We start from the raw sequence: 57,671 nt of genomic DNA, 5'->3' as shown, positions 1-57,671 counted from the left end.
ATCGGGCAGGTCATGCCCGCATTCAGCGAGCAGGTGGCGCCGGCCCTCACCAAGTAGGGGTAGCGGCAAAAACCCGGATTCGACCTTGTACGGTCCCGGCCCGGCCCGGCCGCGACATGGCGAAGGCACCCGCCGTTGGCGGGTGCCTTCGCTATTGCCTCAGAAACGCGCGGAGGGAATCAATATCCCAGGCCGAAGCCGAACGGGTAGAGTTCCCCGTCGGTGGTCTCCTCGTAGCCCGGCAGGTCGCTGTACTGCTCGCGGATTGCCTCGGCGGTTCCGGCCAGCGCGAACGGCATCCTGCCCTGCGGGGCGACCTTGCCGGAGAGCACGTCGAGCAGCGCGGTGTCGGTCATGCCGAACCCTGCCACGATCGCCCCTGCGTCGCGCAGCCCGCTGGCCTCGTCCATGACGAACGGCTGGCGGAAGTACACGTGCAGGACCACCTTGGACGGATCCTCGACCTCGCTCATGACCTGCTTGATGGTGTCCAGCGACGGGGTGATCTTCCACGACTCGGACTCGGCCATGGACGTGAAGTCCAGGATGCTCGATTCCCACGGCAGCGACCCGCCGAAGGGCAGACCGTCGTCGGTGCATTCGGCCGCGCCCTGGGTGACGCAGGCGTCTGCTGCACCGTAGGGGCTTTGTCCGTCGAGCCCTGCCACGCCGTCCAACACGGAGGGGTTGATGTGCTCGGGGTTCATGCCGGATTCGGGGCTGTTGCTGGTGTAGGAGCCGGTGTTGGCGTTGTTCACCGTGATGTTAAGCAGGGCGACGTCGCTGTCCTTGGCGCTGGGCCGGGCCGCGGGGTCCTTGGTGTTGCCGTTGGTGACGTTGTAGCCGTACTCTGCGACCTTCTCGGCGGAGATATCTCCCAGGACGTAGACGTCGGACTCGGGCTTCAGCGGCAGGACCTTGTCCCCGTCGGCGGTTTCCTTGTTCTGCAGCAGGACCGCGGACTTGCGCTGCAGGTCCAGGCCCACCTCGCGGTTTGCCGCGTTGCCCACCGTCTGGCCGGCAGCGGCCGCGTCGACGTAGGGATTCTCGAACAGGCCCATGCTGAACATCGGTTCGGTCAGCCGCGTGGCGGCGAGCGTGATGCGCTCCTCGCTCAGCAATCCGGAATCGACCAGGTCGGTGATCGTCTTGACGTCGTGGAAGCCGGAGAGGGTGTCGGTGCCGCCGTTGATGGCCGCTGCAACGCGCTCGGGGACGGACTTGTCCTCCAGGCCCCAGGCGCGGTCGTTGATGATGCCGGTGTCGGAGTTGACGTAGCCGGCGAAGCCGAGCTTGTCGCGCAGCAGGTCGTTGACGATCTGCTTGGAGAAGGCCATGCCGGTCTGGTCGTAGGTGACGCCCTCGTGGGTGACGTTCACCGGTGCTCCGTAGTACGGCATGATCGAGGAGACGCCGGCCTTGATGGCGGCCTCGAAGGGCTTGAGGTGGTAGCCGAAGCCGTCGCCCGGGTAGACCTGGGTCTTGCCGAATGAATAGTGGGCATCCAGGCCCAGCTCCTGCGGCCCGCCGCCCGGGAAGTGCTTCATGGTCAGCGCCACGGAGGTCTCGGGGCTGAGCGAGGATCCCGCCGCATCCAGCGGGCCCTGCAGGGACTCAACGAGCGTGGTCATGATGTTGGAGTTCAGGTCCGCGTCCTCGGTGAACGTCTCGTGGGCGCGGTACCAGCGCGGCTCGGTGGACAGGTCGGCCATGTAGCCGTACATTCCGCGCAGCCCGATGGACTCCCATTCATCGCCCATGACATTCGCGAAGTCCTCGACCACCGACATGTCGCCGGCCACCGGCGCCTGGCCGGTGCGCGCAGCCTCCTCGCCCAGGGCCGCGGCGGCGATGCCCGCCTCCTTGGGGAAGGCGGTGAAGGCACCGGCGGCTTCGTTGATGCCGGCCCGCGCGTTCGGGTCGATGTGGTTGCGCGCGTTGGACTTGTAGAGCATCGGGATGCCCAGGCGGGTGGCCTCGCCGAGCTCCTGGACGGAGTTCATGTACGTAGCCGCTTCCTGCGGCGTGAGGGACGTGCTGGCTCGGAAGCCGCCGCCGGTGGCGCCGCAGACGGCCTTGTCCTCGCTGGTGACGGTGTTGCGGAAGATGAAGCGGTGCATCTTCTGGTCGTTGATGTAGCCGGCCGCCGCCGGGTCAAGGGCGCCGCGCTTCTTCGTGACGGGGTCGCAGGCGGCATTGAGCGTGTCGATCAGCATGAGGCCGGACTTCTCCTCCAGCGTCATCAGCGACACCAAGTTCGCCGCGCGCTCGCCGGCGGAAAGCCGCCAGTCCTCGTAGGCGTCGAGCTTGCCGTTGGCGTTGAGGTCCTTGAAGGTGCGGCCCTTGACGGTGATGGTGTCCTTGACGCGGACACCGAGCGTCGGCGGCTTGCCGTGGTTGCCTTCGTTCTTTTGCGCTGCGGCCGGCGCGCCCTGGGCGGTGCTTTCCGTCGGGGGCAGTGCACTTGCGGAGGTCGCCCCCAGTGTGAGGATCAGGGGCAGCGCCAGGGCCGCCGCGGTGCGGCGCCGTTTCGAGGCTGGCGGGAACAATCTGGTCATGGTCGGCTCTCCGTTGAGTCTTGGTGCGAGATTCGATGGCGGGACCAGTGTGACGCCCGCCATGGGATGCAGATCCACTGTGACGCGAACCACGGCCAAAGTGCACGTGGTTGCCATATATTGCCCCCGATTTGGGGCTTTTTGCCTGCCGAGGGCCCCGGAAAAGCGGCCTCGACGTGGTTCTCCACCGCCGGTTCCGCACGGGGCCGGCGGTGGAGAACCCGCCGCCGGGCTTAAGTAAATGCGGTGCCGGAACCAGTGAATGGTTCCGGCACCGCATCGGGCCGTGGCTTTGGGGCAGGCCGTCGCTACTCGGCCAGCAGACCCAGTACGTCCGGCAGCCACATGGAGAGCTGCGGGATGAACGTGACGACAAAGAGCATGGCAACCAAGGCCAGGAAGAACGGCACCAGGGCCCTGATGACCGGCTCGGCACGCAGCCCCGCCACCCGGGCGCCCACGAAGAGCACGTTGCCCACCGGCGGGGTGATGGTGCCCAGGCACAGGTTGAACGTGACCATGATGCCGAAGTGGATCGGGTCCACGCCGAAGGTGGTGACGATCGGCAGGAAGATCGGCACGAAGATCAGGATTGCCGGGGTCGGGTCCATGAACGTGCCGACGATCAGCAGGATCACCATGATCAGGATCAGGATCATGGTCGGGGAATCGGTCAGGCCGAGCAGCCCCGAGGAGATCGCGGCCGGGATGCCGGAGAAGGCCATGACCCAGGCCATGATCGTGGATACGCCGACCAGCAGCATGACGATGGCGGTGGTCAGCGTGGCATCGATGAGGATGCGCGGCAGGTCACCGACCTTGATGGCCTTGTAGATGAAGCCCAGGATCAGGCAGTACACCACGGCGATTGCCGCTGACTCCGTCGGGGTGAAGACGCCGGCGAGGATACCGCCGATGACGATGACGATCATCAGGATCGAGGGCACCGCGCGCCAGATGGTCAGCAGTGCCACCGGCAGCGCGACCTTGGTGTGGTTCTTCAGCTCCGGGCGCTTGCGCACGTAGAGCCAAACCACCAGCATGCAGGCCAGGGCCCACAGGATGCCCGGGATGTAGCCGGCCACGAAGAGCGTGGCGATCGAGGTGCTGGAAACCAGCGAGTACACGATCAGGGTGTTCGACGGCGGGATCAGCATGCCCGAGGGTGCCGAGGCGATGTTGACGGCCGCGGAGAAGTTCCTGTCGTAGCCTTCCTTGCGCTGGCGCGGGCCGATGACCCCGCCGACCGCTGCGGCCGAGGCGACGGCGGCACCGGAGACCGAGCCGAAGAGGGCGTTGGCCACGACGTTGGTCTGGGCCAGGGAGCCGGGGGTGCGGCCGACCAGGACCTTGGCCGCATCGATGAGGCGCCCGGCAATGCCGCCGTTGTTCATCAGCACGCCGGCCAGGATGAAGAACGGGATGGCCAAGAGGGTGAAGGAGTTGATGCCGGTGAACATCCGCTGCGCGGAAACGAAGGCTGCTTTTTCCACACCGATGACCGCGGCCACGGCCAGGAAGGCCGAGATGCCGACGGCGACGGCGATCGGGACGCGTGCCAGCAAGAGCACGGCGATGCCGACAACCAGGACAATGCCTGCTACAAGTGCTGCATCCAAAGCTAGATCGCCTCCCGGATTTCTTCGTCGTTGTCGTTGGGCAGGCCGCGTCCGTGCAGCGCCTCAACCAGGTGGTAGATGGCATAGAAGGCCGTGACGACCCCGGAGATCGGCAGGGCCAGGTACATGGCACCGATGTTCAGGGGGAGGCCGGAAATCTTCTGGGACCAGGTCAGGTCCACACCGCGAATTCCGCCATAGACCAGGACGAACACGGCGAAGAGCAGGATGACGACCTGGACGAAGACCTCGGTGGTGCGCTTTTCGTTGATCTTGAGGGCGCGCACCAGGAAGTCCACGGCAATGTGGCCGCGGTCGGAAAAGACATAGGCGGAACCGAAGAGGGCCAGCCAGACAAAGAGGTACTGGGCCAGCGACGTGGTCCAGGTGGCCGGGTCGTGCAGGACCTGGCGGCTGAAGACCTGCCAGCAGACCACCAGCACGAGGAAGCTGAAGAGAATGACGCACAGCCACTTCAGCGTGACATCAAGAACTGCCTTGATTGCGTTCACTTGCCGGCCTCCTTGATGTCCTCGTATAGCGCGTGTGCCTTTTCGCCCTTCAGGGCGCCTTCGACCACTGGGGCCAGGGCCTTGCGGAATGCCTCGTCGTCGACGTCGTTGAACTTGGATCCGGAGGCGGTTGCCTTGTCGATGGCCCCCTGCGTGTCCGTCAGCCATAGCTTGACGTGCTCGTCAACGGTCTTCTGCCATTCGGCTTCCAGGATCTTGCGGTCCTCCGGGTTCATCTTCTCCAGGAGCTCCGAGTTGATGAGCATGTAGTCAAGGCCCACCAGGTGGCGGGTGCGGGCCACGTACTTGGCAACCTCGTTGTGCTTCTGGGTGGTGTACGAGACCTCGTTGTTTTCGGCCCCGTCCAGCACGCCCGACTGCATGGCGGTGTAGACCTCGCCGTAGGACATCGGGGTGGCCGAGCCGCCCATGGCATTGAGCATCGCGATGTGGATGTCGGATTCCTGGACGCGGATCTTCATGCCGGCCAGGTCTTCCGGCTTCTTGATGGGGCCCTGGGCCGTGTAGAGGTTCCTGTCGCCCTGGGTGAGCCCGCCCAGGACCGTGAGGTTCTTGGATTCCTCGAGCGAGGAGAACAGCTCGCCAACGATCTGCGGGTTGCGCAGCACGGAGATCTGGTGGTCGATGCTGTTGAAGACCGTCGGGAGGTTCAGCGTGGCGAACTCGGGGTTCAGGTTTTCCAGCTGGGTGCCCGAGGCGATGAGCATGTCGACGGCGCCGTCGGAGACGAGCTGGATGACTTCCTGCTGGGCACCGAGGGTTTCGTTGGGATAGACCTTGATGTCCCAGCGCCCGTCGGTGGCCTGCTTCAGTCGTTCGCCGAAGCCGGTCAGGGCAATGTAGGACGGGTGGGTTTCTGACTGGTTGAGGGAAAGGACCATGGTCTTCCCCTCCTCTGCGGTGCCCGAGATACCAGCGGTGCACGCACTTAGGCCAAGTACGGCTGCTGATGCCAGGGCGACGGCTCGCAATAAGCGAAGTTTCATCTCTGGAGGCTACTTTCCGGCCGGCGAGGGGGCCACGTTGCCCCATTGCCCTTGCGAGGCGATGCCTGCAAAGGCATCTCCCGGCCACATTGACGGTTGCATTGATGATGTACGCCACAGTGCGCGGGGAGCCAATTGTTGCCACTAGTTGCCACAGACTTTCAACTATTGGCCGGGCGCGCAAGGATAGGGGTGTGACCCCCAGACCCGAAGAACCCCGTCCGGCAACCATCTACGATGTTGCGCGCATCGCGGGAGTTTCCGCATCGACCGTTTCGCGGGCCTTTGCCCGACCGGGGAGGGTCAGTTTCGCCACGGCCGAACGCATCCGGAAGGTCGCCGACGAGATCGGCTACCAGTCGGTGAGCGTGCGCCGCCCCATGGCCCAGGGGCGAAGCCGGCGCGGGACCATTGCCCTGGTGGTGGCCGACATTTCCAACCCGGTGTACTTCGAGATGATCCGCGGCGCCGAGGAGGAGGCTGCCCTGAACGGCTACACCATGCTCCTGGCCCACACCCGGGAATCCGGGGTCATTGAGCGCGAGGCCATCGAACGGTCCATGGACATCGTGGACGGGATCGTGCTCAGCAGCTCGCGCATGTCCGACGCGGCCATCCGCGCCATGGCCAAGCAAAAGCCCACGGTGGTGATGAACCGCGGGGTCAAGGGCGTGGCCAGCGTGATCACCGACAATGTGCGCGGGGTGCGCCGGGCGATCGAGCATTTCAGGGAGCTGGGACACCTGGAGGTTTCCTACCTCGCGGGCCCCGAGGCCTCCTGGGCCGACTCCATGCGCTGGGGGGCCGTGAAACAGGCGGGCCTGGAGCTCGACGTGCGGATCACCAAGGTCGAATCCGCCGCACCCACCATGGACGGCGGGGCGCGGGCGGCGGACAAGGTCGCCACGGGCAAGGCCACAGCGGTGCTTGCCTACAATGACCAGTTGGCGCTCGGGCTCATGCGCAGGCTGCAGGCCAACGGCTTCGGCGTTCCCGAGGACTTCTCGATCATCGGCTTCGACAACTCCTCGGGCGCCTCGTTGATCGTGCCGGGACTTTCCAGCGTGGCCGCCCCCCTGCACGCCCTGGGGGCCACGGCCGTGCGCAGCCTTTTGGCGATCTCGCGGGGCGCGGTTTCCACGCACGAACAGGCCGTGGTGCTGCCGACGAGGTTGGTGCTGCGCGGCTCCACGGCACGCCCCCGCGGCTAGGGGAAAACCGCGACTCCGCGGTAGTGGTGCAACTCATGGCAACTTGTTGCCAATACCTGCCAGAGATACGGACGATCATTACATGCCTTCCTCGATTGCGAACCACCCCGATCGGCTTTTGCCCGCAGACCCCGGTGTCCGCGAGATAGCCCGGTCGCTCCACAAGGACGTGGAAAACCTGCCCATCATTTCGCCCCACGGCCACGTGGACGCGGCGATGATCGCCAACGACACCCCGTTCCCTGACCCCACCGCCCTGCTGCTGAGCCCGGACCACTACGTGACGCGCCTGCTGCACGCCAACGGCGTCCCGCTTCAGCAGCTGCGCGTCGGCGGCACCTCCGAGGTCGGCGCACTGGATGCCTGGCGCACCTTTTGCGCCAACTGGAAGGCCTTCGACGGCACCGCATCGGGGTACTGGCTGCGCCAGGAATTCGTCGACGTCTTCGGCATCGACGACCTTGACATCCGCGAGGAAACCGCCGAGGCGACCTTCAAGGCGCTGCAGGCGAAGATCGACGAGCCGGGCTTCCGCCCGCGCGCACTGATGGACTCCTTCAACATCGAGGTCATGGCCACCACGGACGACCCGCTCGATGACCTGGCGGCGCACCGCGCACTGGCGGCCGACCCGTCCTTCGCCTCCCGCGTGCTGCCGACCTTCCGCCCCGACGCCTACATCAAGTTCTGGGGCGCCGACTTCGCCGCCAAGGCCGACGCGCTGATCCAGGCCGCCGGCCAGGGGGCCACCGGATACGACGGCTACCTGGCCGCGATGGCCAACCGCCGCGCGTACTTCGTCGAGCACGGGGCGGTGTCCTCGGACCACGGTTCGCATTCGGCCGCCACGCTGAAGCTTTCCCGCGACGAGGCCGCCGCGCTCTTTGCCAAGGGCATGGCCGGCACCGCCAGCACCGCCGAGGCCTTCGCCTTCGAGGCGCACATGATGTACCAGCAGGCCGCCATGGCAGTGGAAGACGGACTGGTCATGACGATGCACCCGGGCGTGCACCGCAACACCCACTCCGCCACGCTGAAGACCTTCGGCCCGGACACCGGCCACGACATCCCCTTCGCCGTGGACTTCGCCACCGGACTGCAGCCGCTGCTCAACGACTTCGGCACCGCCGAGGGCTTCCACTTCATCCCCTTCACCATCGACGAGACGGTGTTCTCCCGCGAGATCGCCCCGCTGGCCGGGTTCTACCCGTCGGTGTTCATCGGCGCCCCCTGGTGGTTCCTGGATGCGCCGGATGCCATGATGCGCTTCCGTTCCGCGGTCACCGAGACCGCCGGCTTCTCCCGCTCCTCGGGCTTCATCGACGACACCCGCGCCTTCTGCTCCATCCCGGCGCGGCACGACGCCTCGCGCCGCGTGGAGGCATCCTTCCTGGCCCGCCTGGTCGCCGAGCACCGGATCACCGAGGAAAGCGCCCACGAGATCATCGTTGACATCGTCGACGCCGCACCGCGCCGGGCCTTCAAGCTGTGAGCGCCGGAACCGTGGCAACCCGCGAACTGAACCGCACCACCCACCCGGCCGCCAAGGCCGAGGTCCGCATCGTGCACATCGGCCTGGGCGCCTTCCACCGCGCCCACCAGGCCTGGTACACCGCCAAGGCGAACGACGGCTGGGGGATCGCGGCCTTCACCGGACGCAGCGCCACCGCCGCCAAGGAGCTCGCCGCGCAGGACGGGCTGTTCACGCTGATCCGGCGCGAGGCCGAGGGCGACACCTTCGAGGTCATCGATTCCATCGTGGAGGCGCACGACGGCAATGACATGGCTGCCCTGACCACGCTGCTGGCCAGCCCCTCCACCGCGATCCTCACCCTGACCATCACCGAGGCCGGCTACAAGATGGCGGCCGGCGCCGGCGAACCGGCCCTTGACCTCAACGACGCGGCGGTGCTCTCCGACCTGGCGGTGCTGCGCGAGCGCTACGACGCCGGGCTCTTCGCCAGCTCGGCGGCGGACTTCGGGCAGCTGCGGCTCTCCACCCCGGCGGCGCGGATCCTGGTGGGCCTGGCGGCCCGCCGCTCGGGGGACGGATGGCCGCTGGCCATCGTCTCCTGCGACAACCTGCCGGGCAACGGCGCCGTCACCCGCGCCGGCATCCTGGGTTTTGCGCAGTCCGTCGACGCCGAGCTGGCGCGCTGGATCGACGCGAACGTGTCGTTCGTCGACACCTCCATCGACCGCATCACCCCGCGCACCACGGACGCCGACCGCGCCACCGTCGCGGAGCAGACCGGCTTCGCCGACGTGTCCCCGGTGGTCACCGAGCCGTTTTCCTCCTGGGTGCTCTCCGGTGACTTCCCGGCCGGGCGTCCGGCCTGGGAAAAGGCCGGCGCGCAGTTCGTCGAGGACCTCGAGGCCTTCGAGCGCCGCAAGCTGTGGCTGCTCAACGGCGCCCACACGCTGATGTCCTTCGCCGGGCAGCTGCGCGGACACGCCACCGTCGCCCAGGCCCTGGCCGACCCGGCGGTTTCCGGATGGGTCGAGGAATTCTGGGACGCCGCCTCCGCGCACCTGACCGAGCCGGAACTCGCCGTCCCCGCCTACCGCCAGGCCCTGCGCGAACGCTTCGAAAACCCGCGCATCGCCCACAACCTGGCCCAGATCGCCACCGACGGATCGATCAAGCTCGCCGCCCGGGCGCTGCCGGTGTTCCGCGCCGAGCGGGAAGCCGGGCGCGACGGCATCGCGGCCTTGCGCCTCCTGGCCGCCTGGTGCGACCAGCTGGCCGCGCAGCACGCCTCCGGCACCGCAGTTGCCGATGCGAACGCAGCCGCGCTGGAAGCGGTTCTCGCCGATTCGTCGATCGGCGCCGGGACCCCGCAGCAGACCGCGGCACTGGTGGCCGTCGTCGATGCGGAGCTGTCCCGGGACGCCGACACGATCGCCTCGATCCATGCCCTGCGCGGGCGCTTTACCAACTGACTTTTCTCCCCGCCACCACCGGTGCACCGTAGCACCGGGCATTTGAAAGGATTGCCATGAAAATCATCAAGGCAGAAGTATTTGTGACCAGCCCGTCACGCAACTTCGTGACCCTCAAGGTCACCACCGAATCCGGCCTGGTCGGCATCGGCGATGCAACCGTGAACGGCCGCGAGCTTGCCGTCGCGTCCTACCTCAAGGACCACGTCGCCCAGCTGCTCATCGGCAAGGATGCGCACCGCATCGAGGACACCTGGCAGTTCCTCTACCGCTCCTCCTACTGGCGCCGCGGGCCGATCACCATGGCAGCCATCGCCGCGGTGGACATGGCCCTGTGGGACATCAAGGGCAAGGCCGCGAACATGCCGGTCTACCAGCTGCTGGGCGGCGCCTCGCGCAACGGCCTGCGCGCCTACGGCCACGCCTCGGGCACCGACACCGAGCAGCTCTTCGACTCGATCCGCGAGCACCTGGAACTGGGCTACAAGTCCATCCGCGTGCAGACCGCCGTCCCGGGCATCAAGGCCGTCTACGGCGTTGCCGCCCAGACCCAGGCCTCGGGCGAGCGCTATGACTACGAGCCGGCCGGCCGCGGCGCCTACCCGGTGGAAGAGGACTGGGACACCCGCGCCTACCTGCGCCACCTGCCCACCGTCTTCGAGGCCGTGCGCAACGAATTCGGTCCCGAGATCCCGCTGCTGCACGACGGCCACCACCGCATGACCCCAATCCAGGCCGCCAAGCTGGGCAAGTCGCTGGAGCCCTACGACCTGTTCTGGCTCGAGGACTGCACCCCGGGCGAAAACCAGGAGGCGCTGCGCCTGGTCCGCCAGCACACCACCACCCCGATCGCCATCGGCGAGGTCTTCAACACGATCTACGACTTCCAGTCGCTGATCAAGGAACAGCTCATCGACTACGTGCGCGCCGCCTCCACCCACTTCGGCGGCATCTCGCCGCTGAAGAAGGTCATGGACTACGCAGCCCAGTACCAGGTCAAGTCCGGCTTCCACGGCCCGACCGACATCTCCCCGGTGGGCTTCGCCGCCCAGCTGCACGTGGGCCTGGCCATCCACAACTACGGCATCCAGGAGTACATGCAGCACTCGGACGCCACCAACACGGTCTTCGAGCAGTCGATGACCTTCGAGGACGGCTACCTGCACCCGGGCAACAAGCCGGGCCTGGGCGTCGAGTTCAACGAGGAAGCCGCGCTGTCCTACCCGTACCAGCAGGCCTACCTGCCCTACAACCGTCTCATCGACGGCACCGTCCACGACTGGTGAGCGCCGGAACCATGGAAGCCGCCACCGACACCGCCGTCAACGGCGCGGCAGTCACGCTGCACCGGGTCATCGTCATGGGCGTCTCCGGCTGCGGCAAGTCCACCGTGGGCGAGCTTTTGGGCGCCGAGCTGGGGGCGGGGTTCCTCGACGGGGACTCCCTGCACCCGCAGTCGAACATCGACAAGATGGCCGCCGGGCACCCGCTGGACGACGCGGACCGCGAACCGTGGCTGCGCGAGGTGGGCGAACGCCTCGGCTCGGCCGAACCCGGGTCGATGGTCATCGCGTGTTCGGCGCTCAAGCGCTCCTACCGCGACCTGATCCGCTCCGAGGCGCCGGGTACCGTGTTCATCCACCTGCACGGCACGGTCGAACTGCTCACCGAGCGCATGAGCGCCCGCCCCGGGCACTTCATGCCCGTGGGCCTGCTCGAATCCCAGTTGGCCACCCTTGAGCCGCTGGAAAGCGACGAGGCGGGAGTGGTGCTGGACATCGCCGCCACGCCCGCACAGCTGGCGCAGGAAGCCGCCGCCTGGCTGGACGCGCGGGCCTAGGCCTAGGCCGCCGCGGCCCGAAGGGCACGGTGCCGGGGGAGAAGTCCCCGGCACCGTGCCCTTCGCCGTTTCCAACCGGTGCTTGGCCCCGGCACGCGGGCATGGAAGAGTTGGTGGCGCGCCGCCGGACGCCGGCGGGCCACCGGACGAAGGGGAATGGGCAATGCTCGTGCGCAACGTGAGGCCATGGGGCCGGGCCCCGGTGGACCTTGAGCTCGCCGATGGGCGGATCTGCGGCATCGCCCCGCACAACCCGGATCTCCCCGCGGCCGCCGGAATCGACGGCCGGGGCCGGCTGGCGCTTCCGGCGTTCTCCGATGTCCATGTGCACCTGGACTCGACCCGGATCGGGCTGCCGTTCCGCGAACACACCGGGGCTCCGGGAGTCTGGGGCATGATGCTCAACGACCGCAACAACTGGCGCCACGCCGAGGTTCCGCTGCCCGAGAGGGTCGAGGGGACCCTCCGGCGCATGATCGCCCACGGCACCACCCGGGTGCGCAGCTACGCGCAGATCGATGTCGACTGCAAGCTGGAAAAATTCGAGGCGGTGCTTGCAGCCAAGGAAAAACTTGCCGCCAGCGCCGACGTGCAGATCATGGCATTCCCGCAGGCCGGGCTGCTGCTCGAGCCCGGAACCGTTTTCTACCTGGAGGAATCACTGAGGCTCGGGGCCACCGTGATGGGCGGCATCGACCCCTGCCAACTGGACCGTGACCCTGTGCGGCACCTGGACATCGTGTTCGGATTGGCGGAGAAATACCAGGTGGACGTCGACATCCACCTCCATGAGCCCGGCCACCTGGCGCTTTTCAGCACCGAACTCGTCATGGAACGCACCCGGGCACTGGGCATGGAGGGACGGGTGACGCTGTCCCACGCCTACGAGCTGGGCAATATTTCGGAGGCGGCCACGGCCCGCGTCATGGAGGGCATGGGGGACCTGGACATTTCCTGGGCAACAGTGGCCCCGGCGACCTCGGGCAGGCAGTTCAACCTGGCCGCGATGACCTCGGCGGGCATCCGGGTGGGGCTGGGCGAGGACGGCCAGCGCGACTACTGGAGCCCCTACGGGGACTGCGACCTGCTCTCGCGCACCTGGCAGCTGGCCTTTACGCACGGGTTGCGGCAGGACGAACTGATCGAACATGCCGCGGCCATTGCGACCTGGGGCGGGGCGGGCATCATGGACCGGGGCCTGGCCCGGCTGGGCTCGACCACCGACCGCCCGGGCCTGGCCGTGGGGGATCGCGCCGACCTGGTGTTGCTCGCGGGCGAAACCGTGACCAGCGCCGTCATGGACCGCGGGTCCGACCGCACCGTCATCCACGATGGGCGCGTGGTGGCGGACCAGCTGGAGCTTGCCTAGCCGGGGTCGCCGGTGCAGCGGTGGCAGTGCCCGGATGAACCGGGCACTGCCACCGTGACTTGGCTACGGATCAGTCTTCGTGCGGCCCGGAGGCAACGAACGAATCCTCGCCGATGCGTCCCTCGCGAAGCTCGGCCAGGATCTCGGCCACCGAATCATGTTCCACATCCGGGCGGAACGGGAACGATGCCACGTCGCCGGGACGGGTGATTCCCGTGTGGACCAGGATGGTCAGCAATCCCGCCTCCATGCCCGCGACGATGTCGGTGTCCATGCGGTCCCCGATCATCGCGGTGGTTTCCGAATGTGCGTCGATCCGGTTCAGGGCCGAGCGGAACATCATCGGGTTCGGCTTGCCGACCACGTAGGGGGCGCTGCCGGTGGCCTGGGTGATCAGCGCCGCCACGGAACCGGTGGCAGGCAGCAGGCCCTCGGGCGAGGGGCCGGTGACATCCGGGTTGGTCGTGATGAAGCGGGCGCCGCCGGCGATCAACCGGATGGCCTTGGTGATGGCCTCGAAGGAGTAGGTGCGGGTCTCGCCCAGCACCACGTACTCCGGGTCCTGGTCGGTCAGGATGAAACCGGCATCGTGCAGCGCCGTGGTCAACCCCGCCTCGCCGATTACGAAGGCCCGGCCGCCCGGCCGCTGGCGGCGCAGGAACTCCGCGGTTGCCATGGCCGAGGTCCAGATGTTGGCCTCGGGCACGTCCAGCCCGGAGGAAAGCAAACGCGCGCGCAGGTCCCGCGGGGTGTAAATCGAGTTGTTGGTCAGGACCAGGAAGCGTTTTCCGGAAGAGACCCAATGCGCGATCATGTCCGCGGCGCCCGGGATGGCCTGGTTTTCGTGGACGAGCACCCCGTCCATGTCCGTGAGCCAGCATTCAATGTCGTGGACGTTGCGTGGTTCATGCGTTGACACGTGTGGGTGTTCCTTTCGAGAGGTTACCTGCTGCCACTAGTCTTTCAGGTTTCCCGGCATTGCACGAAGCCCCGGGCGGACCTAGAGCCAATTGTTCTTCTTGAAGATGGCAAAGAGTCCCACCCCGAGGGCGACCATCAGCCCGACCGCGGCCGGATAGCCAAAAGTGAAGTCCAATTCAGGCATGTGCGTGAAGTTCATGCCGTACACGCCGGTGACGAGGCTCGGGGCAAAGAGGATGGCGGCCCACGCCGAGATCTTCTTCATCTGCTCGTTTTGCGCCAGTCCCGCCTCCGTGGCCCGCTGCGAGGCCAGCGTCGAGGACAGCGACAGCGCGTTGGTCAGCAGGGCGCGGAAGGAGGTAATGCGCTCGGTGAGCCGGATCGCGTGGTCCTGGACGTCGATGAGCTTGCGGTCAAGTTCCAGGGCGTCGTCCTCGGAAATGTCGCTGAGCCTGAAGTCCCTGCGCAAGCGGGTGAGCACGTCCTCCAGCGGCGCGAGCGCGCGCTGGAATTCAATGACCTCCCGGGACAGCTCGTAGATGCGCCGCGAGACATTCGGGGTCCCGGAGAAGAGCTGGTCCTCGATCTCGTCGATGTCGTTGCTCAGGCCCGCAAACACCGGCTCGTATTCGTCCACGACCTGGTCAACGACCGCGTAGAGGACGGCCTCGGGGCCGATCGCTAACAGTCCGGCTTCGTCTTCGAGCCGGTGGCGCACCTGCGCCAGTTTGGGAGACTCGGCATGGCGCACCGTCACCACGAAGTCGGCACCGACGTAGACGTGCAATTCCCCGAACTCGACCTTTTCCGATTCGTCAATGTAGCGGGCCGGTCGAAGCACCACAAAGAGGTGGTCGCCGTAGTGCTCCAGCTTGGGACGCTGGTGGCCGGAGAGCGTGTCTTCCACCGCCAGTTCGTGCAGGCCCAGCTCCTCGGAGACTTCCCGCATTTCCGCTTGGTCGGGTCGGTACAGTCCCAGCCAGGCCATGCCGCCGGACTCTTTCATGGACTCGAACGTGGAGCTGAGGTCCGGAGGATGGATCACGCGCTTGCCCTTGACGTAAATCGCGTTGTCGATGATGGGCATGGACCCCTCCTTGCATGTAGGGCCGGGCAGGAAATCCCGGCGGGCGAATCGTGCCTTAGGTTAGTTTGCCATCAACCGGCCGCAGGCCGGTGCGCGCGTGCCTTCCCGACCTGGTGTTTTAGTGCGGGAATCCGGTGCAGGACCATTGGCGACTACCCTTGAGGAGTGACTTCCGCCGTTGAATCCCCCGCACCAGAGCCCACCGAGTTCGATCCCGTCCATGAGGAACGCCCCGAGGTGGGTGTCGGCCCGTGGGAGGGCGAATTCCCCGCCGGCGACCACTTTGACCGTGAGCTGCTGGAACTCGGGGACAGGCGCAACGTGGCCGACAAGTACCGCTACTGGTCCATGGAGGCGATCATCGCCGACCTCGACGAGCGCCGCCACGACTTCCACATCGCCATTGAGAACTGGCAGCACGACATGAACATCGGCACCGTGGTGCGCACCGCGAACGCCTTTCTGGCCAAGGAGGTGCACATCATCGGCCGCCGGCGCTGGAACAAGCGCGGGGCCATGGTCACCGACCGCTACCAGCACGTGCGCCACCACCCGACGGTCGAGGACTTTGTCGCCTGGGCCCGCGAGGAAGGGCTGGCGATCATCGGGATCGACATTTTTCCCGACTCCCAGAAGCTGGAAACCTATGAGCTGCCGCGAAATTGCGTGCTGGTCTTCGGCCAGGAGGGGCCGGGCCTCAGCGAGGAAGTCCACCAAAGCGCCGAGGCAACATTGTCGATCGAGCAGTTCGGTTCGACCCGTTCCATCAACGCCGCCTCGGCCGCCGGAATCGCCATGCATGCGTGGATCCGTCGGCATGTTTTCGACCAGTCGGTCTAGTCGCAGGTAGCCGTCCAGCCAGAAAGCCGAACGTCTGGCGAATAGCCCTTCTATCCCCGGGGCCGGTCGGTTAGCGTGAATGATACGGGTCCGGCTTGGTACACGCCGGTCGCCCTGCGAAGCGACGCCAAACCCGCGCGCCGGGAATGGCCATGGTGTCGACACTGGGAACGGAGAGGGCCACTGGTGAAAAAGCATCACGTCAACCACCCGCTCCCGTCGCCCAGGCCGCGCAAGAGGCATAGGCAACCGCAGGTCGGCAGGTCCGCTGCCGTGGGGATCGCGGTCGTGGCCGCACTCGTGGTTTCCGGTGCGCCGACCCTGGCCGGGCGCCAGATTGATTCCGTTCCCGTGGCCTTCTCCCCGCTGGATGTCGATACGGCTGCCTATCGCCGGCCGGTCGAGGTCTCGTTGCTCAGCGGTGTCGACGCCATTGCCTGGGAGATGGAAAACATCACCAGCGCCGCGGAAGGCGTCCAAGTCGCAGATGCATCCGGGCCCGGCAGCGCGATCGGCTCCGGCGGGGAGGCCGGTCAATTCACCGGACAGCTCGTCGGACAGAGCGTGGGGGCGTTGGGAGTCCTGCCCGGCGGCATCCAATTCATCCACCCGGTTGCCTCCCTGCACATCACCAGCCCGTATGGCTGGCGGAACAACCCGACCGGTCCAGGGACGCAGATCCATGTCGGGCAGGACTACGGCCTGCCCTGCGGTTCCCCGGTGTATGCGGCGGCGGACGGGGTGGTCGTCCAGTCGGCCTGGGCTGGCCACTCCGGGATGCGCGTGACGATCGACCACGGCTCCTCGGTGCGCACCGGCTACAGCCACAATTCGAGGCTCATCGCCAGGGTCGGGGACACCGTCAGGCAGGGCCAGGTCATCGCACTGAGCGGGACCACGGGCAACTCGACCGGCTGCCACGTGCACTTCGAGGTCATCATCAACGGCCGCTGGAACGACCCGCGAAACTTCCTGCCGGTCATCCCCGGCCAACCAATTCCGAAGATCGACTCGCGCCGCACCACCATCGCGGCGGAACCCATCAGAAATTCCGGCGAGCCAAGGACCGAGAGCAGGAACGGCCACGACATCGAGGTCGAACTGCCGAAACCACCCAAGGCCACACCGAAGCCAACGCCCCCCAGGAGCGAAACCCCGCGACCTGAAACAAGTGAGGAAGCCACGCCCGAAAAGACGACTCCGCCGGCACCAACGAAGGCCCCAACGCCGACGCCAAGCCCCACACCCTCACCTACTGCGCCCTCGCCCACGGCGCCCACGAAGACGCCGGCGCCCGAAACGAGCCCGACGCCGGAGCCAAGCGAAGAACCAACGCCTTCGCCCAGTTCATCCCAGACTGCTGCGACACCGACTGTTTCACCGTCCGTCGAGCCGACCAATTCGCCGTCCAACGCGCCAAGCAGTTCGTCCGCAGAGACTCAATCCACCATGCCGACCAAGTCGTCGACCAGTGCGTCGACCGAGTCGACGAGCAACTTGTCGGATTCGAGTTCCGGGACTCCGGACACGGAATCGTCAAGTGGCGCGGCGACTACCGATGGCGGCACGGGAGAGACGCTGTCTTCGTCCGGGACCACAGCGGAATCCCGGTAGTCATTCCGCCTCGCCCGAGTCAGCACAGCAAGTCGCTGCAGGGCCGATGGATTCAGGCGGCCACCAGAAGAATCGTCACCGATGGCCCGAGATTTCAAGTGCCATCGATGTCCAGGCGGGGAGCCGCCGCCAACAACCCGAGGCATCACAGAACTTAACAACAATGTCTTGCAAATATCTCTTTCTTCCGCGGCGGCTGTGCGTTAAGGTGATCCCTAAGTGTTCAGTTGCTTGGGGTGACACGGACAACTCGCTGGTTAATTACCAGAAAGCCGACCTCATTTTTGGCTGCGCAAAAACTTCATGGTGACTTAAACAGGGGGCTGTTACCGATGAAAAAACATCAAGATAATCGGGGAAATGTGTCGAGCCAGCTCGGCAATGCAAAAAACAAGATTCCACAAATTTCTGCGTTGGGTCTTGCCATGGCCGCGGTCGTGGCCATTTCAGGTGCACCCGGACTGGGCTTGGCCCAGGACCAACTGGCACCGCAACGAGACGGGGGATTGAGCCGCCAGGCCGCTGCCAATGTGCAGCCGGTCAGGGTCTCCTTGTTCAGCGATGTCGACGCAATCGCGTCGCGACCGCTGGGCATCACCAGCACCGGTTCGGGATATGGGGGCACCGGGCCTTCGTATGTGACGCATGCCGGATTCGTTCCGGGCATTGCCACCCATCAAAATGTCGCGGGAAACCTCGCGGGTCAGCGGCTGGGCGTGCTTGGGGCACTGCCCGGCGGCATCCAATTGATCCACCCGGTTGCCTCCCTGCACATCACCAGCCCGTATGGCTGGCGGAACAACCCGACCGGCCCGGGGACGCAGATCCATGTCGGGCAGGATTATGCCGTCCCTTGTGGTTCCCCGGTGTACGCGACCGCGGACGGGGTGGTCGTCCAGTCCGCTTGGGCCGGCCACTCCGGGATGCGCGTGACGATCGACCACGGCTCCTCGGTGCGCACCGGCTACAGCCACAATTCGAGGCTCATCGCCAGGGTCGGGGACACCGTCAGGCAGGGCCAGGTCATCGCGCTGAGCGGTACCACGGGCAACTCGACCGGCTGCCACGTGCACTTCGAGGTCATCATCAACGGCCGCTGGAACGACCCGCGAAACTTCCTGCCGGTCATCCCCGGCCAACCAATTCCGAAGATCGACTCGCGCCGCACCACCATCGCGGCGGAGCCGATCCGCAACAGCGAGGCGCCTCACTGGCATGCGACCGGCGCGGGGGACGTTCCGGACCACTGGGTACCGGCGCCAAGGTCCTACGTTTCCAAGGGCGCGCCAAGCATGCACGTGCCGAGCGCAAAACCTAAGGCCAACCCACAGCAAGCGCCGGCAACGAAGCCAAAGCCGGCACCACAGGTCAAGGAGCAGCCAACCGCCAAGCCGGCACCAGAGGTCAAGGAGCAGCCGACCGCCAAGCCAACTCCGCCGCCAAAGGTTGAGCCCAGGCCGAAGCCCGCGCCGACCACTACGAGCCCGGCACCGAGCAAGCCGCCGGTGACCAAGCCGCCGGTGCCTCAGACTCCGTCGCCGGCACCGGCGGAATCGTCACCGAATCCGACAAGTCCGGAACCCAACGAGCCGCCGCCGCCCACGGTCCCGGAGCCGATCGAGGTCCCGACTTTGCCGGTACCCGATGTCGAGGAACCTTCAACGGATCCGGCGAATCCTCCGGCCACCCCCGACGACGAGCCGCAATCGCCTGAGCAAGTGGCCCCCGAGCCGACCGACGCCGATGACGATGCGCCTGTCCAGGAGCCGCAGGCGGACACAGGGAATGGGGGCTCGATCCCGCGGGAAACCGACAGCGATTCGCAGGCAACGCAAGAGAAGCCGGCGGTCCAGTTGCCGAAGGTGTTGCCGCTGGCTCAACCCAAGGTCGTTGAAGTAGAGTCCGTGACCAAGCCGAAGACCGTTGCAGTACCGGCACCCCAGGCGGTGGCCCCGAGGAAGGCCGTGGCCAAGCCGAAGGCCGTTGCGGTACCGGCACCCAAGGCGGTCGCCCCGAAGAAAGCCGTGGCCAAGCCGAAGGCCATCGCGCCATCGGCGCCCAAAGCGGTGGCCCCGAAGAAGGTCTTCGCGCCACCGGCACCCAAGGTGGTGGCCAAGCCGAAGGTCGTTCGGCCGCCGGCGCCCAAGGCCCCTGTTGTGAAGGCCCCGCCGGCACCCGTCAAGAAGGTGGCAGCGCCGGCACCGGTCAAGAAGATCGTGGTTGCCAAGCCCAAGGTCGTTGAGCCGGTGGCCAAGCCAGCGGCCCCGACCACGGGCCAAGCGGCCGCCGCTGCGGGGAGCGCGAGCGACACGGACAAGTAGAAGGCAAGCCAAGGGCGCCGCGAACCGGCGCCCTTGGCATGTCCCCGGCCGGGGCCTTGCGTCATCCCGTAAGCGATCCAGCACACATGTAGATAGGATGGAGGCAGCCAACGAGGTCTACTCCCCACAATTCCTTATCTACACAGGAGTCAGTATGCCCATCGCAACCCCGGAACAGTACAACGCCATGATTGATTCTGCGAAGGCCGGCGGCTACGCCTTCCCCGCAGTCAACGTGACGTCGTCGCAAACCCTGAACGCCGCCATTCGCGGCTTCGCGGAAGCCGAATCCGACGGAATCATTCAGGTGTCCACCGGTGGCGCAGCCTACTGGTCGGGTGCCTCTGTCAAGAACATGGTGACCGGTTCGCTGGCCTTCGCCGCCTTCGCACGCGAGGTCGCCAAGAGCTACGGCGTGAACATCGCCCTGCACACCGACCACTGCCCGGCCGACAAGCTCGACGAATTCGTGCTGCCGCTGCTGGCAGCCTCGGAGGCCGAGGTCGCCGCCGGCCGCAACCCGTACTTCAACTCGCACATGTGGGACGGCTCCGCCGAGACCCTCGAGGAGAACCTGCGCATCGCCGCCGAGCTGCTGCCGCGCACCGCCGCAGCCAAGCAGATCCTCGAGGTCGAGATCGGCGCCGTGGGCGGCGAGGAGGACGGCGTGGAAAACGCCATCAACGACAAGCTGTACTCCACCGTCGAGGACGCCATGGCCACCATCGAGGCCCTGGGTGCCGGCGAAAACGGCCGTTACATCACCGCACTGACCTTCGGCAACGTGCACGGCGTGTACAAGCCGGGCAACGTGAAGCTGCGCCCGGAGATCCTCAAGGACATCCAGGCGCAGGTCGGGCAGAAAATCGGCAAGGCCAACCCGTTCGACCTGGTCTTCCACGGCGGCTCGGGTTCCTCCGACAAGGAGATCGCCGACGCGGTGTCCTACGGCGTCATCAAGATGAACATCGACACCGACACCCAGTACGCCTTCACCCGCCCGGTTGCAGGCCACATGCTCTCCAACTACGACGGCGTGCTGAAGATCGACGGCGAGGTCGGCAACAAGAAGACCTATGACCCGCGCGTCTGGGGCGCCGCCGCCGAGGCCTCGATGGCCGCCCGCATCGTCGAGGCTGCAAACCAGCTTGGTTCCGCCGGAAAGGCACTGAAGTAAACATGGCAGATCTTGGAGCAAACCTGCTCGGCATCCCGGAAACCCTGTTGCCTGAGGAAACCGAGGTCAAGTCGCGGCTGGAGGCCGGGGACGAAGCGGTGGACATCGCCGCGGCCTTCCCGGCATCCTCGCTGGGCTGGGCACTGCTGGCCAACGAGGCACATGCCGAGGGCCGTTTCGTGGAGTCCTACGCCTACTCCCGCGTCGGTTACCACCGCGGACTCGATGCCCTGCGCAAGGCCGGCTGGCGCGGCCAGGGCCCGGTGCCCTGGGCGCACGAGCCCAACCGCGGCTTCCTGCGTTCGCTCTATGCGCTGCAGCGTGCAGCCGCAGCCATCGGCGAGGCCGAGGAAGTCGAGCGCATTGGCCGCTTCCTCAACGACTCGGACCCGCTCGCGGCAGCAGCGCTCGAAGCCGAGTAATCCCGTCGGGCCGCCTTAGGCCCCGCTGGCAATTGTTCGTGCCGACCCCCGGGTCCGGCACGAACAATTGCTGCTTAACCAAGGAGCAGGCAAAGAAGAATGGCAAACGTGCAGCCCGGTGACGCGCTTGGCGCCTCCTACCGCTTCGTCGAGCCCCTCGGCTCCGGTGCGGTGGGCGAGGTTTGGCGGGTCAGTGCGATCTCGGGCGGTCCCGACCTCGCGGCCAAGGTGCTGCGCCCGGAACACGCGCACGACCCCGCCCTCGTTGAACGCTTCGTGAAGGAACGCTCGGTGCTGCTGGGGTTGCGGCACCCGAACATCGTCGCGGTCAGGGACCTCGTGGTCGAGGGCGAACGGCTCGCCATCCTCATGGACCTCGTGCCGGGCGGGTCGTTGCGCGACCTGCTCCAGGAGCGCCGCACGCTGCCCGCCGCCGACGCCCTGGCCATCTGCGCCGAGATGCTCGACGCCATCGCGTACGCGCACACCCGCAACACCACGCACCGGGACATCAAGCCCGACAACGTGCTGCTCACCGAGCCCTGGGCTCCGGGTCTCACCGGGGCGGTGCGCGTCTCGGACTTCGGCATCGCCTCGGTCGTGCACGAACGGGCCCGGCACACCACCGGCATGGTCGGCACCCCCGCCTACATGCCGCCCGAACTGCTCAGCACCGGCGAGGTGGGGCCCGCCGCCGACCTCTACGCCACCGGCATCATGCTCTACGAGCTGCTCTCCGGGCGGACCCCGTTCGCCGGGACCGGCACCGATTTCACCCTCGCCTACCGCCACGTGACCACCATTCCGCCGCGGCTGGAGGTGCCCGACGAGGTGTGGGAGGCGGTCGAAGCGCTGCTGGGCAAGGACCCGCGGCAACGGCCCGGCGCCCCCGAGGCCGCGGCGCGGCTGCGCCGCCTGGCCGCCCGGTACGCCGACCTGCCGGCCCTGCCGGTTGCCGCCGAACCCGAGGCGTTTGCGCCCCTCGAGCGTCCGGCGACGGTGCTGCGCGGCGCGGGAACGACGCCGGATGCCGGGTCCGCACCGGCACCGGACTCCGGGTTCCCGGCCTCCGCCCTTCCCGACCTGGGAGAGGCCGCCCAGCACACGGTGGTGCGCTCGATGCCGCGGCCCGAGCTGCGCCCCCGGTCCCGGCCGGCACCGGAGCCGGTGCGCGCCGGCTGGCGGCCGACCTGGCTGACCGGCAAGGCCGTCGCGTTGATCGCCGGCGGGCTTGTGGCGGCGGTTGCGATTGTCTTCGGGGCCATGGCGCTGGCAAAGCCCGACGCCCCGGCCGCGGCGCCGGCCGCCGATTCCACCGCAAGCCAGCAGGACGCCCCGCTGCCCAGCGGCCTGTCCATCGCCCGCAGCGCCCAATACGACGCGCAGGCCAAGGAAGTGCGGCTGACCATCACCTATGCGGCGCAGAAGGCGCCGCTGGCCGGGCCGTTCCTCGAGGTGCTCCCCGGCGCGTCCGCAGCGGCCTCCTGCCCGCCGGCGACCTGGGAGAAGGTCGCGGCAACACGCAACCAGCCGAGCCTGACGGGCATTTCAGCGGCATGCGGCTGGAGCCTGGGCGGGATCACCGTCCCGGCCAAGGGCAGCGTGGAGGCCAGCGCGAAGATCCCGGTGGAGCTGGTGGGCGAGGACGCCCTGGAGCAGTGGCTGCAGGGCGCGGCCGCGGCAACCACCGCCGCGGTGGCAGACCCCGCAGCCGGCGGCTCCGCGTACCCGGTGCAGCGCCTGCGGGACATCCAGGTCGTCACCCCGGCGCGCACGGTCAGCCAGACGGCCCTGCCGGTGACGCTGGTGCCGGTGTGGCCGGGCGGGCCGGACGTGCTGAACCCGCTGTACACCTCCCCGTCCACGGGCAAGGCCTCGGCGATGCTCGCCGCGGTGGCCGGGGGCGAGAAGGGCGTGCGGTTCTCCGACGGCTGCTCAGGTTCCCTGGCGGTCTCCGCCGACGGGCTCGTGGTCACGGCGCTGTCGGTCTCCCCGAGCTGCATCCTGCGGGCAGGGGTCGGCAACTTCACCGACCTGGCCAGCGACCCCTTCGGCATCACCACCCGCGAGTAGCCGCCCGTCGCCGGGCGGCGGCGGTTCAGGCGCCGGCCGCGGCGCCCGGGCCCATGGCCTGGATGAAGGTCGGGACCCCGCCGACGCAGAGGTAGCCGCGGCCCGGGGTCACCGCCACCGGTGCGCGGCGCGGCAGGGTCACGCCCAGCAGCTCGCCGTCGTAGTCGACGTCGGGAACCAGCAGCACGCCGCAGCGCGACTTGCGCAGCGTCTTGGTCCAGTGCGCGTAGAGACCCCGCAGGTCCGCCGAGCGGCCCGCGGCGATCACGCAGACCTGCGCCGAGGAGGCCAGCAGGTTGGCCAGGGCCTGGTCGGAGTCCTCGAAGCGCTCCGCGTCGTCGATCAGCAGCACCACCGGCCCGCGCTCGAGCCGGATCGAGGCGAGCAGCGCCGGCAGGTCCTCCGCGCCCACCGCCACCTTGTCCAGGTCGGCGTTCGCCAGCGGGGAGCGCCTGTCGCAGGCGCCCCAGACGGCAACAGGTTGCCCGCTGGCGGCGGCCGAGCCGCGGATCGACTCGGCCAGCGCCAGCAGCAGCGTCGACTTGCCCGAGCGCGCGGGCCCGGAGACCAGCACGTGCTCGCCCTCGTAGACCTCCAGCACCCCCGGGGCCAGGTCCTCCTCGCGCAACCCGACCGGGAAGCGCCACGGCTCGCCGCCAAGCTGCGCCGGCACGCCGAGCTGCCCGACGGTGAGCTCCTCGGGCAGCCGGCCGATGGCAGCGGGCTTCGGTTCGGCATCGGGCCAGCGCGCGGCCACGGTGGCCACCGCGGCGGGAAGGTCGGTGCCGGGGGTGGCCACGTGCATCTGGCGCAGCGAGCCGGCGTCCACGCAGCGGCCGGGGACCGCGGCGGGGATGTTGGACCCGCGCACGCCCAGGGCCGAGTAGTCGTAGGGGTCAGCGAGCCGGTAGAGCCACTTCTGGATGGTGACCTCGTCGATGGCCGAGGGCACCGCCTTGGCGCGGGTGGTGGACACGGCAAAGTACAGGCCCAGGGCCGGCCCGTCGGCGTAGGCCCGGTTCAGGGCGTCCAGCAGCCCCTGGCCGTCGTAGTCCTGGAACTCGTCGCGCAGCGTGGCAAGCCCGTCGATGAGCACCAGCGTCTCCTTGCGGGCCCCCGGATCCGCGCGCCGGCGCGCCAGCTCGGTGCGCAGGTGGCGCAGGAAGCGGGCCTGCTGCTCCCGGGCGCCGGGCCCGGTGCCCACGTAGGCGCTCGTGTGCGGCAGCGCGGCCAGCGGGGCCAGGGCGCGCGAACCGGTGTCAAGCACCAGCAGGTCAAGCTCCCGCGGGTCCTTGGCGGCCGCGGCGGCCAGGGCCAGGGAGGCCAGCGTGGTGCTGGTGCCCGATCCGGCGATGCCCAGCAGCAGCAGGTTGCCCTTGGCCAGATCCCAGCCGCCCGGGGTCTGGCGCTGGGCCTCCGGCTCGTCCCTCAGCGCCACCTCGATGCGGCGCCCGTTCACCGCCCCCACGAGCGGCACCTCCGAGGCGCGGTGGGCAGGTCCGCCGGCGGGGTCCGGGGCGTCGAAGCCGGCGAGCCTGACGCGCTCGCCCAGCGCCACGGGCCAGACCGGCCGCGGCACCCCGAAGCCTGCGGCCCGGTGGGCTTCGGTGATGGCCTCGATGAGCTCGTCGAGGTCGCTGGCGTCCGACTCGGAGCCCGGGGCGGGGGCCCGGGGCGGGCGCGGGAGCCCGAAGTGCCCGGTCTCCTCGACCACCAGCTCGGTGGCGGAGGCGCGGGAGGCGCGCCCGGTGACCAGCGCGGTCTGCACCGGGGTGATCTCGTCCTGCCCCAGCTTGATGTAGGCCCGCCCGGTCTGCGCCCGGGTGATGCCGGCGGCCGCCGGCACGCCGATGACGTTGGAGGAATCCTCGCGGCTTTGGACGCGCAGCGCCACCCGCAGGTTGGTGTTGGCCAGGATGTCGTCGTTGACCACGCCGGCCGGGCGCTGGGTGGCCAGGATCATGTGCACGCCCAGGGTTCGCCCCACGGCCGCGACGGAGACCAGCGAGGAGAGCACCTCGGGGAAGTCCTTGGCGAGCATCGCGAACTCGTCGACCACCAGCAGCAGCCGCGGCATGGGCTCGTCCGGGTTGGTGGCCAGGTAGGCGTCGAGGTTGTCGATGTCCTCCCCGGCGGCGGCGAAGATCCGCTGGCGGCGGGCCATTTCCGCCTCGAGGGAGCGCAGCGCGCGGTCCGCCAGCTGCTCGTCGAGGTTGGAGATGGTGCCGATGGTGTGCGGCAGCGCCTCGCAGGCGGCGAACGCGGCGCCGCCCTTGAAGTCGATGAGGATGAAGTTCAGCCTGGTGGCGTCGTTGCGGGCAGCGAGCCCGGCGACAAGCGAGCGCAGGAACTCGCTCTTGCCCGAACCGGTGGTGCCGCCGACCAGCCCGTGCGGCCCGTCCTTGACCAGGTCAAGGGACATCGGCCCGGACTCGGAGGTGCCGATCGGGGCGGAGAACCCCTTGGCCTTGGCCCACGCCGCGCGGATCGACGCGGCATCGGGGGAGGGCATGGAAGGCAGCTCGGGCAGCCGGACCAGGGAGGGCAGCGCCGCGCCGGGCACCACCAGCTCCGGGTCGTCGAAGCGCGCCAGGTCCATGGCGCAGCGCTCGGCGGCCTCGATGCCGATGCCCGCCAGCACCACGTCGCCCACGTCAGTGAGTGCGCCGAGGTCGTGCACCGACGCCGCGGCGTCCGCCCCCACGGTGATGACGGTGGTGCAGGCGGCGGGCAGCTGCTGCTCGGAGGCGGCAATCACGATGCCCGAGACCCGCGGTCCCTGCCCGGGGCCGCGCCCGCCCAGCCCGGGGACCGAGCGGCCGTGGCCCAAGAGCTCGCGCGCCGGGGCGTCGCGGCCCTCGGTGAGCACCTCGGAGTCGAGCACCAGCAGCGTGGTGCCGCCGGCCGAATCGTCGATGCCCTCGCGCAGGGCGCGGAGCAGGGCGGCGCTGCGCCGCCGGTCGTCCGAGAGCCAGCGTTCGGAGGTGCCGGTGCCGAGCCGGCGGGTGTGCGGCAGCCAGGAGGCCCAGGCCCACTCCTCGTGGCGCCCGCGGTCGCAGAACACCGCGATGGACAGGTCGGCGGGCCCGGCATGCACGGCGGCCTGGACGAGCAGGGAGCGGGCCAGGGCCAGGGCCCCGGCGCGGTCCCCGACGATGCCGACGACGCCGGCGTCGGTGAGGTCCACCAGCAAGGGGGCCGCGGGGATCCGGCTGGCAGCCAGTGCCTCGCGCACCAGGGGGTCGGGCACCGGGGCGGAGCGGTCATCGAGCCCCGGTGCCCAGGGCACGTCGCCGATCCCTGCATTCAGCGCCAGGAAACCCTTGGAACCGGCCCTGCGCTGCCACAGCCCGGTCGTGGGCAGCGCGGCGATGCGCATGGCGGTGGCGGGGTCGGGGATTTCGGCGTGGCGGCGCGTGGCCTGGGCGGCGGCGGCCTCGGCGACCTCGGCGGAGAAGTCGGCCAGGGCGGCGGTGAACCGCTCGTCCTCTTCCTTGAGGTTCTTGGCGCGGCGGTGTTTCTGCTCGAACCACATGCCCACGGCCATGACCGGACTCAGTGCGGCGAACATCGCAAAGCGGGCATCTCCAAGCATCATCACCATGGCCCCTGCAAGCAGCAGCGGGGCCAGCACCGTGATGTAGCTGAACTTGGAGGCCGGCGGGACGTCCTTGCGCACCGGCGGGGTCAAGGGGTCGGGTTCCGGCGGGTTTCCCGGGCGCGGGGGCCGGTTGAAGGGCGCGGTGGCGGCGGGGGTGAGGTTGTGCAGGGAGCCGGGTTCCGGGGCGCGGTTCTCCGTGATCTCCGGGCGCAGCAGCACCGTCGTTCCGCCCATGACCAGGGTGGCAGGGGAGGTGAGAAGCACGCCGTCGGCGTCGACAGGCTCCCCGGCGAGCAGCGTGCCGTTGGTCGATCCCGCGTCCCTGACGCGCACGCCGCCGTCCTCGAGCTCGAGGCTTGCATGGTTCCAGGAGGCGCTTTCGGTTCCCAGCACCAGGTCCGCCTGCGGGGAGCGGCCGATGAGCAGCGGCCGGTGCGCCGGCAGCGGAACCAGGTCCCCGGCCTCCATCCCGCCGGAGAGCGTGGCGCTCCAGCCGCGCACCGGTTCCGGGCGCGGGAGGGGAGCCAGGGAAATGGTGCTGCCCTCCAGCAGCAGCAACTCCTCCAGCGGGGTGTCGGCGGGCACCGCGGCGGCGTCCACGTACAGCGTGGAGCCCGGTGCCGGGGCGCTGCCGCCGGCGGCGGCGACGAGTTGCGCGAGCGTCGTGCCGGGAGCGAAGCTGCCCAGCTCCCGGTCAAGTCGCTGGCCATCCAGCCGGATCAGCACGCGCACCGCGCGCTCCTTTCGTCGTCGGGCAGTGGGGGTCAGTCGGCGGAGGGGCGGGCGAACCAGGAGGCGGTCGCGCCGTCCCCGGTGGCCGTGGGGCGCAGTCCCAGGTCCTGCGCCGAGAAGTGCAGCACCACCGGGTCCCCGTCCATGGCGTCGGGTCGGGTGAAGTCAAGTGCGGGACCGGCGATGCCGTCGGCAGGGCCCGGCTTCAGCGTACCGAGCGCCTTGGCCACCTTGGCCGGGTCGTTGCTGCCGGCGGTTGACACCGCGCGCACCAGGGCCACCACGGCGTCGTGGCTGCGCGAGTCGGCGGCATTCGCGACCTCGCTGAAGGCCATGTCGCCGGTGAGGTTCTTGGCTTCCTTGTCCTGCGCCAGGACGCGCAGGCCGGCCAGGAATCCGGACATGGCGCGGCCGGAGTCATCCGGGCGCAGGGCCGCGGCGTCGCCCGCGTTGGCGCCGACGGTGGAGAGCCGGCCCGAGACGGTGCCGCCGGCCTGTGCGAGCCCGGAGGCGAACGCGGGGCTGGTGGCCCCGGGCGTCAGCACCAGGGGGACCGTGACCTTGGCGGATTGCAGCGCGTGCACCACGGTTGCCTGCTGGGTCGGGTTGCCGGAGAGCAGGATGGCATCGGCGGGGTCCGCCACCGGGGTGCGGCCGGGCGTGCCGTCGGCCTTCGCCGGTTCCGCCACGCCGGTGCGGCGGGCGACATCGGCCGCGAGCTCTTCCGGATCGGCACCCGGAGCGAAGGAGATGCTCGAGTCGACGTCCACGGAGTCCGGGGCGCCGCCCCCGGCATCGATGAGCAGCGGGCGCTTTGCGCCCGCCAGGGCGGCTGCCAGCGCCTTGGACACCTGTGCCCCGGTCGGTGCGGTGCGCCAGGCCGCGCCCTCGGCCTCGATCTTGCCGTCGTAGTAGGGCAGGATCACCGGGACCCCTGCGTCGGCGGCTGCCTCGAGTGCTCCGTCCACCTGCTCGCCGTCGGTGGCCACGATGATTCCGGCAACGCCCTCGGAAACCAGCTTTTCCACGGCCTTGCGGGCGCCCTCGGCGGTTCCGCGGTCATCTGCGGTGGATAGCGCGATGGGCGTTCCCGAAAGGGTGAAGCGGTGTGCGGCAACGGCAGCGCCCTGCGCCGCATCCTTCCACGCGGCGCCGGAACCGGACCCGAGCGTCACCACGACGCCGAGCCTGGTGTCGGCCGGGACGTTGGCGGCGGAGAGCGCCACCGGGACGCCCGCCTCCACCGGATCGCCCTTGGCCGCATCGGCCGGGCGGAACAGGAAGACCGACAGCGCAATGATCGCGGCGACTGCCACGACCACCACGCCTGCCGAAATGAGGTTTCGGCGGGTGGCGAGGGAACTCATTTGGCACTTCCCAGACGGAAGGAGTACAGCGTCTGGGTCGCGGTGCCCGCCGGCACCTCAAGGTGGAAGGTCGGCAGTGCCGACACCGCCTCGAGGGAGGCCTTGAACTGCGCCTGGCGCAGCAGGATCCCTGCAACGTCCTCGGCCCGCACGTTCGCGTAGCCCTGGGCGTTCTTGGTGGCCAGCGCCAGCTGGTAGTCGGCCGTGTCGGCCTTTGCAGCGCTGGTGGCCATCGATCCGAGCAGGCCGGACCCGTTGACCTTGCGGTCGCCTAGGTCGAGCATGACCTTGGAAAGTCCGGCAGCCAGAAGCTTCGAGGCGCCCTCGACATCCCGCGTCGAGGCTCCGGTGCTCTGCGCGATGCCCTCGAGCGAGGCGGCGGTCTGCTTGCTGACTGCCTCGGTCAAGCCGGCATCCTGCTTGGCAAGTTCGTCGTGCTGCTTGTCAACCGTGGTCTTGGCGTTGGCTTCCACGTCGGCGGCCGTCGAGGACAAACCGGCGACCGAGCGGTCGAATGCCTTCACGACTGCATCGCTGCCCTCCGCGCCCTGGGCGGAGACGACGCGAATCTGGCTGTTGATCAGCGCGGTGACCTCTTCGGTCATCGCCATCTGGGTGTTCTCGAAGGCCTGCGTGATGCCTGATTCGAGTGTGTCCTGCTGCTTCTGCAGGGTCAGGAGCGCCTCACCCATGGAGTCCCGGCTTGCTTTGGCATCATCCACGGTCCTGCGAAGTACTTCGATTTCGTCTCGGAGGCTGCCGCCGACTTTCAACGTGCCGTCTAGTTCTTCAACCTTGGTGCTGACGGCTTCAAGGCTCTCTGTCAGGCTCGAATTGGATTTGTCGATCGCATCGTACACGGGGCCGTCCGAGACTGGTTCGGTGGCCAGCTTTGCAACTTTTTCCCACGCCGCGACTTGCGTCGCTGCATGACGCTCGGTACGGGCGTCCCATGTCGCGGTCTCATTATCGGCCCATTTTGTCCACGCTTCGGTTTGCTCAGTAGCCTGATCGTCTAGGTCATCGGCTAAGTTTTGCATCCGTTCGTGTAGTGGCTCAGGGTCCTTCGCGAGGTCCTCAAAAGTTTCGGGGTCCGTGCCGCGGCACGGAATCGAGGTCAGGTATGACCGAAGCTCCTCGATGTCCTCACGCGAGGGAGCCTTGTCGATGTCCGCTTCGGATGGCGAGCTCTCAGCGTCGGCATCCGCGGGTATCAGGTCGCACATTTCGGCTGCAAGGTTGTCATTTTGCTTGGTCATTGAGTCGAGCGTGTTCGTGTGTTCAATTGGCTCGTAGACCCATGGATTTTTCAGATTCAACGGAAAGTTCTGGTCCTCGACGAGCTTGATCGTTTCTGTAGCGATCGTATTGATCTTCTCGTTTTTAGCCCGCTCGTCCGTGACCAGGTTGTCGATTGCCGTTTTCAGTTCATCAACTGGAAATTCAACGTTCTTGACTGTGTCCCTAAGTTCCTGGAATGCAACCTTGGTAGCCTTGGCTTCTTGTTCCTTGTTGGCATCGCCAGTGGCCGCCGCCTCGTCCAAAGCGTCGACTTTTAGGGCAAGCTCGTCGATTCCGTCGGAAAGGAGCCGGTGCTGTGCCCGCGCGCCGGTGATGACCTCGGGCTGAAGCGTTGCGACCAGCTTGTCGCCCTGGTCCACAAGCTTCAGCAGGGCACCGGTCACGGTGATCGAGGACGCGTGGAACGCGCAGGTCAGGGATGCCACGGTGCAGTTCTCGGCGTTGGGCTCAGAGGGGCCAACGGTCTTCTGCAGCGCGGTGGCAACTTCGTCGCGGCAGCCTGCGGTCGAGCGGGCGTAGCCGTCCAGCTGGGCGGACATCAGCACGAGGCTGGAGTAGACGGTCGCGGTTTCGCCAGCGGGTGCAACGATTGCGGCGCAGCCGTTGCCCTTGATCGTCGCCTTCGGCACGCCGACCGAGGTGTCGCCCAGCATGGCGTCGACGGTGTTGACGGTCTGGGAGAGCTGCGCGAGCGTCGTGGTCTCGGCCCCGGTGACGGTGGAATCCAGGTCGGTCTTGAGCGAGCCGAGCTGGTCCTTCAGGCCGCTAAGGGTTCCGGCCAGCGAGTCGCTGCTCTCCTTCAGGTGGGCGGCGGTACTGACGCCCAGGGTCTTCGAGGTGCTCTCGAGGTTGCCGCGCACGTCGGTGATGGTGGAACCCGCGCGGCTTAGCACGTCGTTGACTTCGGCGATGAGGTCGATGGTGCGCCGTTGCAGGGCGAGCTCGGAGGTGGGGCTGGTGTCGAACGCGGAGGCCAGCACTCCATCGACCGAGAGGTCGGTGGACATGCCCGGTTGGACGGCCAGATCGATGCTCGGAGCGGCGAATTCGGTGACGTCGGCGACCAGGCGCATGGTGGTGCTGGCACCCGTGGCCGGAGGGGCGAGGAGAGTTGCCCACTGGATGACGGCCTCGCCTTCGGGAGAGGCGCTGATGATGCCGTTGGTCCCGGCGGAGCCGGGCCCGGATTCGCCCACGATGTTGCCGGGGGAGACGCCGGAGAGCACCGTCGAGGCGGCGATCGTCATCGGAGCACCCACGAGTACCGGTTCGGTGCGTGACTGGCCTGCCACATCGAAGGTCACGTCGCGCGGGGCCACCGTCAGGTTTTCCACGGTCAAACCGATCTCGACCCGGCCGGTGTAGCCGGCCAGCTCCTCCAGGTTGGTGCCCGTCTTCTCCGCGGTGCGGTACTGCGCGCTCACCCGGACGGGAAGGTCGTTGGCGACCTCGCCCGGAACATAGGCGGTATCGGCGCTCGAGGATTCTCCCGTGGTGTCGTCCACGGAGATGGCTGTCCCGTTGACCGCCGAGATCGATCCGTTGGAGGCAAGGGCCACGTTCACCGACTGCAGCACGCGCGACGGCGTGCCGACGACGTTGGGTGCGTTGGTGCACGAGGCCGTGAATGCCACGGCGGCCACCGTCAGGATCGCGCCTGCAGTTCGGACCAGCTTCGAGCTCGGTGTTCGTGCGGCGTTCGTCTTACGTGGTCGTGTGCTGGCCACTTGCTCCCCTTCGTGATTCAAATTCCTATTGAATAATAGGCGGTACACCGTCCGAATCGATAAACCTGCGCCGTGGCGAAACCCGATCGCCGACATGTCGTTAACTGGGCGTGGCCTCCAAACGCGCCGCGGAGAGCGCCCTTTGGGGACCCGCTTCGGCTTCCTTGGAGCCGTCTAACTCATGTTGTTGGACTTTCCATGGATTGAGCATCTTTTCGGTGTATCCGTGCAGAATCCTTGGCTGGCCTCATGCGATCAGCCGCCCTGCCGGTTCAAGCGGCGAGCTTAAATCAGGTCTGAACAGCATAGATCGGGCCGACTTCCCGATTGCCAGGAGGCCCTGCGCAGCCCATTCGCGGCGGTGAGTGCCCGCGGCAATCCGGTGTCCAGTGGCTCTCGAATCTTATGGCTGCCACTGACACTGGCCGCGCTCGCGGGTAGGCGTTGATTCGAAACGAGGCGTCGGGTGGCCATATGGGCCATCGGCTACCCCGCGTTCAATGATGACTGCCATTTGTAAGCATCTTTTACCGAGTGCTTAAGGCCGTGCCTGATGTCCCCGTTGAGCAGCCGCATCCCGTGCCGCTGGCCGGAAGTCAAATTTCTAGCGAACACGAGAAATTTATGGGCTCATTACTTGGAACGCGGCATGTCATCTTGTTAGAGTTATTCTCGTTCGAGTCTCCTAGTAGCGCATTTGCGCGGGGACATCACCAAGATTCTTGGAGGATTTCATGTCGCGTGTCCTATCAACGGAGCAGGCAAAGACTGCCATTCAGCAGATTCAGGCGATCATCAACGGTGGCTTCACCGACCAGATCAGCCAGTTGGACGCCCAGGGACGGGTCCTGTCGGACCCGAACGTGTGGGATGGCCCCCTGGCTTCCCAGTTCCGCGGTTCAACGTGGCCCGAGACGAAGGCCGCTCTGGACAAGGCCCGCACCGAGCTGGAGCAGCTGCGTGGCCAGCTGAACCAGATCTCGACGAACATCTTCACCGCAGGCGGCGGCAACTAGCAGGTATTCGGTTCGCCCCCGTTGCCGCCGGCCGTGGTGCCGCCGTGGCGGCGGGGGCGTTTTCCATCCTTTACCGAGGTTTCGACGGTGCCTCGGATCGTTTTTCGGGACCTCCGGGCCCCATTGGTCTGATGAGGGAGTTTCTGCGTGGCCGATCTGGGTGTCTTTGAACATGACGTTGTGTTTGACAACGGGACGGCAGACGCATTGATTTCGGCGTTCAACCTCGCCGCATCCAAGATTGAGGGACAGTCAGGTTCCCGGTCCTCCCTGGTGGCGACGGCCGGAGCCGAGTTCCAGGGGCATTTCTCAAAGCTCTTTGCAGACAATGCACGCGTCGCGTCCGCGGACGCGAACGAGCTCGCGGCACGTTTGCGCGAGGCAGCCACCGGCGCCAATTCGCTGAAGGAAGAAGCCCGCAAGGAAAACGAACGCCGCCGGCTGGCCCGCGAATGGAAACAGCGCCGCGAAGAACGCCAAGACAACATCCTCCTCAAGGGATGGGACATGGTCTTCGGTGAGGAGGACCCTCCAGTCGGGCCGCCGGCACAGGAAGTGAGCATCCAGGCCTCGACCCCCGTGACCGGCGTGAGGCAAACGCCCGCCCCGGGCGGCGGTTCCAATGCCGGCGTCTCCGCTGCACGCCCCAGCGACTTGCGTTCCTTCGCCACGGGATCGGCGAACCTCAATAGTGAACTTGCCGGCAAGCCTGCATCATTGCGCAGCCACCTCGCGGACTTTGCCGCCCGCTGCAGCCATGGCTCGCTGAACGCCAGCGGTGTCGTCAACGGCTTCGACAAGTGGCTCGAGGCCAACGACCAGGACGTGGCGTGGGCCCTGACGATTGCCAACGCCTTCGCCGCCGCCGGCGGCGAAGGTAACGTCTCGCGGATCGCCGACTCGGCGCTGTTGGCCGCCCTCGCCGCCCAAGGGGTCGGCGCGACCCGCCAGGACATCGCCATCGATGCTGCTTTTGCCCTCGGCGCCCCTCCGACGACCGGCTACTCCAACGACCCGGTCAACACCTCCACCGGCAACTTCCTGGAAACCGAGGTGGACCTCGGATTCGCGGGTGCGGCGTCGTCACTGTCGGCCGCTCGCACATACAACTGCCTGGACGAGCGGGTCGGTTCCTTCGGGACAGGCTGGGCCTCGGTGTTTGACACCCGCCTCGAGCTGGAGGACGAGGGCGCCTGGATGGTGCTGGCCGATGGACGCCACCTGTGGTTCCCCCGCCTCGGCGAGGGTTGGGACCGGGCCGACGGGGAAAGCTCCTGGCTTAATCGCGAAACCCTGAATGACGAGGAGCTCGACAAATACGCGGCGGATTCCGCCGAGGTTCTCGTGGTGCGCGACAACGCCGGAGCCCGCTGGGTGTTCACCGCGGCCGGTACCTGGCTGTCTTCGGACACCGGCCCCGGGACAGCGCTGCTGGTGAGCCGGGATGACGAGGGCCGCATCGCCGAACTAAGGCACGAACGCGGTCGCTGGGTGCGCACCGAATTCGCGGGCGAGCGGATCGCCGTGCTTATGGCCTCGGACGGGCGCCGCGTGGAGTTCGAGTACGACGAGAACGGGCAGCTGCTCTCCGCCGCCGGGCCGGGCGGGGTGCGCAGCTACCGCTGGAACGACGCGGGCCTGATCGAGGCCGTCACCGACGCCGCCGGCGTCGAAGAGGCAGTCAACACCTATGACGAGCACGGACGGGTGCTCACCCAGGTCTCGGCCTTCGGCCGCGTGACCCGGTTCGCCTACCTGCCGGGCCGCCTGACGGTGGTGTCCGATGCGGACGGGACCCGTTCCAACGCCTGGATCGCCGATGCCCGGGGCCGCCTGGTGGGCGTCATTGACGCCAACGACGCGCGCCAGTCCATGAGCTATGACCGCTACGGCAACCTGGTCTCCGTCACCGAGCGCGACGGTGCCCTCACGGTGCACGCCTACGACCAGCGTGGCCGGAAGGTCCGCACCCGCACCCCGAGCGGTGCCGACATCACCTACGGCTATGACCACGCCGACCGGCCGGTGACCGTGGTGACCGAGTCCGGCGCCCTGGTGACCTACGAATATGCCGACGACTCCTCCCGCAACCCCTCCCTGGTCATCGACCCTGAGGGCGGCCGCACGCAGCTGCACTGGCGTGAGGGCCTGCTGGAGAAGATCGTCGACCCGGTCGGCGTGGCCGTGCGCTTCGGCCACGACGCACACGGCGACCTGGCGACCATCACCAATGCCTTCGGGAACACCGCGACGCTGCACCGCGATGCAGCGGGCAGGGTCACCGAGGCGGTGTCCCCCGGCGGTGCCCGGACCACCTACCTGTATGACGCAAACGGGCAGCTGCGCTCCCGCCGGGATGCCGACGGCGCCCTGTGGAAGTTCGAGTACGCCCCGGGCGGAGCCCTGGCCGTGGTCATCGACCCGCTCGGGTCCCGCACCGAGATGCACTACGGTTCCCACGGCCAGCTCACCGGCACCGTCGACCCGCTGGGACGGGCCGTCACGCGCAGCTTCGACGACCTGGGCAACGTGTCCGGCCTCGAGCTTCCCGACGGCGCCCGGTGGAGCTTCGTCCACGATGCGCTGGCCCGGCTGACGCAGGTCACCGACCCCGCGGGGCACGCCTGGTCGCGCGAGTACAACAAAAACGGCGAACTCACCGCGGTGGTGGACCCCACGGGCGTGCGCCAGCAGATTTCGGCCGACGCGGCCACGGGAACCGTCACGGTCCGGGACGCGTTCGAGCGCAGTAGCGTGCGCTGCGACGAGTTTGGCCGCCCCGTGGCCTCCGAGCGTGCCGACGGCAGCACAGAGCTGACCACCTACGACGCGTGCGGGCGCCCCGTGGAGCTGGTGAACGCCGACGGCGGGCTCACCCTGCTGCGCCGCGACGCCGCCGGCCGGGTCATCGAACACCGCTCACCGGGCGGGGCCGTCACCCGGTTCGAGTTCGACGCCGCCGGCCGCCCGGCCGCGAGCATCGACCCGACCGGTGCGCGCACCACCCTGGAATACGACGCCGAGTCCCGCGTCGTCGCCCGCGTCTTCCCGGGAGGGGAGACGGAGCGCCTGGCATACGACGCCGTCGGCCGCGTTGTCTCCCGCTACACCCCGGGGCGCGGCACCTCGCGCTTCGAGTACGACCTGGCCGGGCGCCTGGTCCGTGCCGTCGACTCGTCATTCGGGCGGCGCAGGTTCCGCTACGACGCGGCGGGGCAACTCATCGAGGCCGTCAACGGCCTGGGCGGCAAGACCCGCTACGAATACGATTCGCGCGGACGCCTGACCACGGTCACCGACCCGCTGGGTGCCACCACGCGCCGGGCCTACAACGAATCCGACCAGGTCGTCTCGGAAACGGATCCGCTGGGCCGGACGATCACCGCGGGCTTTGACGCGGCGGGGCGCCAGCTGTGGCAGTGCGACCCGGAGGGCCGGCGCACCGAGTGGACCTATGACGCGGCGGGGCGCCAGGTATCCCTGGGCGTCGACGGGCAGACGCTGATGCAGATCGGTCGCGATGCACGCTCTCGCACCGTGCGGATCACCGACCTCACCCGGGAAGACGGTGTCGAGGTCGAGCAGCTGTTGCGCTTCAACCGCCGCGGGCAACTCATCGAGCGGCTGCGTGACGGGCGCGGCCCGTCATGGGAATACGACGCGGACGGAAACCGCACCGCAATGGTGGACCCGCAGGGGACGCGCACGGAGTTCGGGCATGACGCCGCCGGACACGTGGTTGTTGTCGAGCACCCGGTCCTCGGACGGATTTCCTACGAGCGCGATGGAGCCGGACGCCTGGTCGGCGCAGTCGCCAGCCATGCGGTGCAGAACTGGGACTATGCCGAGGGCGCGCTGGTGCGTCACGCGAGGACAACCATTGACGGCGTTGAGGAGACGGTGATTCGCCGGGACGGGGACGGGCGCATCGCCGCGATCCTTGCCGACGGCATCGAAACCCGCTTCTTCTATGACGCCGCGTGCCAGCTGGAGCGTTCGGAGCGCGAAGACGGCGTGGTGTCCAGGTGGCGCTATGACCTGTCCGGCCGCTTGGTGGACGAAGCGGTTGAAGGGCTTGCCGCGGAGCTCGCCTATGACGCCGCGGGCCAGTTGCGTTCCCGCACCGACGCGGCCGGGACCAGCACGTATGCCTACGACGGGCTGGGTCGCCGGACCGAGACCGTGGAGCCAGATGGCTCGGTGCGGTCCTTTGAATGGTCCCCGCGCGGTTGGCTGTCCGCCGTGGCAACGGAGGGTCCATCCGGGGCATCCTCCCGCAGCGAGTTGTGGGTGGACGCGCTCGGCGAGTTGGCGGACGTAGACGGCGCCGAGGTCTGGTGGGATTCTGCGGAGGTTGCCCCCCGGGTGATGTCCGTCGGTGACCAGTCGGTGGTGGCCCTGCCCGGCGGCGTGACGGCGATTGGCGGTACGGTGCTCTCCGCCGGGTGGCGCAGTGCGCATCCGACGGAGGCGGGCAGCCCGTGGGGCATGGCATCGGACGCGCTCCCGGGCCTTCCTGCCGGGCTGGGCGTGGGTGCGTCCGGCGGGTTGCAGGTGGGCGGGATGGATTGGTTCGGCGCCCGGGCATATGACCCGATGACGCGCGGGTTCCTGTCGGTTGATCCGCTGGATCCGGTGGTGGGTTCCGGTTGGTCCGGAAACCCGTATTCCTATGCCGGCAACGATCCGCTGCACGCGATCGATCCCTTGGGCCTGCGTCCGGTCACCGAGGACGAACTGCAGGCGTACCGCGACGGCAACAACGGCGCCATGGCCGCGGCGGGCGACTGGTTTGTAGAGAACTGGGAATACGTCGTCGGTGGCGCAATGGTGGTCGCCGGCGGTGCGTTGATGTTCACCGGCGTCGGCGGGCCGGTCGGCATGGCGTTGATGGCCGGTGGTGCCGACGTCATAATCCAGAAGGCCACGACCGGGGACGTGAACTGGGCGCAAGCTGCTGCCTCAACGGTCCTCGGCGGGGTTGGTGGGGCCGCTCCGATGCTGCTGAGGGCCACGAGGGTCGGTGGCATGGCAACACAGGCCTCCATGCGGGTCGCTCCCACCGCGAACGTGGTCAAGTCTTTAGCGGTGAATATGGGTGTAAACGGCGGCGTTGGCGCGGTGGCCAGTTCGGGCGGCTACGGTGTAGCGCAGGCGATCAAGGGCGAGGAGATGACCGGCCGAGGACTGGCTGGGGCGTTCGTGGGCGGCTTCGTTGGCGGTGCCGCCGGGGGCCTCGCCGGACCTGCGGGAGGTTCGATAGCCGAGCGTCTGGGAAAACCAACTTCGTCGCTGTTTTCCACCCTCTCGTCGTCCGGGGTCAGTGCGGCCGCCAATGTCAGTGGCGTGGCCGCAACGAATCTTGTTGCCGGCGAAGACACCTCCTGGGGTGACCTGGCGGTGGCTGCGGGCGCAGGCGGGGTCATGCCGCTCATACGCCTGCCCGGGTCGGTGACACAGACCAATTTCGATGTACTGCGACGGCTCCCGTACCAGCAACCGCGAACGTTCCAGGGAACTTTCGTAAACTTGGGTCAGAGGAACACCACTGCACTGTGGGGTTCTGCCGGAATCGGTGGTGTCATCGGATCCACACTTGGTACGAGTTGGGATGTTGTGAGTGACTAAAAAACGCGCAGGGACAGCAAGATATGCACCCTTGAGCCGGTCAGATGTCATCGCGAGATGCATCGTGGTGCCGATAGTGCTCGCGGTGGCGGTGGTGGGACCGCTCATCGGCGGGCAGCGGGACATGGGCCTCTTGCTGGGTACCGTTGGTGGCTCGTTGGTCCTTGCCGCAACGTTGGCATTCGTGGCCGTTGGCGCACCGATTACGTTGTTGGCCGCGCTTTTCCTTGCGCCGTACATCGTTTCTCGGTTTGTCCCCAACTTCTCCCCGGTCTTTCTGTCGTGGCTGCTTTGCACCTTTGTTGGTTGGGTCTTGGGCTCGATGTTGCGTTCCGAGTGGGATCGGCGCCGGGGCCGCGGGACGCCGGCAAAGGATCGTTCCCGGCAGGGAACGGGGAAATCCCTGGAGTGGCGCGTTGGCCGGAAGACCTTCCGCGAGGCCGGGTTCTCGGAGGCTGCCTTGGTTGCCAAGATCCAGTCTTTGGATGGTGACCGGCGCTCGCTGGTGAGTGCCGTCCGTGGCGAGGCCTGCCTCACCGTTGCGGGCAATGCGCAGGGCCCCCTGATGGTGTTCTACTCTGCCGACACCTCGGAGGAGGACAAGTGGAGCGTGTTGACATCGACCGGTAGCGATCCCGGACAGGTCGATGTGAAGATTGGACACATGTCGCTGGCGCATGAATCTTGGGAAATCACGACATTGGAGAAGGCGCTGGTTGCGGCGCGACACTTCCAGCGAACGGGCCGGGCTGATCCCCAAATGAAGTGGTTCAGTTCGCCGACGATTGCTGACTGGAGGACGTTGGCCTCATGATTTCCGGGGAACGCTGGCTGACGACCGTTGCGCTGGTGGCCGTGCCAACGCCGCGAACAGGTGTCCTTGCGGTCGCTGCGGCCGTGGGCGGCACGGCATGTTGGTGAATTCAACCGTGGCGCGTAGTTCCTCAAAGAACGCTGATTTCGTCGGAATGGCGATGGCGGGGATCGGTGTCCTGAGTGGTGTCTTGCTCCCGGTTATCTGGTGGGACGCCAATGTTTCCATCGTCCTCATAGTTTTGTTGGTTGGCTTCGCCGCTGGCGCGGGTACGTTCATGTTCGCCAAAGGCAGGTTGCCAATCCTGCTTTTTTTCGTCGTCTTTTTTGGGGTTCTGCTGTGGTTCCGGAATATCCAAAGCATTCAGGGAGGAACCGGTGGCCTCGGCCTGACCTGGTTCACATGCGTAATTGCCGGAACCATTATTGGCGCCAATTTTCGACCTGACAAAAAGAAGAAGGCGAAGAAACTAGCCTCGGGTGCACTTCTGCTCACCGGGAACGACGGGAGAAAGCTGTTCGAGGATGACGCCCCGTCCGCAACTTCCCTCGTCGGGAGCGTGCGGTCCTTGGATGGCAAGAAACGGACGCTTGTCAGCGCGATGCGTGGCGGTGCGCGGATGGACTTCTGTGGGGGTGCGGAAGGCGCGATGGTTGTCTATTTCTCTCCCGACACATCGGATGACCGGCTGTGGAACATGATGACAACGCCAGGGTCCGAGCACGGCCAGACCGAGGTCGCGATCGGGGATTTGGAAGGTTCGTTCGAGAACTGGGAAACGACAACAGTGGAGCGTGCGATTGCCGCTGCGCGCCATTTTGCTTCCACGGGTCAAGCAGATCCGACACTGACGTGGTATGCCTCAGAGGACGTGTGCGAACGACGGCCATTGGCTTCGTGATGACCGGTCAGCGCCGGTTGACGCGAGTGGCCCCGGTGACGGCTCCCAGCCCGAAAAGATACCCTCTTGCCGTGGTTTCGGCCGTCGCGGGCCTGGCGATCCCCTTGATGGCTGGTCCGCCGCCGGTACTCGTCGTGCCCTTCTCGACATTGGTCTTGGTGCTGTCTTTCATGGCCAGCGCGCACCGGGACCCCCGAAAGCGAGTGATGGTCTATCCGCTGGTCTTCGCGTTCTGCGTTCCGCTGTTGCTTAATTTCGGGCCTGTCACCTGGATGATCGCCGCGTTGGCCGGCTGCGCCTTCCTCGGAGCAACTCTTGGGCGCACCCGTCGGGCGGCCAAGCAAGGCCCAGAGGTTATTCCCGATCCGGCGACGGAACCCATGGACGTTCCTGGGACAACGGTGGCGAGTTGGGCAATCGGCACGGACCGCTTCGAGGAGCTCGATCCGACGGGGGAAAAGATCGATGCATTGTTGTCGCAGCTGGGAGAGAACTTTTCGATACTCACCCTGCGGCGAGGGTCAGCCCGACTGGACGCGGTTGGTTTCACAGCGGACGCCGTTGAAGTATATGAGACCGATGACGTCGACTCCGCCGCGTGGCATACCCTCATTGCTTCGCAACCAACGACGCAGGTAAACCACAAAATCACGCCCCAATCGCCAGGTCAGGCGGAGGGTGAGTCGTTGCGCCGCGCCCAATTGGCAGCACGATATTTCGCGGTAACGGGATCTCGCTCGCTCGATGTTGCCTGGTCGCATGGCTCCCGGCCGTCCTGATCCATGGCGGGAAACGAATCCAGTGATCAATGGACTGCCGCTCGTGAAATCGGCAAACGGAATGGTGCCCGTGGACGATGAAACGTGAATCGAACAATCGCCGGTACCCAAAGGGCGCTGACGCGATTCAATGGGGTGTAGCCGTAATTGGCCCGGTAGCGGCTGCCATATTGACGTTGGGAACGACTGGCCTGCCGGCCCTATCCATCGTTTTGCTCGCAGTGACGTTAGGGATTTTGTACGGTGCTACCGCCTTCTTTGTGTTGCCTCCGAATGCCGCCCGCGCTGTCTTGGTCCTTGGCTTCCTTGTGATTGGGGCAGTTCTCATTTCAGCGCAAAGCCCACTGGTCCTTGGGCTTCCGACATGGTTGCTCAGCGGAATCGCCGGTTCCATCATTGGCGCCCATGTCCGGTATCTCGCGGACCGCAAAAATACCGGTGGCACGGTGCCAGGCGGCTCATAGGCCTTCGCGTTCAAGAGTCGACCGGCAGCAAGCTGTCGCAGGACGCTGCGGAAAGCAGGGACGGCTCTCGAGATGAGGATTCGTGAATGGTGGTTTGATTCTCTCCGAATGCCCATCACAAAGACCTGAGACGTTTCCTCAGGACATTCGGTGCGCAAGCTGTCCGCCCGACGCTCTGGTCCGCAGGTCGAAGGCTTCATTCGCATAGAAGGAAACCACGAACCTGGAGGAAACAGAGGCAGCCGCGCGGCATTTTGATGCGACCGTTGGAGCCGACTCGAATCTGAGGGGTTTCAGCCGCGTGGGTGGGTTAGGGGCCGGGTAGCGGGGAATCCGATTCCAAATCGTGACTAGGTGAAACCCTGTCATTGCCATAGATTGATCTGACACGTGGCGCACCTTCCACGTTGACTGCAGGGCACGGGTCAAGGGGACGTCACGTGGCACCGGATCCTGTTTCCACCGCACCAATCTCTGGGACAGGACTGACATGGCACCTCGAATTCGTACTGCGTTGCTCGGAACGGTGATGGCCTCGGGCCTGATGCTTAGCCCCCTGGTGGCTCAAGCGCTGCCTCCTGAAGAAGGCGCCAACACCTCGATCGCACCCGCGCAGCTCGTATCGACGGCCGAATCGGCCCCTGATGCCGGTTCAGAGGCAGCCGCAAACGCAGGGGGAGTGCAGGTTAGCAGCCAGGAGCCGGCCGGTGCTCCCATGGCCGAGCCCACGGTTGGTGATGCCGACGCCGGCAGCACGGAGGCGGGACAAGCGCCGGTCGATGGGCAGCCTGTGCCGGAAGAATCGGCGGGAAATGATTCATCCACCACCGAAACGCAGGGCCCTGACCCGATCGGGGGAACCGAGCCAAACGACTCGTCGCTTGTGGAGAGCATGGAGCTGCCTGTGAAGGATGGCTCCGTCGCGGCGGACGATCCAGGGCAGGCAGATGCCGCGCCATCCGACTCCGACGCAACGGTCGACACGGACATCCGAGTCGTTGACCCGGGAACCACTCCAGAGGAAACCACGGACCAACGGGCCGCGGAGGAAACAAGTGCAAGCGAAGCCGTTGGTAAGACAGCCCCGCCACTGATGGACGAAGAACTTCCCGAGGAGCCAGACCTGCCGAACATTACGATGCCGGAAGGCTCCGAGACCTGGGACGAAAACGAGTGGAACGACTTCCTGGATTCCGACGAGGGCGCGGTTTTCATCGAAGAGTACGTCGAGGCGTTGATGGTGTGGCCCCCATTCCTTGAAATCGTTGATATCCTGACGGGCTTTATGGCCACTGGTGACGAAGCATACCTGGACGATTTGTGGGAGTACCTCAATGAGCTCTTCCCCGACAACCCCGAGTGGGCACAGGAAGCCTTTGACGGGATTCTGGCGGGCTTCGGCGAATGGGATTTCCCCGAATCGGAGTCGCCGGAGCCGACCACGCCGACGCAACAGCCAGAAGAGCGAGATATTGAAATCAAGCCCGCTGCGACCGTCACCAAGCCCGTGGTCCAGAATAAGCAAGTTGCCCAGGCAGTCGTCAAACCCCTTGTCGAATCCCAACGGCCTGAACTGGCAAATACCGGCAGCAACGGCACCGTAGTCATGGGTGGTCTCGGGTTGGCACTACTGCTGGGCGGCACCTTGACCCTCGTGATGCGCAAGAGGCAAAAGGGTCTGTAGGCGTTTCATTTTGGGCTGCGGCGTGACACGATTCGGCTATGACACAGTTTCAGGCTTTGGATTCCCAGGAGCTGATTCACCTCTCGGTGCCGCGAGTGTGGGAACTGCTTACCGATTGGGTGGCCGCGCCCAAATGGATGCCCGGCGTTGATTCGATGGAGGCCGAGCAACTCACGAGCCTCGGGACAGTCCTGGACTACCGTTCCGGATTCCATGAACGTCAGTTGGTGATTTCGGAATTGGTCGAGCAGAAGGCCATTACCCTGACTTCCGGCGGGGGAGACATCAGCGTGCACTACCGGTATGCGCTCGCCGGAGAATCAGCACAGACTCGGGTCCGGCTGACGATCAACGTCGAAGCGGCCAAGAAACTTCGAAAAGAGGTCGGGGACCTTCTGGCCGCTATTGCCGGTTCCGAGGCCGATACCTTGAAATCGTTGCGCGCCTATGCGGAAGCAGCCCCGTAGGTGCCCAAAGGCTTTCCCTGTGTTCGTCAGGCTTTTTTGGCGGGGGACAGGTGCTCAAAGACGATATTGGTTTGCGTGGACGAAAAGGCGGCATTCGCTCCGAGATTCTTGGCCACGAAATCCCTCAGTGACTCGATGGAATCGGTGACGACGTGAACCAAGATGTCCGGGGTTCCTCCAAGTACAAACACGTCCTGGACCTCCGGGAGCCCGCGCAGGGTGCGTGCGGATTCCAGCATGGAATCGCGGGAGTCGGAGCGGACCACCACGGACACCATGGCGGCGATGCGCAAGCCCAGTTTTGCCGGGTCCAGGTCCGCATGGAACCCGCGAATCACCCCGGACTCCTGGAGTGCGCGGACGCGACTCAGGCAGGTGGACGGGGCGACCCCCGCACGTGAGGCCAGAAGGTTATTGGGGATGCGCGCGTCGGTGCTGAGTTCGCGAAGTATCCGCAGATCCACTTCATCGAGCCGAACAGCATTTCGCTGGCTGTCATGATTCCTGATGGATTCAGAATTTAGCACGAAAAACTCCCATTATTTTGAGCACTTGTTCAAGGTCCTATCCAGTGCATCGTGAATAATTCTATGATGGGTTTTCCTCGCCGTGGCACGAATTCCGCGGCAGGGGAACGCCATTGATTCCCGAAAGGCCATAAATCCGATCATGACAACACCCACCCACACGGATCGCGCAAGTCTCCAAGCGGAGGATGCGGTGGATGCACTGGCGTCTTTCCGTGGACGTTTTTCCATCCCGGAGGGCTTGATCTACCTTGACGGAAACTCGCTTGGCCCGCTGCCGCGCGGTGCCGCCGAACGGGCTGCCGAAGTCATCAACAACGAATGGGGCCAGGGCCTGATCCGCTCGTGGAACACCTCCGGTTGGTTTGAGCTCCCCAGCCGACTGGGCGACAAGCTTTCCAAGCTCATCGGCGGAAACGACGGCGAGACCGTCGTCACCGACACGACCAGCCTGAACCTGTTCAAAGCGCTCGCCTCGGCCGTGCGCATCCAGCAGCAGGATGCCCCGTCCCGCCGCGTCATCTTGACCGAGCGGGACAACTTCCCCACCGACATCTACATTGCCGAGGGCATCAGTGACTTCCTGAACTCGGTCAACGCCACAGCCAACGATCACTACGAAGTGCGCCTCATCGACGAGAACCTATCCCTGGAGCAGGCGCTGGATGACTCCGTCGCCGTACTAGCCTTGTCACACGTCAACTACCGAACCGGCGCCATGTGGGACATGGGCGCGGTCACCGCTGCCGCGCATCAATCCGGTGCCCTGGTCATCTGGGACCTCGCCCACGCCGCCGGCGCCGTCCCGGTGGACCTCAACGGTGCGAACGCCGACTATGCAGTTGGCTGCACCTACAAGTACCTCAACGGTGGACCTGGTTCTCCGGCCTTCATTTGGGTCAATGCCCGCCATCAGGGCCGTTTCTGGCAGCCCCTCACCGGGTGGTGGTCGCATGCCGCGCCATTCGCCATGGCCGACAGCTACACGGCCGCCAACGATGTTCGCCGTTTCCTGTGCGGCACCCAGCCCATCACATCCATGGCCATGATCGAATGCGGCCTGGACGTGTCGCTGGAGGCCGACATGGGCCTGGTTCGGGCCAAGTCACTCGCACTGTCCGACGTGTTCATCGCCCTGGTGCGCGAGCGCTGCGGGGAATTCGGGCTGGAGCTCGTGACGCCGGAAAACCATGCCGAACGCGGGAGCCATGTCAGCTTCCGCCACCCCGAGGGCTATGCCATCATCCAGGCATTGATTGACCGGGGCGTCATTGGCGACTACCGCGAGCCAGAGGTGCTGCGCTTCGGACTCACGCCGCTCTACCTTTCCTTCACCGATATCTGGGACGCAGTGGAAATCCTGCGCGACATCCTGGAAACCCGCGCCTGGGACGTCCCGGCCTACCGCACGCGTCAGGCTGTCACCTAAAGGGACAACTCCTTTACAAGTCTTCATGGTGGGCGGCCCACAGGCACTCGGACCGCCCACAGGTTTGTCGTACCCAAAAACTACTGCTCCGCTTCACTCGTACACAATGATTCGAGGTAATTCATGAGTTCGTCGTTGGATAGCATCAAGAAACGGGAAGCCGGGCTGTCCCGGCAGCTGACCTCCCGCCAACTGGGCATGATTGCCTTGGGCGGGGCCATCGGGACAGGCCTCTTTCTGGGCAGCAAATTTGCCATCTCCTTTGCCGGCCCAAGCGTCATCATCAGCTACGTCATCGGGGGCCTTATCGCCCTGCTTTTGATGGGCGCACTGTCGGAGATGACGGTTGCACACGCAACCACCGGATCCTTTGGTGCTTTTGCAGAGCACTACATCAGCCCCCTGGCGGGGTTCATGATCAAATACCTGTATTGGTCGTGCATCGTGCTGGCGGTGGGAACGGAAGTCACCGCGGTGGGGGATTACATGCAGATGTGGTTCCCGGCCGTCCCGCCGATCGTTTGGGTCCTCGGATTCTCTACGTTGCTCATCGCTGTCAACATGTTCAACGTCAAGGCATTCGGCACCCTCGAATACTGGTTCTCCGCAACCAAGGTCTTCGCCATTGTCGGGTTCATCGTTGTTGCCGCCGCACTGGTGTTCGGCGGCACAAATCCGGACTTCGGGATGCAAAACTACCACGCCGACGGCGGCTTCTTCCTTGGCGGTTTCAAGGGAGTGTGGTTCGCCGTGATTGTCGCGATCTTCTCGTACCTGAGCATCGAAATGATTGCCATCGCGGCCGGTGAAGCCAAGGAACCGGAAACGGCGGTCAAGAAGGCCTTCAAGGTCACCTTGCTGCGCCTCTTCCTTTTTTACATCCTGACCCTGTCTCTGATTCTTGCCATCGCGCCGGTAAGCAAGATACTGGAGGGCGGGAGCCCCTTTGTCACTGTCATGCAGGTCATCGGCATCCCATATGCCGATTCCATCCTGAATTTCGTGGTTATTGTTGCGGCGTTGTCGGCCATGAATTCGCAGCTCTACATTTCCACGCGCATGATGTTTTCGCTCTCGCGCGGTGGCCAAGCCCCGCGGGTTCTTGGAAAGGTGCGCAAGAACGGCGCCCCGGTGAACGCACTTCTGCTTTCGGCAGGAGGCATCGCCGTGGCGACGTTGATCTATGCGGCCAATCCGGAAACCGGATTCACCGTGATGATGGCCTTGTCAATGTTTGGCGCCATGGCCACCTGGATGCTGATCTTTGTCACCCATCTGTATTTCCGTCGCCACCATAAGCGCAGCGGCCAAAAGCTTGCCTACAGGCTTCCCTTCTATCCCCTGGGCTCGTTATTGGGGGCGTTGCTCATGGCGGCCCTGCTGGTCACCACGCTGTTTACCGACGAATTTACGATGACGCTTGTTTTTGGCGTCCCTTTCGCCCTTGTCGTCGGGGCGCTCTATTTTCTGCTGCGCAAACGCATGGTCCCTGTCGGGGAGGAGCGTCAGGACTTGGCTCTCGTGGAGGACTTGGCATAACTCACAAGTAGATTTGCGTGCACGTTGAAAATGCCCGGCAGCGCCGGACGGTTCGTCCAAAGGACCGTTCGGCGAGGCCGGGCGCCTTCGTCGAAAGGGCAGGCGCCGGAAGGGGCAGGGGTTCGGTTGCGCATAGAATCGTCCACGGCGTCCAACTCGAAAGGAACGATGTGGCGAAGCTGTACTTCCGTTATGGGGCAATGAATTCCGGCAAGTCCACGGGTCTTCTCCAGACCGCATTCAACTATGAAGAGCGCGGGCAGCGGGTCCTTTTGGCGAAGCCGGGGATCGACACCAAGGGCGACGCGGCAATAGTTTCCCGGCTGGGAATGAGCCGCGACGTGGATTTCCTCATCCCGCCGTCAGCGAATGCCCGGGAGCTTTTTGCCACTAAAGTCGCCGGGGACGACCCGGATGCCCTGTTGCAGCACGTGGATGCGCCGCCGGTGGCGTGCCTGCTGGTCGACGAGGCCCAGTTCCTGACGCCGGAACAGGTCGATGACCTGTTCCGCATCGCGATCCTGGACAACGTCCCGGTGCTGGCCTACGGGATCCGCTCTGACTTCCGCACCCATGCTTTTCCCGGGTCGCGGCGCCTGCTGGAGATCGCGCACAGCCTTGAGGAACTCAAGACGATTTGCCGCTGCGGCAAGAAAGCGGTGTTCAACACCCGTCGCATCGGAAACGAGATCATCTTCGACGGAGACCAGGTGGCCATCGACGGTGACGAGGTCTGGTACGAATCCCTCTGTGGCGCCTGCTATCTGGACGCCTCCAACGGTCGCCTGGGCAACTAGGCGCTACTGTGCTCCAGGGTCATCCCTTGCAGGATCACCCGCACGCCGTAGTCGAAGGCCTCGTCACCCCAGGCCGTTGACGCCTCGGTGGGTTCGGCGCCGGCGGCCAGTGCCTGCGCCTCCTGATGGGCGCCGATCGACCCGAGCAGGTGGTTGACCAGAACGTGCCGGGCATAGGCCGCATCGCTCTCGGGGACGCCCGCGATCCGCAGGAAATCCAAAAGCCAGCCCAGCGGGTCCAGGGACTCTGGGCGCATGGACTGGGCGAGCTGCATGACCTCGGCCGAGTCCGGAACCGCGATCAAGGCGGTGCGCAGCTGGCGCAGCAGCGCGGCAATTGCCATGGGCGCCAACGCCGGGGTGGGGGAATCGGGCCGGGGCACGGCGTCGAGGAGCCGGGCGGCAACATCCACGAGGAGTTCCTGCTTGGACTTCACGTGCCAGTACAACGCCCCGACCTGCACGTCGAGTTCCCGGGCCAGACGGCGCATGGAGAGATCGGCCAGGCCAAACTCCGAGAGCACGCCCACGGCGGCATCAATGAGTTGTTCACGCGTCAGGGCCATGGATCCCAGTCTAGGCGGCGCTTCTCGCAAGTATGAATATGCGCAAATACTCCGCGTCATCAATTCTGCGCCGGATGCTGCGACAGGTTCTCGCGAAAAGTCTTTTCGCCGATCACTCGACGCAAGGGGCAGTGGCGGGGTTTGATGGGGACATGAGTATGCAATTTCCTACACCCGAGGCCATGAAAGAGTTTCAGCGGCTCACCCGTGCCCTGCTTGGCGAGGGAGTTGCTGCCGGAAAGATGTTTGGCAAGGATGCCTTGAAGTACGAGGCCAAGGCCATCGCCTGCCTGCTCGAGGACACCATGGCATTCAAAGTGGGCCGCGAGAGCGAGGTCATGCTCGAGGCCCTGAAGCATCCCGGGGCCAAACTTTTCGACCCCTCGGGCCAGGGGCGGCCCTTCCGCGATTGGGTGTCGGTTCCGGAAAGCTCCATCGAGCATTGGGAAACGCTGGCCCGGGCCGCCTTGTCGGCCGCGATCGACGCAGAAGACCAGCCGCGGGAAGCATAAATCAACCCATTGATGCTGCATCGGGTAAACTCGTGACGTAAGAGCCCCTTACTGTTCTTCCTGATCCTGCTTGGGCCATTCGAAGAGCGAGGGGCATTTCTGCGCCCGGCACCGCCGGGACCCGGCATTTTTGCCGGCCGCGCTGAATCGAGCAAGGGGGAGGATCCCATGCCAGCAATCGTGATCGTCGGCGCCCAGTGGGGCGACGAAGGCAAAGGCAAGGCCACTGACCTATTGGGTGGCCAGGTTGACTACGTTGTAAAGCCAAACGGCGGCAACAACGCAGGTCATACAGTCGTCGTTGGCGGTGAAAAGTATGAGCTCAAGCTCCTTCCCGCCGGCATTCTTTCGCCAAATGCCATCCCGATCATCGGCAACGGCTGCGTGGTCAACCTCGAGGCGCTCTTCGAAGAAATCGAGGGCCTGCAGGCACGAGGTGCCGACACCTCCAAACTGCGCGTGTCGGCCAACGCGCACCTGGTGGCCCCGTACCACCAGACCATGGACAAGGTCACCGAACGCTTCCTGGGCAAGCGTGCCATCGGCACCACCGGGCGCGGCATTGGCCCTGCCTACATGGACAAGATCGGTCGCCTGGGCATTCGCGTGCAGGACGTCTTCGACGAATCCATCCTGCGCCAAAAGGTCGAGGGCGCCCTGCGCCAGAAGAACGAGCTGCTGGTCAAGGTCTACAACCGCCGCAGCGTCGAGATCGAGGAAATCGTCGAGTATTTCCTCTCCTACGCCGAGCGCCTGCGTCCGCTGGTGATCGATGCGACCCTCGAGCTGAACAACGCGCTGGACGCCGGGAAGGTCGTGCTCATGGAGGGCGGCCAGGCCACATTCCTGGACGTGGACCACGGCACCTACCCGTTCGTGACGTCCTCTAACCCGACCGCCGGCGGTGCGTCGGTCGGCTCGGGCATTGGCCCGACCCGCATCAGCCGCTCGATCGGCATCATCAAGGCCTACACCACCCGCGTGGGCGCAGGTCCGTTCCCCACCGAACTGTTCGATGAGATGGGTGAATACCTGCAGAAGACCGGCGGCGAGTTCGGCGTGAACACCGGCCGCCCGCGCCGCTGCGGCTGGTACGACGCGGTCCTGGCCCGCCACGCCTCGCGCGTGAACGGCTTCACCGACTACTTCGTCACCAAGCTCGACGTGCTGACGAACATCGAGAAGATCCCGGTGTGCGTGGCCTACGACGTGGACGGAGTGCGCCACGACGAAATGCCGATGACGCAGACCGATTTCCACCACGCCAAGCCGATCTTCGAGTACTTCGAGGGCTGGACTGAGGACATCACCGGAGCCCGCACGCTCGATGACCTGCCGAAGAACGCCCGCGACTACGTGTTGGCGCTTGAGGCCATGAGCGGCACCCGCTTCTCCGCCATCGGCGTGGGACCGGACCGCGAGCAGACGATCGTCCGCCACGACTTGATCAACGACTAAGTCCGGGCACGCGCGAGGGCGCGGTGCGGGCCGGGTTCATTTGAACCGGCCGGTGCCGCGCCCTCGCCGTATCCCCGGCATCCTGCCGTACCCGCGGCGGAAGGACGCGCAGCCGCCCTTGCGTGTGCCTTCCCGTCACATTGTTCGGGCCGGGGCCAAAATAGGTGCAGCCGATCCACCGGATGGGTGATTGTCGCTAGGCTGGGTGAAAGCACTCCGCGACGAAGGGAATCGCCATGAAGGTCAGCGTTGGTCAATTTGCCCCCACCGGGTCGGTCGCCGACAACTTGGAAACCATGGAACGACTGGTTGCCAAGGCGAAGGCCGAAGACGCCGACCTGGTGCTGTTTCCCGAAGAGGCCATGCTCGCCGTTTCCCAGGTGACTGGTCCGCTGAACGCCGCCATCGAAGGGAACTGGACGAAGTTCGTCCAGCAGCTCTCCTTCATGGCAGCGGAGCACAAGGTTGCCATCGTGGCCGGCGGCTATGAGCAGAGCGGCGACGAACGGCCCTACAACACGCTGGCGGTGCTGGGGGACGACGGGAAGATCCTGGGCACCTACCGCAAGATCCACCTCTACGACGCCTTCTCCTACCAGGAATCCAAGTCGATCAAGGCCGGGGACGTCGCCGAGGTCCCCGTGTTCGAGATCGCCGGCATGAAGGTCGGGGTGTTCACCTGCTACGACCTGCGCTTCCCGGAAATTGCCCGGAGGCTGGTCAACGAGGGTGCCGAGCTGTTGCTGGTGGCCGCCGCCTGGTTCAAGGGCGAGCACAAGATCGAGCACTGGGAAACGCTGCTGCGAGCCCGCGCGATCGAGAACACGGTCTGGGTCGCGGCCGCCGGAACCAGCTCGAGCCACACCATCGGGCACTCAGCGATCCTGGACCCCATGGGCGTGCCCATCGAGTACCTGGGCGACGACGCCGAGGGCCTGGTGACGACCGACGTCACCCGCCGGCGCATCGACGAGGTGCGCGAGTTCCTGCCCGTGCTGGCCAACCGCCGGCTGTAACAAGGCACTGCCCGGGGAACCCGTGCCGCCGCCGTCCAGGTGCCCGCACGGGTTCCCTTTTGCCTTCCCCCGGGGCCGGCGGATCGGCGCAAGCGAGGCGCCTGTATTAGACCAACGAATTTCACATTTTCCGGCATGTACGCTTCGGGCTCCGCCCACTACTATTGGTGCTCGATGTAACTCCAATTAGGCAGGACAGGGCAGTGGGCAATACCGATACACAAATGAATGAAGCCATCATCGAGGAATGGGCCGAGGCAACGGCGCAGGCCTACAACGACTCATTGTCCGGCCTGGACCTGGCCCGTGTGCCGAAGGCGGTGCGGGCCTTCATTGAACTGTATGGGCAGAGCAAGGACATGACCTTCAACTCCGACTACTCGCCGATCGACTACTTCGAGGAACACCCTGCCTCGGCGATCGGAATCATCCTCGACACCCCCGAGGCCCTGGAGTTGCTGGACGACGACGAGGAGGAGGCGCTCGAGGACATCCTCGGGTTTGCCGAGGCCTGGGCCGAGTTCGATTCGAACCAGCAGCCGGACCTTGGGATCTCCGAGGCCGACGACGACGACGACACCGAGTGGTAAAGACAGCCATGGCCCGCCGCTGAGCGTCGGGCCGGCACCGGAGACCGGGCGGGAGATCCCGCGGGTTCCCGCCGACGACGAAGGGTCCGTTCCCGAAACCACTTGGTTTCGGGAACGGACCCTTTGCGTTGCGCAGTGTGCCGGGCTAGGCGAGCAGCTGGCGCTTGGAGGAGATGACGCCGGTGTTGAAGCCGGCCAGGCGCAGCCCGCCGTGGAAGCGGGCGTGCTCGATCTTCACGCAGCGGTCCATCACCACGTTCAGGCCGTTGGCCTCGGCCTTGGCCGCGACCTCCTCGTGCCACGAACCCAGCTGCAGCCACAGGGTCTTGGCCCCGACGGCGATCGACTCGTCCAGGACGCCGGGCAGGTCGTCGTGCTTGCGGAAGACCTCCACCAGGTCCGGGGTCTCCGGCAGGTCCGCCAGCGACTTGTAGACCGGCTGCCCCAGGATCTCATCGAGCACCGGGTTCACGAAGTAGACCTTGTACTTGGAGGAGGACAGCAGGTAGGTCGCCACGAAGTAGCTCGCGCGCGAGGGCTTGTTGGAGGCGCCCACGATCGCGATCGACTTGGTGTTGCGCAGGATCTCGAGGCGTTCGGCCGCGTTCGGGCCTTCCCAGGTGCGGATCTGGACTGCGTTGCTCATTACTTGGCTCCCGTCACGGCGGCCGCGCGGGCGGCGTCGATGGAGCAGGCGGCCCCGTCGTAGCTTTCCCCGGCGGGGGCCTCGGCCACCTGCTGCGAGGCGGTCAGCGCCTGGTCCAGGTCCCAGAGGATGTCCTCGAGGTCCTCCAGGCCCACCGAGAAGCGGATCAGGTCCTCCGGCACGCCGGCGGCAACCAGCTGCTCGGCGGAGAGCTGCTGGTGGGTGGTGGAAGCGGGGTGCAGCACCAGGGTGCGCACGTCGCCGATGTTGGCCAGGTGGCTGGCCAGCTGCAGCGCCTCGATGAAGGCGGTGCCGGCGGCGCGGCCGCCCTTGACGCCGAAGCTGAACACCGAGCCGACGCCCAGGGGCAGCAGCTCCTTGGCGCGCTCATGGTGCGGGTGCGAGGGCAGCCCGGCATAGTTCACGTAGCTGATGCGTTCATCGGCCTCGAGCCATTCGGCCACGGCCTTGGCATTGGAAAGGTGCGAGTCCATGCGCTGGGGCAGGGTCTCGACTCCCTGCAGCAGCTGGAAGGCCGACTGGGCCGGGAGCGCCGGGCCGATGTCGCGCAGCTGCTCGGAACGCAGCTTGGTCAGGAAGCCGTACTCGCCGAAGTTGTCCCACCAGGAGACGTTGCCGTAGGAGGCCACCGGCTCGGTCATCGCGGGGAACTTGCCGTTGCCCCAGTTGAACGTGCCGGCCTCCACGACGACCCCGCCCAGGGTGGTGCCGTGTCCGCCGAGGAACTTGGTGGCGGAGTGGATCACGATGTCGGCGCCGTGTTCGATGGGGCGCAGGAGGTACGGGGGAGTCAGCGTCGAGTCGACCACCAGCGGGAGGCCAGCGGCGTGGGCGACCTCGGCCAGGCCCTTGAGGTCGGCGATGTCGCCCGAGGGGTTCGCCACGACCTCGGTGTACACGGCCTTGGTGTTCTCCTGGATGGCGGCGGCGAACTCGGCCGGATCCGTGGAGTCGATGAAGGTCGTCGAGACCCCGAAGCGGCGCAGGGTCACGTCCAGCTGCGTGATGGTGCCGCCGTAGAGCTTGGAGGAGGCCACGATGTGGTCCCCGGCCCCGGCCAGCGCGGCGAAGGTGATGAACTCGGCGGCCATGCCCGAGCCGGTGGCCACCGCGCCGATGCCGCCCTCGAGGGACGCAATGCGCTCCTCGAATGCGGCCACCGTGGGGTTGCCGATGCGCGAGTAGATGTTGCCGTACTTCTGCAGCGCAAAGAGGTTGGCTGCGTCGTCGGAATCTTTGAAGACAAACGAGGTGGTCTGGTAGATCGGAACGGCGCGCGAGCCGTGCTCGGCGTCGGGGGTGCCGCCGGCGTGCAGCGCACGCGTGCGGAATCCAAATTGGTGTTCGGCCATGGTGGCTTGCGACTCCTTGTCGACTGGTTCTTCGGCCCCGCGCATGCGTGGGGCCATCGCGGCAGGAATCCCGGGATCAATGTCGCTTACCCGTCCGGGTTCGGGCGGAAAGCAGCTCCATCGTTTCTGGCGGTAGCACCGTAACCACCGGCTGTGGCAGGTTGCTGCGGCGTCATCAAACCAGATCTCTCGGCCGCTCGGGATGGTTGTAACAGTCTCTCAATATGTCCGATTGTGACCCAAGTTTGAGTCCTTACGTTGCGCGAGGCACAGCCCGCGCGATTCCCGGCCGCCGCCGCGCAGCGCCTATGCTCGAGCCATGGACACCGCGCTGGCACTGGTACGACACGGGCAAACCGACTGGAACCTCGCCGGGCGCCTGCAGGGGCGCACCGACATCGAACTCAACGGGACGGGCCGCGAACAGGCGCGCGGGGTTGGACGGAAACTTCGGGGCCAGGGCTGGGACCTAGTGCTCGGCTCGCCGCTTTCCCGTGCCGCCCGGACCGCGCAGTTGATCGCCGAGGAGCTTCAGGCCGAAACCGGCGACCCGGTGCCCGAGGTGATCGAGCGCGGCTTTGGCCCGCTCGAGGGCCGGATCATGGCCGAGATTCCCGACGCGGAGGCCAGGTTGCTGGCGGAGCGGACCGAGGACAGGCAGGACGTGCTGCGCCGTGCGGTGCCGGCACTGCAGCGGCTTCTCGAGGCGAATCCCGGGCGCCGCATCCTGGTTGTCAGCCACGGCGCCACGATGCGGATCGTGCGCGACGCGCTCGCCGGCGAACCGCTGGGCACCAAGGTGGAAAACGGGGAAGTGGTCCACATCGATCCGGCGCGGCTGGCGGAACTCGTGCGGGAACTGGCGCCGGCGATCGCGCGCTGAGCCTGCCCGACCCACCCCCGGCTAGGCGTCGATCACCAGGTCCGTCCGCGCGGTCGAGCAGCACGGCAGGAACTTTCCGGCCTCGATTTCCCGTGCCCGGATCCCGCCCTGGTGGTTCATCTCGACGTCCCCGGAAAGCTTGACGATCTTGCAGGAGCCGCACATGCCTTCCTGGCAGTTCGCGCCGATCCTGACACCCGCCCGTTTGGCCGCGCCGAGGATCTTCTCCTCGGGATTGATCAGGACATTGATGCCCGTGCGAACAAAGGACAGGGTGAGGCTTCCGGTGCCGACGGTGTCGAACGAAGAGGCGTCGGGGGCGGAGGGTTCCGCTGTTTCCTCGGGCTCTGCCTCGGTGGCCGGAACCTCGGAATCGACGGGTTCTGGTGCGGCAAAGTCGGGGTCGGCCGCCTCGAGCGGCAGTCCCGTGGCCTCCAGGGTTCCCTCGTCGTCGTAGGCCGGTTCGTAGAGACCGAACGCGCTGGGCTGGCTTTCGTAGTAGTCCTCCGCGGAATCGGCGATTTCCTCGGCGATCTCTTCGGCGATCTCTCCGGCCAGGGCGACTTCGGCCTCGTATTCCAGGATGGTCTGGCGGTCTCCGGAGAAGAATTCCATGTGGATGGAGGTGTCGTCGACGCCGACCGCGGCGAGCAGTTCGGACACGCTGTTCAGGTAGCCCTCGGGCCCGCAGGCGTAGACCTGGCGTCCGTTGGCGTCGGGCGCCACCTCGTCGAGCATCGCGGTGGACAGCCGTCCGGTGAGGCCTTCCCAGTCCTCGGGTACCAGGCGGTCGCCCAGGGAGAAGTGGACGGTGACGCGGGAGTCCACGGTGGCGATGTATCCCAATTCCTGGTGGAAGGCGAAGCCCCCGGGTTCGGCCCCGTGGTACAGCACCACCACGTCGGCCTGTCCGGGCAGTGAGTGGATGGTCCGCAGCATGGACATGATGGGGGTGATTCCGGCTCCCGCGGCCAGCAGGAGGTAGCGTGCCCGCCGGTCGGCGTCGGGCAGGTGAAAGGCGCCGACGGGCCCGAGCATCTCGAGCACCGTGCCGGGTCCGATGTTTTCGTGCACCCAGGGCGAGACCCGGCCCTTGGGATCGCGCTTCACCGTGATGTCGAAGGTCCACGGTTTCGTGGGCGAACTGGACAAGGAGTAGCTGCGGTCCACCGGGTCCCCGCCCTCGCCGTTCACGGGGAAGGCGATGTTCACGTATTGGCCCGGACGGAACGCCAGGGGCGCGCCGTCGGCGCGGCGGAACACGAAGGTCAGCATGCCCCCGGCCTCGGGAACAATCTCGACGCATTCGGCCAGGAACTCCTGCGGATGCCAGGGGCCCAGTGCGCGGGCTGCACTGGCAGGTCCCTCGGTGCTGCCCAGCACCCGGTTCCACGGCATTTCCAGGCCGCGAATGCGCTGTGGCTCCTGGTGGGGCGCGGTAATGGTCGTGGTCGTGGGCTCGCTCACGGTCGTAGGCTCGGTCATGGTTGCGGTGGTGGGCTCGGTCGTGGTCATGGTCACGACAGGTGCTCCTGCACGCGCTGGACGTACCAGTTGATGAATGCCTCGACCTGGTATTCGCTCTTCATGTACGGGCCGGGCTCGTAGGCGGGGCTGTTTGCGCCCTTCTGGCACAGCTCGACGAACGCCTTGTCCTGCAGGTTGGTCTGCTTCCAGGTGTGCGTGAGTTTCTCCAGGTCGTAGTCGTCGCCCTCCACGGCGTCATCGGCCACCAGCCAGGTGGTGCGCACCAGGGTCTGGTGCTCGTTCACCGGGAACACGGCGAACGTGACGACGTGGTCGCCGAGGAAATGGAACCAGCTGTTGGGTTGCAGGTGCATCGAGCAGCGGCCGAGGCGGAAGTCGCGCAGGTCCCCGAGCAGTTTCTTGGAGAGCCGGTGTCCGTCGGGGGAGAATGATTCGCCGTCGCCGTCGAGGGACTCGCGCGAGATGCGGATGCCCGCGACGCGGGTGTCGAGCTCCTCGACGACCTCGTAGGGAATGCCATAGCGCTGGCAGCGCTTTTCGAGCGCGGCCTGGGCCTCGGTGTTGCGGTCCCAGACTTCCTCGAGGTGCGGGGGGATCAGGCCCTCGGTCAGGCCCCAGGTGGGGAAGAGGGAGCAGGCGAGTTCCGGGTGCCCGTCACAGTGGTAGCACTCCCGGTTGTTCTCCATGACGAGCTTCCAGTTGCCCTCCTCGATGATGTTCTGCTGGTAGGCGACCTTCGCCTTCGAGAGGTCGTGGGGGGCCAGGTAGGGCTCGAAGATCTTCGCGGTTTCGTCGAAGTCGGCCGGTGCTTCCTCGGCAATGCAGACGAAGATGAGGCCGGCGTTGACGCG

At 66.4% G+C, this 57,671-nt stretch carries 43 protein-coding genes and 1 riboswitch (2 of these 44 only partly in view); of the genes, 28 read left to right on the top strand and 15 right to left on the bottom strand.

What is annotated here, in order from left to right; genetic code table 11:
* Window positions 1-57 carry the final stretch of an LLM class flavin-dependent oxidoreductase gene (locus KRR55_RS09805; protein ID WP_217388899.1) on the top strand. 1,014 nt of this gene lie to the left of the window's left edge, so 57 of the gene's 1,071 nt are visible here — the last part of the coding sequence; its start codon lies beyond the left edge, outside the window; the stop codon is at window positions 55-57.
* 122 nt (window positions 58-179) lie between these two features.
* Here KRR55_RS09805 and KRR55_RS09800 read toward each other — a convergent pair whose 3' ends face one another.
* The 4 genes from KRR55_RS09800 to KRR55_RS09785 form a co-directional block, all read right to left on the bottom strand.
* The gene (locus KRR55_RS09800) at window positions 180-2,558 is read right to left on the bottom strand and encodes a glycoside hydrolase family 3 protein (RefSeq protein ID WP_217388898.1); all 2,379 of its coding nucleotides are present in this window, start codon (window positions 2,556-2,558) and stop codon (window positions 180-182) included.
* 308 nt (window positions 2,559-2,866) lie between these two features.
* Window positions 2,867-4,177, bottom strand: coding sequence for a TRAP transporter large permease (locus KRR55_RS09795; protein WP_217388897.1), 1,311 nt, complete (start codon window positions 4,175-4,177; stop codon window positions 2,867-2,869).
* Window positions 4,178-4,179: 2 nt separating this feature from the next.
* Entirely contained in the window at window positions 4,180-4,689 is a 510-nt protein-coding gene (locus KRR55_RS09790) for a TRAP transporter small permease (protein WP_217388896.1), read from the bottom strand.
* Window positions 4,686-5,591 carry a TRAP transporter substrate-binding protein gene (locus KRR55_RS09785; RefSeq protein ID WP_217388895.1) on the bottom strand — a complete coding sequence of 302 codons (906 nt, stop codon included), beginning with the start codon at window positions 5,589-5,591 and terminating at the stop codon, window positions 4,686-4,688. Before KRR55_RS09785 ends, KRR55_RS09790 begins: the two co-directional genes overlap by 4 nt.
* Before the next feature lie 299 nt (window positions 5,592-5,890).
* Between KRR55_RS09785 and KRR55_RS09780 the strand changes: the two genes are divergently transcribed.
* The 6 genes from KRR55_RS09780 (at window position 5,891) to KRR55_RS09755 (ending at window position 13,059) form a co-directional block, all read left to right on the top strand.
* Window positions 5,891-6,907 (top strand): LacI family DNA-binding transcriptional regulator, encoded by a 1,017-nt coding sequence (locus KRR55_RS09780; protein WP_336245086.1) that lies wholly within the window; start codon window positions 5,891-5,893, stop codon window positions 6,905-6,907.
* Window positions 6,908-6,989: 82 nt separating this feature from the next.
* Window positions 6,990-8,399: a glucuronate isomerase gene (uxaC, locus tag KRR55_RS09775; protein WP_217388894.1), complete on the top strand. Its 1,410-nt coding sequence runs from the start codon at window positions 6,990-6,992 to the stop codon at window positions 8,397-8,399.
* Window positions 8,396-9,850 (top strand): mannitol dehydrogenase family protein, encoded by a 1,455-nt coding sequence (locus tag KRR55_RS09770; RefSeq protein WP_217388893.1) that lies wholly within the window; start codon window positions 8,396-8,398, stop codon window positions 9,848-9,850. The genes uxaC and KRR55_RS09770 overlap by 4 nt, the downstream gene beginning before the upstream one ends.
* A 56-nt stretch (window positions 9,851-9,906) precedes the next feature.
* A complete protein-coding gene (gene manD, locus KRR55_RS09765; protein ID WP_217388892.1) occupies window positions 9,907-11,136 on the top strand; it encodes a D-mannonate dehydratase ManD in 1,230 nt (409 codons plus the stop codon).
* Window positions 11,133-11,690, top strand: a complete 558-nt coding sequence (locus KRR55_RS09760) for a gluconokinase (protein WP_336245085.1) — start codon at window positions 11,133-11,135, stop codon at window positions 11,688-11,690. The genes manD and KRR55_RS09760 overlap by 4 nt, the downstream gene beginning before the upstream one ends.
* Window positions 11,691-11,853: 163 nt before the next feature.
* Entirely contained in the window at window positions 11,854-13,059 is a 1,206-nt protein-coding gene (locus KRR55_RS09755; RefSeq protein WP_217388891.1) for an amidohydrolase family protein, read from the top strand.
* A 70-nt stretch (window positions 13,060-13,129) separates the two neighbouring features.
* On the opposite strand, the gene KRR55_RS09750 is transcribed toward KRR55_RS09755, so the two are convergent.
* Both KRR55_RS09750 and corA read right to left on the bottom strand, forming a co-directional pair.
* Window positions 13,130-13,924: an HAD-IIA family hydrolase gene (locus tag KRR55_RS09750; RefSeq protein ID WP_217388998.1), complete on the bottom strand. Its 795-nt coding sequence runs from the start codon at window positions 13,922-13,924 to the stop codon at window positions 13,130-13,132.
* Window positions 13,925-14,059: 135 nt separating this feature from the next.
* Window positions 14,060-15,067 carry a magnesium/cobalt transporter CorA gene (gene corA / locus KRR55_RS09745; RefSeq protein WP_217388890.1) on the bottom strand — a complete coding sequence of 336 codons (1,008 nt, stop codon included), beginning with the start codon at window positions 15,065-15,067 and terminating at the stop codon, window positions 14,060-14,062.
* Between the two features lie 237 nt (window positions 15,068-15,304).
* Here corA and KRR55_RS09740 point away from each other — a divergent pair, with 237 nt between their 5' ends.
* The 6 genes from KRR55_RS09740 (at window position 15,305) to KRR55_RS09715 (ending at window position 23,514) form a co-directional block, all read left to right on the top strand.
* A complete protein-coding gene (locus KRR55_RS09740; protein ID WP_217388997.1) occupies window positions 15,305-15,907 on the top strand; it encodes a TrmH family RNA methyltransferase in 603 nt (200 codons plus the stop codon).
* 273 nt (window positions 15,908-16,180) lie between these two features.
* The gene (locus tag KRR55_RS20590; RefSeq protein ID WP_217388889.1) at window positions 16,181-17,521 is read left to right on the top strand and encodes a M23 family metallopeptidase; all 1,341 of its coding nucleotides are present in this window, start codon (window positions 16,181-16,183) and stop codon (window positions 17,519-17,521) included.
* Window positions 17,522-17,934: 413 nt separating this feature from the next.
* Complete coding sequence (locus KRR55_RS09730; protein ID WP_217388888.1) at window positions 17,935-19,842, top strand: M23 family metallopeptidase; 1,908 nt, start codon at window positions 17,935-17,937, stop codon at window positions 19,840-19,842.
* A gap of 154 nt (window positions 19,843-19,996) precedes the next feature.
* The gene (gene fbaA / locus KRR55_RS09725; RefSeq protein ID WP_217388887.1) at window positions 19,997-21,019 is read left to right on the top strand and encodes a class II fructose-bisphosphate aldolase; all 1,023 of its coding nucleotides are present in this window, start codon (window positions 19,997-19,999) and stop codon (window positions 21,017-21,019) included.
* Window positions 21,020-21,021: 2 nt separating this feature from the next.
* Window positions 21,022-21,441 carry a DUF3151 domain-containing protein gene (locus KRR55_RS09720; RefSeq protein ID WP_217388886.1) on the top strand — a complete coding sequence of 140 codons (420 nt, stop codon included), beginning with the start codon at window positions 21,022-21,024 and terminating at the stop codon, window positions 21,439-21,441.
* 99 nt (window positions 21,442-21,540) lie between these two features.
* On the top strand, window positions 21,541-23,514 hold the full coding sequence (locus KRR55_RS09715) for a serine/threonine-protein kinase (protein ID WP_217388885.1): 1,974 nt from the start codon (window positions 21,541-21,543) through the stop codon (window positions 23,512-23,514).
* Window positions 23,515-23,539: 25 nt separating this feature from the next.
* Here the strand turns inward: KRR55_RS09715 and KRR55_RS20585 are convergent, their stop codons facing one another.
* The 3 genes from KRR55_RS20585 to KRR55_RS09700 are packed head-to-tail and all read right to left on the bottom strand — an operon-like array spanning window position 23,540 to window position 32,243.
* Window positions 23,540-27,847 carry an FtsK/SpoIIIE domain-containing protein gene (locus KRR55_RS20585; protein ID WP_217388884.1) on the bottom strand — a complete coding sequence of 1,436 codons (4,308 nt, stop codon included), beginning with the start codon at window positions 27,845-27,847 and terminating at the stop codon, window positions 23,540-23,542.
* A gap of 32 nt (window positions 27,848-27,879) precedes the next feature.
* Complete coding sequence (locus tag KRR55_RS09705) at window positions 27,880-29,214, bottom strand: type 1 periplasmic-binding domain-containing protein (protein WP_217388883.1); 1,335 nt, start codon at window positions 29,212-29,214, stop codon at window positions 27,880-27,882.
* Window positions 29,211-32,243 (bottom strand): hypothetical protein, encoded by a 3,033-nt coding sequence (locus KRR55_RS09700; RefSeq protein ID WP_217388882.1) that lies wholly within the window; start codon window positions 32,241-32,243, stop codon window positions 29,211-29,213. The genes KRR55_RS09705 and KRR55_RS09700 overlap by 4 nt, the downstream gene beginning before the upstream one ends.
* A gap of 734 nt (window positions 32,244-32,977) precedes the next feature.
* Here KRR55_RS09700 and KRR55_RS09695 point away from each other — a divergent pair.
* The 7 genes from KRR55_RS09695 (at window position 32,978) to KRR55_RS09665 (ending at window position 43,996) form a co-directional block, all read left to right on the top strand.
* Window positions 32,978-33,259, top strand: a complete 282-nt coding sequence (locus tag KRR55_RS09695; protein ID WP_071214649.1) for a pyrophosphorylase — start codon at window positions 32,978-32,980, stop codon at window positions 33,257-33,259.
* A gap of 147 nt (window positions 33,260-33,406) precedes the next feature.
* Window positions 33,407-38,887: a DUF6531 domain-containing protein gene (locus KRR55_RS09690; protein ID WP_217388881.1), complete on the top strand. Its 5,481-nt coding sequence runs from the start codon at window positions 33,407-33,409 to the stop codon at window positions 38,885-38,887.
* 31 nt (window positions 38,888-38,918) lie between these two features.
* Window positions 38,919-39,701, top strand: a complete 783-nt coding sequence (locus tag KRR55_RS09685; RefSeq protein ID WP_217388880.1) for a hypothetical protein — start codon at window positions 38,919-38,921, stop codon at window positions 39,699-39,701.
* Window positions 39,702-39,798: 97 nt separating this feature from the next.
* Window positions 39,799-40,602: a hypothetical protein gene (locus tag KRR55_RS09680; RefSeq protein WP_217388879.1), complete on the top strand. Its 804-nt coding sequence runs from the start codon at window positions 39,799-39,801 to the stop codon at window positions 40,600-40,602.
* A 71-nt stretch (window positions 40,603-40,673) separates the two neighbouring features.
* Window positions 40,674-41,381 (top strand): hypothetical protein, encoded by a 708-nt coding sequence (locus tag KRR55_RS09675; RefSeq protein ID WP_217388878.1) that lies wholly within the window; start codon window positions 40,674-40,676, stop codon window positions 41,379-41,381.
* Window positions 41,382-42,335: 954 nt separating this feature from the next.
* A complete protein-coding gene (locus KRR55_RS09670; RefSeq protein ID WP_217388877.1) occupies window positions 42,336-43,529 on the top strand; it encodes an LPXTG cell wall anchor domain-containing protein in 1,194 nt (397 codons plus the stop codon).
* A 38-nt stretch (window positions 43,530-43,567) separates the two neighbouring features.
* The gene (locus tag KRR55_RS09665) at window positions 43,568-43,996 is read left to right on the top strand and encodes an SRPBCC family protein (RefSeq protein ID WP_217388876.1); all 429 of its coding nucleotides are present in this window, start codon (window positions 43,568-43,570) and stop codon (window positions 43,994-43,996) included.
* Window positions 43,997-44,022: 26 nt separating this feature from the next.
* Here KRR55_RS09665 and KRR55_RS20665 read toward each other — a convergent pair whose 3' ends face one another.
* Window positions 44,023-44,460 (bottom strand): Lrp/AsnC family transcriptional regulator, encoded by a 438-nt coding sequence (locus tag KRR55_RS20665; RefSeq protein WP_336245083.1) that lies wholly within the window; start codon window positions 44,458-44,460, stop codon window positions 44,023-44,025.
* A gap of 205 nt (window positions 44,461-44,665) precedes the next feature.
* On the opposite strand from KRR55_RS20665, the gene kynU reads away from it, so the two are divergent.
* From kynU to KRR55_RS09645, 3 genes are all read left to right on the top strand, one after another.
* Entirely contained in the window at window positions 44,666-45,952 is a 1,287-nt protein-coding gene (gene kynU / locus KRR55_RS09655; RefSeq protein ID WP_217388874.1) for a kynureninase, read from the top strand.
* Window positions 45,953-46,150: 198 nt separating this feature from the next.
* A complete protein-coding gene (locus KRR55_RS09650; RefSeq protein ID WP_254456043.1) occupies window positions 46,151-47,491 on the top strand; it encodes an amino acid permease in 1,341 nt (446 codons plus the stop codon).
* Between the two features lie 170 nt (window positions 47,492-47,661).
* Window positions 47,662-48,288, top strand: coding sequence for a thymidine kinase (locus KRR55_RS09645; RefSeq protein WP_217388872.1), 627 nt, complete (start codon window positions 47,662-47,664; stop codon window positions 48,286-48,288).
* On the opposite strand, the gene KRR55_RS09640 is transcribed toward KRR55_RS09645, so the two are convergent.
* Complete coding sequence (locus tag KRR55_RS09640) at window positions 48,285-48,854, bottom strand: TetR family transcriptional regulator (protein ID WP_217388871.1); 570 nt, start codon at window positions 48,852-48,854, stop codon at window positions 48,285-48,287. The two genes, KRR55_RS09645 and KRR55_RS09640, sit on opposite strands and share 4 nt — an antisense overlap.
* A 182-nt stretch (window positions 48,855-49,036) precedes the next feature.
* Here KRR55_RS09640 and KRR55_RS09635 point away from each other — a divergent pair, with 182 nt between their 5' ends.
* From KRR55_RS09635 to KRR55_RS09620, 4 genes are all read left to right on the top strand, one after another.
* A complete protein-coding gene (locus KRR55_RS09635) occupies window positions 49,037-49,366 on the top strand; it encodes a hypothetical protein (RefSeq protein WP_217388870.1) in 330 nt (109 codons plus the stop codon).
* Window positions 49,367-49,534: 168 nt separating this feature from the next.
* A complete protein-coding gene (locus KRR55_RS09630; protein WP_217388869.1) occupies window positions 49,535-50,824 on the top strand; it encodes an adenylosuccinate synthase in 1,290 nt (429 codons plus the stop codon).
* Between the two features lie 236 nt (window positions 50,825-51,060).
* Window positions 51,061-51,840 carry a carbon-nitrogen hydrolase family protein gene (locus tag KRR55_RS09625; protein WP_217388868.1) on the top strand — a complete coding sequence of 260 codons (780 nt, stop codon included), beginning with the start codon at window positions 51,061-51,063 and terminating at the stop codon, window positions 51,838-51,840.
* Window positions 51,841-52,064: 224 nt separating this feature from the next.
* Window positions 52,065-52,430 carry a hypothetical protein gene (locus tag KRR55_RS09620; RefSeq protein WP_217388867.1) on the top strand — a complete coding sequence of 122 codons (366 nt, stop codon included), beginning with the start codon at window positions 52,065-52,067 and terminating at the stop codon, window positions 52,428-52,430.
* Window positions 52,431-52,575: 145 nt separating this feature from the next.
* On the opposite strand, the gene KRR55_RS09615 is transcribed toward KRR55_RS09620, so the two are convergent.
* Together KRR55_RS09615 and KRR55_RS09610 are read right to left on the bottom strand one after the other, a co-directional pair.
* Window positions 52,576-53,076: a CoA-binding protein gene (locus KRR55_RS09615; RefSeq protein ID WP_217388866.1), complete on the bottom strand. Its 501-nt coding sequence runs from the start codon at window positions 53,074-53,076 to the stop codon at window positions 52,576-52,578.
* Window positions 53,076-54,449: an O-acetylhomoserine aminocarboxypropyltransferase/cysteine synthase family protein gene (locus tag KRR55_RS09610; RefSeq protein ID WP_217388865.1), complete on the bottom strand. Its 1,374-nt coding sequence runs from the start codon at window positions 54,447-54,449 to the stop codon at window positions 53,076-53,078. Before KRR55_RS09610 ends, KRR55_RS09615 begins: the two co-directional genes overlap by 1 nt.
* A gap of 114 nt (window positions 54,450-54,563) precedes the next feature.
* Window positions 54,564-54,658, bottom strand: a riboswitch (SAM riboswitch).
* Window positions 54,659-54,768: 110 nt separating this feature from the next.
* On the opposite strand from KRR55_RS09610, the gene KRR55_RS09605 reads away from it, so the two are divergent.
* On the top strand, window positions 54,769-55,332 hold the full coding sequence (locus tag KRR55_RS09605; RefSeq protein ID WP_217388864.1) for a histidine phosphatase family protein: 564 nt from the start codon (window positions 54,769-54,771) through the stop codon (window positions 55,330-55,332).
* A gap of 21 nt (window positions 55,333-55,353) precedes the next feature.
* Here KRR55_RS09605 and KRR55_RS09600 read toward each other — a convergent pair whose 3' ends face one another.
* Window positions 55,354-56,817: a ferredoxin reductase gene (locus KRR55_RS09600; protein ID WP_217388996.1), complete on the bottom strand. Its 1,464-nt coding sequence runs from the start codon at window positions 56,815-56,817 to the stop codon at window positions 55,354-55,356.
* Between the two features lie 32 nt (window positions 56,818-56,849).
* A protein-coding gene (locus tag KRR55_RS09595) for an aromatic ring-hydroxylating oxygenase subunit alpha (protein WP_217388863.1) crosses the window boundary here: on the bottom strand, window positions 56,850-57,671 show its 3' portion. It continues 483 nt past the right edge of the window; 822 of the gene's 1,305 nt are visible here — the last part of the coding sequence; its start codon lies beyond the right edge, outside the window; the stop codon is at window positions 56,850-56,852.

It is taken from the genome of Paeniglutamicibacter quisquiliarum (assembly GCF_019084045.1).
GTDB classification, from domain to species: domain Bacteria; phylum Actinomycetota; class Actinomycetes; order Actinomycetales; family Micrococcaceae; genus Paeniglutamicibacter; species Paeniglutamicibacter quisquiliarum.
This window is presented reverse-complemented; position numbering and strand designations above follow the sequence as displayed.

Bases quoted from the DNA above. Each gene is read 5' to 3' on its own strand.
- KRR55_RS09800 (WP_217388898.1), bottom strand. From the start codon at position 2,558: ATGACCAGATTGTTCCCGCCAGCCTCGAAACGGCGCCGCACCGCGGCG.
- KRR55_RS09785 (WP_217388895.1), bottom strand. From the start codon at position 5,591: ATGGTCCTTTCCCTCAACCAGTCAGAAACCCACCCGTCCTACATTGCC.
- uxaC (WP_217388894.1), top strand. From the start codon at position 6,990: ATGCCTTCCTCGATTGCGAACCACCCCGATCGGCTTTTGCCCGCAGAC.
- manD (WP_217388892.1), top strand. From the start codon at position 9,907: ATGAAAATCATCAAGGCAGAAGTATTTGTGACCAGCCCGTCACGCAAC.
- KRR55_RS09755 (WP_217388891.1), top strand. From the start codon at position 11,854: ATGCTCGTGCGCAACGTGAGGCCATGGGGCCGGGCCCCGGTGGACCTT.
- KRR55_RS09750 (WP_217388998.1), bottom strand. From the start codon at position 13,924: ATGGACGGGGTGCTCGTCCACGAAAACCAGGCCATCCCGGGCGCCGCG.
- corA (WP_217388890.1), bottom strand. From the start codon at position 15,067: ATGCCCATCATCGACAACGCGATTTACGTCAAGGGCAAGCGCGTGATC.
- fbaA (WP_217388887.1), top strand. From the start codon at position 19,997: ATGCCCATCGCAACCCCGGAACAGTACAACGCCATGATTGATTCTGCG.
- KRR55_RS09720 (WP_217388886.1), top strand. From the start codon at position 21,022: ATGGCAGATCTTGGAGCAAACCTGCTCGGCATCCCGGAAACCCTGTTG.
- KRR55_RS09715 (WP_217388885.1), top strand. From the start codon at position 21,541: ATGGCAAACGTGCAGCCCGGTGACGCGCTTGGCGCCTCCTACCGCTTC.
- KRR55_RS09705 (WP_217388883.1), bottom strand. From the start codon at position 29,214: ATGAGTTCCCTCGCCACCCGCCGAAACCTCATTTCGGCAGGCGTGGTG.
- KRR55_RS09695 (WP_071214649.1), top strand. From the start codon at position 32,978: ATGTCGCGTGTCCTATCAACGGAGCAGGCAAAGACTGCCATTCAGCAG.
- KRR55_RS09680 (WP_217388879.1), top strand. From the start codon at position 39,799: ATGTTGGTGAATTCAACCGTGGCGCGTAGTTCCTCAAAGAACGCTGAT.
- KRR55_RS09670 (WP_217388877.1), top strand. From the start codon at position 42,336: ATGGCACCTCGAATTCGTACTGCGTTGCTCGGAACGGTGATGGCCTCG.
- KRR55_RS09665 (WP_217388876.1), top strand. From the start codon at position 43,568: ATGACACAGTTTCAGGCTTTGGATTCCCAGGAGCTGATTCACCTCTCG.
- kynU (WP_217388874.1), top strand. From the start codon at position 44,666: ATGACAACACCCACCCACACGGATCGCGCAAGTCTCCAAGCGGAGGAT.
- KRR55_RS09650 (WP_254456043.1), top strand. From the start codon at position 46,151: ATGATTGCCTTGGGCGGGGCCATCGGGACAGGCCTCTTTCTGGGCAGC.
- KRR55_RS09640 (WP_217388871.1), bottom strand. From the start codon at position 48,854: ATGGCCCTGACGCGTGAACAACTCATTGATGCCGCCGTGGGCGTGCTC.
- KRR55_RS09635 (WP_217388870.1), top strand. From the start codon at position 49,037: ATGAAAGAGTTTCAGCGGCTCACCCGTGCCCTGCTTGGCGAGGGAGTT.
- KRR55_RS09630 (WP_217388869.1), top strand. From the start codon at position 49,535: ATGCCAGCAATCGTGATCGTCGGCGCCCAGTGGGGCGACGAAGGCAAA.
- KRR55_RS09625 (WP_217388868.1), top strand. From the start codon at position 51,061: ATGAAGGTCAGCGTTGGTCAATTTGCCCCCACCGGGTCGGTCGCCGAC.
- KRR55_RS09620 (WP_217388867.1), top strand. From the start codon at position 52,065: ATGAATGAAGCCATCATCGAGGAATGGGCCGAGGCAACGGCGCAGGCC.
- KRR55_RS09615 (WP_217388866.1), bottom strand. From the start codon at position 53,076: ATGAGCAACGCAGTCCAGATCCGCACCTGGGAAGGCCCGAACGCGGCC.
- KRR55_RS09610 (WP_217388865.1), bottom strand. From the start codon at position 54,449: ATGGCCGAACACCAATTTGGATTCCGCACGCGTGCGCTGCACGCCGGC.
- KRR55_RS09605 (WP_217388864.1), top strand. From the start codon at position 54,769: ATGGACACCGCGCTGGCACTGGTACGACACGGGCAAACCGACTGGAAC.
- KRR55_RS09600 (WP_217388996.1), bottom strand. From the start codon at position 56,817: ATGACCGAGCCTACGACCGTGAGCGAGCCCACGACCACGACCATTACC.